The sequence below is a fragment of the Flavobacterium sp. MEB061 genome, assembly GCF_000834715.1.
GTDB lineage: Bacteria > Bacteroidota > Bacteroidia > Flavobacteriales > Flavobacteriaceae > Flavobacterium > Flavobacterium pectinovorum.
This window is the reverse complement of sequence record NZ_JXQR01000014.1, coordinates 230,685-288,355: the sequence shown is the minus strand read 5'-3', so window position 1 is coordinate 288,355 and position 57,671 is coordinate 230,685. Positions and strand designations below refer to the sequence as shown.

At 31.5% G+C, this 57,671-nt stretch carries 57 protein-coding genes and 2 tRNA genes (2 of these 59 cut by a window edge); 27 read left to right on the top strand and 32 right to left on the bottom strand.

From position 1 onward, the window contains the following. The 6 genes from RT99_RS06785 to RT99_RS06760 all read left to right on the top strand — a co-directional run. Window positions 1-239 carry the 3' portion of a LemA family protein gene (locus RT99_RS06785; protein WP_042563964.1) on the top strand. 343 nt of this gene lie to the left of the window's left edge, so 239 of the gene's 582 nt are visible here — the last part of the coding sequence; its start codon lies off the left edge, out of view; the stop codon is at window positions 237-239. A 76-nt stretch (window positions 240-315) separates the two neighbouring features. Beyond that, entirely contained in the window at window positions 316-753 is a 438-nt protein-coding gene (locus RT99_RS06780) for a TPM domain-containing protein (RefSeq protein ID WP_042563963.1), read from the top strand. Window positions 754-756: 3 nt separating this feature from the next. Beyond that, complete coding sequence (locus RT99_RS06775; protein WP_042564072.1) at window positions 757-1,593, top strand: YgcG family protein; 837 nt, start codon at window positions 757-759, stop codon at window positions 1,591-1,593. Between the two features lie 85 nt (window positions 1,594-1,678). Further along, complete coding sequence (locus RT99_RS06770; protein WP_042563962.1) at window positions 1,679-2,092, top strand: Rrf2 family transcriptional regulator; 414 nt, start codon at window positions 1,679-1,681, stop codon at window positions 2,090-2,092. Window positions 2,093-2,337: 245 nt separating this feature from the next. Continuing rightward, on the top strand, window positions 2,338-4,887 hold the full coding sequence (locus RT99_RS06765; protein WP_042563961.1) for a TonB-dependent receptor: 2,550 nt from the start codon (window positions 2,338-2,340) through the stop codon (window positions 4,885-4,887). Window positions 4,888-5,061: 174 nt separating this feature from the next. Beyond that, entirely contained in the window at window positions 5,062-5,799 is a 738-nt protein-coding gene (locus RT99_RS06760; RefSeq protein ID WP_042563960.1) for a DUF2490 domain-containing protein, read from the top strand. Window positions 5,800-5,943: 144 nt separating this feature from the next. Here the strand turns inward: RT99_RS06760 and RT99_RS06755 are convergent, their stop codons facing one another. The 3 genes from RT99_RS06755 to era form a co-directional block, all read right to left on the bottom strand. Then, the gene (locus RT99_RS06755; RefSeq protein ID WP_042563959.1) at window positions 5,944-8,700 is read right to left on the bottom strand and encodes an outer membrane beta-barrel protein; all 2,757 of its coding nucleotides are present in this window, start codon (window positions 8,698-8,700) and stop codon (window positions 5,944-5,946) included. Window positions 8,701-8,833: 133 nt separating this feature from the next. Continuing rightward, window positions 8,834-10,144 carry a ribosome biogenesis GTPase Der gene (gene der / locus RT99_RS06750; protein WP_042563958.1) on the bottom strand — a complete coding sequence of 437 codons (1,311 nt, stop codon included), beginning with the start codon at window positions 10,142-10,144 and terminating at the stop codon, window positions 8,834-8,836. Window positions 10,145-10,482: 338 nt separating this feature from the next. Beyond that, window positions 10,483-11,364 carry a GTPase Era gene (gene era, locus RT99_RS06745; RefSeq protein ID WP_042563957.1) on the bottom strand — a complete coding sequence of 294 codons (882 nt, stop codon included), beginning with the start codon at window positions 11,362-11,364 and terminating at the stop codon, window positions 10,483-10,485. A gap of 116 nt (window positions 11,365-11,480) precedes the next feature. Here era and RT99_RS06740 point away from each other — a divergent pair. Next, a tRNA-Met gene (locus RT99_RS06740) sits at window positions 11,481-11,553 on the top strand. Here the strand turns inward: RT99_RS06740 and RT99_RS25915 are convergent. The 4 genes from RT99_RS25915 to RT99_RS25270 form a co-directional block, all read right to left on the bottom strand. Continuing rightward, the gene (locus RT99_RS25915) at window positions 11,513-13,165 is read right to left on the bottom strand and encodes a recombinase family protein (protein ID WP_082036929.1); all 1,653 of its coding nucleotides are present in this window, start codon (window positions 13,163-13,165) and stop codon (window positions 11,513-11,515) included. The two genes, RT99_RS06740 and RT99_RS25915, sit on opposite strands and share 41 nt — an antisense overlap. A gap of 10 nt (window positions 13,166-13,175) precedes the next feature. After that, window positions 13,176-13,436, bottom strand: coding sequence for a hypothetical protein (locus RT99_RS06735; protein ID WP_042563956.1), 261 nt, complete (start codon window positions 13,434-13,436; stop codon window positions 13,176-13,178). 370 nt (window positions 13,437-13,806) lie between these two features. After that, on the bottom strand, window positions 13,807-14,241 hold the full coding sequence (gene mobA, locus RT99_RS06730; RefSeq protein WP_042563955.1) for a conjugal transfer protein MobA: 435 nt from the start codon (window positions 14,239-14,241) through the stop codon (window positions 13,807-13,809). 151 nt (window positions 14,242-14,392) lie between these two features. Next, the gene (locus RT99_RS25270; protein ID WP_165587185.1) at window positions 14,393-14,569 is read right to left on the bottom strand and encodes a hypothetical protein; all 177 of its coding nucleotides are present in this window, start codon (window positions 14,567-14,569) and stop codon (window positions 14,393-14,395) included. A gap of 390 nt (window positions 14,570-14,959) precedes the next feature. Here RT99_RS25270 and RT99_RS06725 point away from each other — a divergent pair, with 390 nt between their 5' ends. Beyond that, the gene (locus RT99_RS06725; RefSeq protein ID WP_042563954.1) at window positions 14,960-16,060 is read left to right on the top strand and encodes an IS3 family transposase; all 1,101 of its coding nucleotides are present in this window, start codon (window positions 14,960-14,962) and stop codon (window positions 16,058-16,060) included. A 35-nt stretch (window positions 16,061-16,095) separates the two neighbouring features. Then, complete coding sequence (locus tag RT99_RS06720; protein WP_082036926.1) at window positions 16,096-17,253, top strand: IS3 family transposase; 1,158 nt, start codon at window positions 16,096-16,098, stop codon at window positions 17,251-17,253. 247 nt (window positions 17,254-17,500) lie between these two features. Here the strand turns inward: RT99_RS06720 and RT99_RS06715 are convergent, their stop codons facing one another. From RT99_RS06715 to RT99_RS06695, 5 genes are read right to left on the bottom strand one after another with little or no spacing between them, the layout of a single operon-like run. Next, the gene (locus tag RT99_RS06715; protein WP_042563953.1) at window positions 17,501-17,845 is read right to left on the bottom strand and encodes a hypothetical protein; all 345 of its coding nucleotides are present in this window, start codon (window positions 17,843-17,845) and stop codon (window positions 17,501-17,503) included. 52 nt (window positions 17,846-17,897) lie between these two features. Beyond that, window positions 17,898-18,461 carry a hypothetical protein gene (locus RT99_RS06710; protein WP_042563952.1) on the bottom strand — a complete coding sequence of 188 codons (564 nt, stop codon included), beginning with the start codon at window positions 18,459-18,461 and terminating at the stop codon, window positions 17,898-17,900. 23 nt (window positions 18,462-18,484) lie between these two features. Continuing rightward, window positions 18,485-18,835 carry a hypothetical protein gene (locus RT99_RS06705; protein ID WP_042563951.1) on the bottom strand — a complete coding sequence of 117 codons (351 nt, stop codon included), beginning with the start codon at window positions 18,833-18,835 and terminating at the stop codon, window positions 18,485-18,487. Further along, a complete protein-coding gene (locus RT99_RS06700; protein WP_042563950.1) occupies window positions 18,822-19,658 on the bottom strand; it encodes a hypothetical protein in 837 nt (278 codons plus the stop codon). The genes RT99_RS06705 and RT99_RS06700 overlap by 14 nt, the downstream gene beginning before the upstream one ends. A gap of 11 nt (window positions 19,659-19,669) precedes the next feature. Further along, window positions 19,670-21,307: a hypothetical protein gene (locus RT99_RS06695; protein ID WP_042563949.1), complete on the bottom strand. Its 1,638-nt coding sequence runs from the start codon at window positions 21,305-21,307 to the stop codon at window positions 19,670-19,672. Between the two features lie 173 nt (window positions 21,308-21,480). Between RT99_RS06695 and RT99_RS06690 the strand changes: the two genes are divergently transcribed. From RT99_RS06690 to RT99_RS06680, 3 genes are all read left to right on the top strand, one after another. Next, window positions 21,481-21,894 carry a helix-turn-helix domain-containing protein gene (locus RT99_RS06690; RefSeq protein WP_042563948.1) on the top strand — a complete coding sequence of 138 codons (414 nt, stop codon included), beginning with the start codon at window positions 21,481-21,483 and terminating at the stop codon, window positions 21,892-21,894. A 91-nt stretch (window positions 21,895-21,985) separates the two neighbouring features. Beyond that, window positions 21,986-22,243, top strand: a complete 258-nt coding sequence (locus tag RT99_RS06685; RefSeq protein WP_042563947.1) for a hypothetical protein — start codon at window positions 21,986-21,988, stop codon at window positions 22,241-22,243. Between the two features lie 108 nt (window positions 22,244-22,351). Further along, window positions 22,352-23,011: a hypothetical protein gene (locus RT99_RS06680; protein WP_042563946.1), complete on the top strand. Its 660-nt coding sequence runs from the start codon at window positions 22,352-22,354 to the stop codon at window positions 23,009-23,011. 306 nt (window positions 23,012-23,317) lie between these two features. Here RT99_RS06680 and RT99_RS06675 read toward each other — a convergent pair whose 3' ends face one another. From RT99_RS06675 to RT99_RS06660, 4 genes are all read right to left on the bottom strand, one after another. Then, window positions 23,318-25,309, bottom strand: coding sequence for a DUF262 domain-containing protein (locus tag RT99_RS06675; RefSeq protein ID WP_042563945.1), 1,992 nt, complete (start codon window positions 25,307-25,309; stop codon window positions 23,318-23,320). After that, complete coding sequence (locus tag RT99_RS06670) at window positions 25,299-26,987, bottom strand: DUF262 domain-containing protein (RefSeq protein ID WP_042563944.1); 1,689 nt, start codon at window positions 26,985-26,987, stop codon at window positions 25,299-25,301. The genes RT99_RS06675 and RT99_RS06670 overlap by 11 nt, the downstream gene beginning before the upstream one ends. Window positions 26,988-27,154: 167 nt before the next feature. Continuing rightward, the gene (locus RT99_RS06665) at window positions 27,155-30,403 is read right to left on the bottom strand and encodes a P-loop NTPase fold protein (protein WP_042563943.1); all 3,249 of its coding nucleotides are present in this window, start codon (window positions 30,401-30,403) and stop codon (window positions 27,155-27,157) included. Window positions 30,404-30,820: 417 nt separating this feature from the next. Continuing rightward, window positions 30,821-31,489: an SLATT domain-containing protein gene (locus tag RT99_RS06660; RefSeq protein ID WP_052483594.1), complete on the bottom strand. Its 669-nt coding sequence runs from the start codon at window positions 31,487-31,489 to the stop codon at window positions 30,821-30,823. Window positions 31,490-31,914: 425 nt separating this feature from the next. Between RT99_RS06660 and RT99_RS06655 the strand changes: the two genes are divergently transcribed. Further along, the gene (locus RT99_RS06655; RefSeq protein ID WP_042563942.1) at window positions 31,915-32,379 is read left to right on the top strand and encodes a JAB domain-containing protein; all 465 of its coding nucleotides are present in this window, start codon (window positions 31,915-31,917) and stop codon (window positions 32,377-32,379) included. A gap of 89 nt (window positions 32,380-32,468) precedes the next feature. Here RT99_RS06655 and RT99_RS06650 read toward each other — a convergent pair whose 3' ends face one another. The 11 genes from RT99_RS06650 to RT99_RS06605 form a co-directional block, all read right to left on the bottom strand. Beyond that, window positions 32,469-32,747 (bottom strand): hypothetical protein, encoded by a 279-nt coding sequence (locus RT99_RS06650; protein ID WP_042563941.1) that lies wholly within the window; start codon window positions 32,745-32,747, stop codon window positions 32,469-32,471. 9 nt (window positions 32,748-32,756) lie between these two features. Continuing rightward, window positions 32,757-33,059, bottom strand: a complete 303-nt coding sequence (locus RT99_RS06645; protein WP_042563940.1) for a hypothetical protein — start codon at window positions 33,057-33,059, stop codon at window positions 32,757-32,759. Between the two features lie 56 nt (window positions 33,060-33,115). Beyond that, complete coding sequence (locus RT99_RS06640; protein ID WP_042563939.1) at window positions 33,116-33,310, bottom strand: hypothetical protein; 195 nt, start codon at window positions 33,308-33,310, stop codon at window positions 33,116-33,118. Between the two features lie 185 nt (window positions 33,311-33,495). Then, a complete protein-coding gene (locus RT99_RS06635; protein WP_042563938.1) occupies window positions 33,496-34,194 on the bottom strand; it encodes a hypothetical protein in 699 nt (232 codons plus the stop codon). Between the two features lie 3 nt (window positions 34,195-34,197). Beyond that, a complete protein-coding gene (locus RT99_RS06630; protein ID WP_042563937.1) occupies window positions 34,198-34,377 on the bottom strand; it encodes a hypothetical protein in 180 nt (59 codons plus the stop codon). A 554-nt stretch (window positions 34,378-34,931) separates the two neighbouring features. Beyond that, window positions 34,932-35,417 carry a hypothetical protein gene (locus RT99_RS06625; RefSeq protein WP_042563936.1) on the bottom strand — a complete coding sequence of 162 codons (486 nt, stop codon included), beginning with the start codon at window positions 35,415-35,417 and terminating at the stop codon, window positions 34,932-34,934. Window positions 35,418-35,586: 169 nt separating this feature from the next. Then, window positions 35,587-36,123, bottom strand: coding sequence for a hypothetical protein (locus RT99_RS06620; protein WP_042563935.1), 537 nt, complete (start codon window positions 36,121-36,123; stop codon window positions 35,587-35,589). A 26-nt stretch (window positions 36,124-36,149) separates the two neighbouring features. Beyond that, window positions 36,150-36,311: a hypothetical protein gene (locus RT99_RS25265; protein WP_165587184.1), complete on the bottom strand. Its 162-nt coding sequence runs from the start codon at window positions 36,309-36,311 to the stop codon at window positions 36,150-36,152. Next, the gene (locus RT99_RS06615; RefSeq protein ID WP_042563934.1) at window positions 36,308-36,994 is read right to left on the bottom strand and encodes a DUF4919 domain-containing protein; all 687 of its coding nucleotides are present in this window, start codon (window positions 36,992-36,994) and stop codon (window positions 36,308-36,310) included. Before RT99_RS06615 ends, RT99_RS25265 begins: the two co-directional genes overlap by 4 nt. Window positions 36,995-37,177: 183 nt before the next feature. Then, a complete protein-coding gene (locus tag RT99_RS06610; protein ID WP_042563933.1) occupies window positions 37,178-37,729 on the bottom strand; it encodes a DUF4738 domain-containing protein in 552 nt (183 codons plus the stop codon). Between the two features lie 162 nt (window positions 37,730-37,891). Further along, window positions 37,892-39,280 carry a serine hydrolase gene (locus RT99_RS06605; RefSeq protein WP_042563932.1) on the bottom strand — a complete coding sequence of 463 codons (1,389 nt, stop codon included), beginning with the start codon at window positions 39,278-39,280 and terminating at the stop codon, window positions 37,892-37,894. 219 nt (window positions 39,281-39,499) lie between these two features. Between RT99_RS06605 and RT99_RS06600 the strand changes: the two genes are divergently transcribed. Beyond that, entirely contained in the window at window positions 39,500-39,904 is a 405-nt protein-coding gene (locus RT99_RS06600; RefSeq protein WP_042563931.1) for a helix-turn-helix transcriptional regulator, read from the top strand. A 327-nt stretch (window positions 39,905-40,231) separates the two neighbouring features. Here RT99_RS06600 and RT99_RS06595 read toward each other — a convergent pair whose 3' ends face one another. Beyond that, window positions 40,232-40,417, bottom strand: coding sequence for a class IIb bacteriocin, lactobin A/cerein 7B family (locus tag RT99_RS06595; RefSeq protein WP_165587183.1), 186 nt, complete (start codon window positions 40,415-40,417; stop codon window positions 40,232-40,234). A 121-nt stretch (window positions 40,418-40,538) separates the two neighbouring features. Further along, window positions 40,539-42,551, bottom strand: a complete 2,013-nt coding sequence (locus RT99_RS06590; protein ID WP_042563929.1) for a M13 family metallopeptidase — start codon at window positions 42,549-42,551, stop codon at window positions 40,539-40,541. Window positions 42,552-42,764: 213 nt separating this feature from the next. Here RT99_RS06590 and RT99_RS06585 point away from each other — a divergent pair, with 213 nt between their 5' ends. Then, window positions 42,765-43,460: a pseudouridine synthase gene (locus RT99_RS06585; RefSeq protein WP_042563928.1), complete on the top strand. Its 696-nt coding sequence runs from the start codon at window positions 42,765-42,767 to the stop codon at window positions 43,458-43,460. A gap of 76 nt (window positions 43,461-43,536) precedes the next feature. Here RT99_RS06585 and RT99_RS24630 read toward each other — a convergent pair whose 3' ends face one another. Then, window positions 43,537-44,229: an NIPSNAP family protein gene (locus tag RT99_RS24630; protein ID WP_052483592.1), complete on the bottom strand. Its 693-nt coding sequence runs from the start codon at window positions 44,227-44,229 to the stop codon at window positions 43,537-43,539. Window positions 44,230-44,354: 125 nt separating this feature from the next. Between RT99_RS24630 and RT99_RS06575 the strand changes: the two genes are divergently transcribed. After that, entirely contained in the window at window positions 44,355-44,681 is a 327-nt protein-coding gene (locus RT99_RS06575) for a helix-turn-helix domain-containing protein (RefSeq protein WP_042563927.1), read from the top strand. A gap of 156 nt (window positions 44,682-44,837) precedes the next feature. On the opposite strand, the gene RT99_RS06570 is transcribed toward RT99_RS06575, so the two are convergent. Beyond that, entirely contained in the window at window positions 44,838-45,296 is a 459-nt protein-coding gene (locus tag RT99_RS06570) for an RNA methyltransferase (RefSeq protein WP_042563926.1), read from the bottom strand. A 232-nt stretch (window positions 45,297-45,528) separates the two neighbouring features. Here RT99_RS06570 and RT99_RS06565 point away from each other — a divergent pair, with 232 nt between their 5' ends. Together RT99_RS06565 and RT99_RS06560 are read left to right on the top strand one after the other, a co-directional pair. Then, window positions 45,529-46,665 (top strand): helix-turn-helix domain-containing protein, encoded by a 1,137-nt coding sequence (locus RT99_RS06565; protein WP_042563925.1) that lies wholly within the window; start codon window positions 45,529-45,531, stop codon window positions 46,663-46,665. A gap of 88 nt (window positions 46,666-46,753) precedes the next feature. Then, window positions 46,754-47,308: a porin family protein gene (locus RT99_RS06560; RefSeq protein ID WP_042563924.1), complete on the top strand. Its 555-nt coding sequence runs from the start codon at window positions 46,754-46,756 to the stop codon at window positions 47,306-47,308. A gap of 175 nt (window positions 47,309-47,483) precedes the next feature. On the opposite strand, the gene RT99_RS06555 is transcribed toward RT99_RS06560, so the two are convergent. Then, window positions 47,484-48,608, bottom strand: coding sequence for an acyltransferase (locus tag RT99_RS06555; RefSeq protein ID WP_242607172.1), 1,125 nt, complete (start codon window positions 48,606-48,608; stop codon window positions 47,484-47,486). A gap of 215 nt (window positions 48,609-48,823) precedes the next feature. Between RT99_RS06555 and RT99_RS06550 the strand changes: the two genes are divergently transcribed. The 9 genes from RT99_RS06550 to RT99_RS06510 form a co-directional block, all read left to right on the top strand. Further along, on the top strand, window positions 48,824-49,960 hold the full coding sequence (locus tag RT99_RS06550; RefSeq protein WP_042563923.1) for an AraC family transcriptional regulator: 1,137 nt from the start codon (window positions 48,824-48,826) through the stop codon (window positions 49,958-49,960). A gap of 154 nt (window positions 49,961-50,114) precedes the next feature. Beyond that, on the top strand, window positions 50,115-51,173 hold the full coding sequence (locus tag RT99_RS06545; RefSeq protein WP_042563922.1) for a serine hydrolase: 1,059 nt from the start codon (window positions 50,115-50,117) through the stop codon (window positions 51,171-51,173). A 324-nt stretch (window positions 51,174-51,497) separates the two neighbouring features. Further along, window positions 51,498-51,569: transfer RNA gene (locus RT99_RS06540), tRNA-Glu, on the top strand. Window positions 51,570-51,876: 307 nt separating this feature from the next. Further along, window positions 51,877-52,971: an exopolyphosphatase gene (locus RT99_RS06535; RefSeq protein ID WP_042563921.1), complete on the top strand. Its 1,095-nt coding sequence runs from the start codon at window positions 51,877-51,879 to the stop codon at window positions 52,969-52,971. A gap of 586 nt (window positions 52,972-53,557) precedes the next feature. After that, entirely contained in the window at window positions 53,558-54,160 is a 603-nt protein-coding gene (locus RT99_RS06530; protein ID WP_042563920.1) for a DUF4255 domain-containing protein, read from the top strand. Beyond that, window positions 54,157-54,999, top strand: a complete 843-nt coding sequence (locus tag RT99_RS06525) for a hypothetical protein (protein ID WP_042563919.1) — start codon at window positions 54,157-54,159, stop codon at window positions 54,997-54,999. The genes RT99_RS06530 and RT99_RS06525 overlap by 4 nt, the downstream gene beginning before the upstream one ends. An 18-nt stretch (window positions 55,000-55,017) precedes the next feature. Beyond that, on the top strand, window positions 55,018-57,111 hold the full coding sequence (locus RT99_RS06520) for a phage tail sheath C-terminal domain-containing protein (RefSeq protein WP_042563918.1): 2,094 nt from the start codon (window positions 55,018-55,020) through the stop codon (window positions 57,109-57,111). Between the two features lie 29 nt (window positions 57,112-57,140). Beyond that, on the top strand, window positions 57,141-57,569 hold the full coding sequence (locus RT99_RS06515; protein WP_042563917.1) for a phage tail protein: 429 nt from the start codon (window positions 57,141-57,143) through the stop codon (window positions 57,567-57,569). A 2-nt stretch (window positions 57,570-57,571) separates the two neighbouring features. After that, a protein-coding gene (locus RT99_RS06510; protein WP_042563916.1) for a phage tail protein crosses the window boundary here: on the top strand, window positions 57,572-57,671 show its beginning. It continues 347 nt past the right edge of the window; 100 of the gene's 447 nt are visible here — the first part of the coding sequence; its start codon is at window positions 57,572-57,574; the stop codon falls past the right edge of the window.

Here is a 57,671-nt window from a genome sequence, read left to right as displayed (position 1 = left end):
TAGTTTCTGTTGAACAATATCCGACTTTAAAAGCAAACGAAAACTTCCTGAAATTACAAGACGAATTGGCAAGTACAGAAAATCAAATTTTAACAGCCAGAACTCGTTTTAACGAAGCTGTACAAGATTACAATGGTTACGTTCTTGCAATTCCAAACAGTTGGTTTTTAAGTTACAAAGAAAAACCATACTTTGAAGCTGTTGCAGGTGCTGAAAAACCAGTTGAAGTAAAATTCTAAAAAAAATATTTTTGGTTAATGATTCAGGTTTAGCCTGAAATCTAATATCTGAAATCTAAACTCTAAAATAATTTCAATGTCAAAAGTAGAAGATTTTTTATCCAAAGAAGAAGAACAAGAAATTGTTGAAGCTATTCGCGTGGCCGAAAAAAATACTTCTGGCGAAATTAGAGTACATATAGAAAAAACAACTTCTAAAGTTCCTTTTGACAGGGCTTTAGAAGTTTTTCATGAATTAAAAATGAATGAAACCCAACTTCAAAACGGTGTTTTATTTTATTTTGCCATCGAAGATAAAAGCTTTGCTATTTGTGGAGACAAAGGCATTAACGATGTTGTTGCAGCAGATTTTTGGGATTGTACCAAAGATAAAATGGTGGAACAATTTAAAGCAGGAAATTTCAAACAAGGAATTGTCGACGGTATTTTAAACGCCGGCGAACAATTAAAAAAGAACTTCCCGTGGTCTGAAGGTGACACAAACGAATTATCAAACGAAATTTCAAAAGGTTAAATGATGAAAAATTCCAACAATACAATTTTAAATTCCAACGGAATTTTTCAGTTTACTTTTTTATTTATCGCATTTTTTGTCTGCAATAGTATTTTTGCTCAATTTACTATTCCCGAAAAACCAAGTTTTCAGACTTCAGTTTATGATTATGCAAATATTTTAAGTGCATCAGAAAAAACACAGCTTGAAGAAAAACTAGTTCGTTATTCAGATTCTACCACAACTCAAATTGTCGTTATTACAATCGAAAGTTTAAAAGGTGAAGATGTAAGCCAGCTGGCCACAAAATGGGGACAAACCTGGGGAATTGGCGGAACAAAGCAAGATGATAATGGTGTCATTATTTTATTGGCCAAAAACGAGAAAAAAATTGCTATTAATCCGGGATATGGTGTTGAAGATCGTTTGACAGCCGGAATTGGAGGAACAATCATCAGAAATATTATTATTCCCGAATTTAAAGCAGGAAGTTTTTACAACGGCCTTGACAAAGGAACTGATGCTATAATTGATGTTTTTAAAGGAAAATTTAAAGGCGAAAGAAAACAAGCCTCTAAAGGAAATAATTTCCCGATACTTCCTTTTATTGTTATTGTCGTAATTGTATTAATTTTGATGTTCCGAAATAAAGGCGGCGGAGGAAATTCAGGCAATAATAATGGCGGAGGTCCTAGTTTAATGGATGTAATTCTTTTAAGCAGTCTTGGCAGAAGCAGCGGAGGATTTGGCGGTTTCGGCGGAGGATCATCCGGAGGTGGTTTTGGCGGCGGAGGCGGTGGCTTCGGTGGAGGTTTTGGTGGCGGCGGATTCTCTGGTGGAGGTTCTAGCGGAAGCTGGTAAACTGTTTTTTGTTTCAAGTTTTTTTGTTTCAAGTTTCAGGTTTAAAAAATTCATAATTAATATTTACAATTCATAATTAAAAAGGATGTTATCACATAAAGCAAAATACGCCCTTAAGGCCTTACTTTATTTAGCAGAACAAGACGAAAATCACATTTCCAGAACTGTGGAAATTGCTGAGGGAGCTAACATTCCTAAAAAGTTTTTAGAGCAAATTTTATTGGATCTAAAACGCGGACGTTTTGTGAGCAGTAAGCAGGGAAAATTCGGTGGATATTATCTGATAAAATCAAAAAATGAAATTACTCTGGCAGAAATTCACCGTTTATTTGACGGTGCAATTGCACTTTTGCCTTGCGCTTCTTTAAACTTTTACGAACCTTGTTCTGACTGCAAAACTGAGTCAGAATGCAGCTTACATCATGGTTTAGTGCTCATTAGAGACAAAACTTTGAAAGCCATGGAAGGGATCACAATAGCTTCATTAGTAAAGAAATAAAAAAATATTTTCTAATTCCTAGTAAATCTATAGAATTTACATATATTTGCAAAAAAAACAGTAACCAATTACAAAATTTAACCAATGAAAGTAAATTACAATCGATCAGGTGTAACTGAAAATCTTTTGCAAAGAAACCAAAAAAGTCCATTCACAATTGTGGAAAGTATTTCGTGTATGATGTGTATGTGTTGTTAAAAAAAATTTATTTTAAACTCTACTAATCACATATACTTAATATAAAAATGAAAACTATATATAAAATATCACTTACAAGCATTTTTTTACTTTTAGCCTTCACAACATCTTATGCACAAAATATCGAAGGCGTCGTTAACACAAACGAAAACATTCCATTAGAAGCTGCAAATGTTGTTATAAAAGGAACAACTTCAAGCACTACTACAGATCAAAACGGAAGATTTAGTATTGATTCTAAAGGAAAACTTCCTATTACGCTTTTAGTTCAGTACGTAGGCTATAAAACTACAGAAATAGAAATTACAGCATTACCAACAGCGCCTTTACAATTAGTTATTCGCGAAGAAAATGAGCTTATTGAAGTTGTTGTTTCTTCCAGACGCCGTATCGAAAAAGTTCAGGATGTACCAATTGCGGTTTCTGTTATTACAGGGAAACAAGCTGAACAAACCGGAGCTTTTAACGTAAATCGTATTAAAGAATTGGTTCCTTCTGTTCAATTATATTCTTCAAACCCAAGAAACACTGGTATTAACATTCGTAGTCTTGGTTCTCCTTTCGGACTTACAAATGACGGAATCGATCCTGGCGTTGGTTTTTATGTAGACGGTGTTTACTACGCACGTCCGGCTGCAACAACGCTTGATTTTATCGATGTTGAGCAAATTGAAGTTTTGCGTGGACCACAAGGATCTTTGTTTGGAAAAAATACTACTTCGGGAGCATTTAATATTACAACCCGTAAACCAAGTTTTACTTCCGGGGCTGATTTTGAAGTGAGTTATGGAAACTATTCTTTTCTTCAGGCTAAAGCATCTGTAACAGGAGCTTTGGGTAAAAAAGTAGCAGGACGTTTATCTTTTTCAGGAACACAACGTGACGGTTTAATTGATAATGTTGCTACAGGAAGAGCTACTAATACATTAAACAATCAGGGAATTAGAGGACAATTGCTTTGGACTCCAACTGTAAATACAAACATTATATTGGCTGCTGATATTACAACACAGCGTCCTGACGGATATGCTCAGGTGGTTGCGGGTGTTGCACCAACACAAAGAGCCGCTTATCGTCAGTTTGATGCTATTATTGCCGATTTAAATTACCAATTGCCAAGCAGAAATGCATTTGACCGCAAAATTGACCAAGATACTCCATGGCGTTCTAATCAGGACATGGGAGGAATATCTCTTAATATTGATACTAAAATTGGAGGAGGAACTCTTACTTCAACAACTGCATGGAGATTCTGGAATTGGGATCCGTCAAACGATAGAGATTTTACAGGATTACAGGTATTGGCAAAATCTCAAAACCCTACAAGACAAACTCAAATTACACAAGAAGTTCGTTATGCAGGTCAGTTAACATCAAGAATAAGTGGTGTTGCAGGTGTATTTTTTATCGATCAGACCTCTCAAACAGATGGTACTGAAGAATCTGGAGATGCACAATGGCGATTTGCACAAAGTTCAACAAGTGCCTTATGGAAAACTCCAGGACTTTTTGAAGGATACGGAATAAAAACTGATGCCAATATCAGAGCATCAAGTGCTGCAGTATTTGGTCAGATTGACTGGGCTATTACAGACCGTTTGCATATTTTACCAGGTGTGAGATATAATTTTGACAAAAAAGATGCTCATTATGCCCGTACAACTTACGGAGGTTTACAAACGACAGATCCTGCTTTACTTGCATTAAAAAAACAAGTGTATTCTGATCAGGCATTTGATTCAAGCACAGACAATACAGATTTTTCAGGAAACATAACTGTATCTTTTAAAGCATCTGATAAAATTAATGCTTATGCAACTTATGCAAAAAGTTACAAACCTGTTGGAGTAAATGTAGCCGGACTTCCAACAAATTCTGCTGGTGCGCCATTACTGGAACTTGCTGTTATTAAACCGGAAAAAGTAAATCATTATGAAGTTGGAGTAAAAACTTCACCATTCAAAAATTCAATCTTCAATTTAACGTTTTTCCAAACAGAAATTAAAGATTTTCAAACCAACGTTCAGGCAGCTGAATTAGGTGTAAATCGCGGTTATCTTGCTAACGCAGATAAAGTTGAAGTTAAAGGCGCAGAATTAGATGCAAGCTTTGTTGTAAGTCCGCATTTAACGATAAACGGAGCAGCAACTTATACGGATGCTAAATACGTTAAATTTACAAATGCACCTCTTCCGTTAGAAGAAACTGGAGCTCCAATTTCATTTAAAGATGTATCCGGATCAGCTTTACCGGGTGCTTCAAGATGGGCAGGATCTTTAGGTGGCGAACTTTCTGATAATGCAAAATTCTTTGGAAATGCAGGAAAAGTGTTCTTAGGGCTAGATTCTTATGCTCGTTCTGAATTCTCATCAAGCCCTTCTGCTTCAAAATATTTAGTTGTTCCGGGATATGCTATTTTTAATGCTCGTTTAGGTTTCCGTGCATCGCAGGGATTATCTGTTCACTTCTGGGGTCGTAACCTTTTAAACAAAGATTATTACGAACAATTATTACCAGCAGGTGGAAATACAGGACAATACGCAGCTGTACTGGGAGATCAGAGAACTTATGGTATTACTTTAAAATATTCACTATAAAATTGAGTTAATTTAGATAGTTGAAGCGAGATAGATTTTAAAATTTATCTCGCTTTTTTTATGCTTCAATTTTTACAAAATCACAAAATTGAAAAGAAAACCAATTTAAAAGTCAATATATTACCTCATAAATCAATTCTCATTTGTATATATTCGCAGCTTGGATTTATATAAATGAAAATTCTGAGGATATTTTTCTTTTTTACTTTTTTAGCTCAAATTGGCTTTGCTCAAACCAAAAGAAATTTTGATCAGCAAACACTGACCTGGATTCGGTATTATAATATTTTGCCTTTAACAGAAAAGTGGGCGTTACATTCTGAATTTGATAATCGTAGTTTTATAAATCCTGTTCATGAAAATCTTTTTGTTATAAGAATTCAGGGAAGATATCGCGCCACAAAACTTGTAGATTTAGGTGGTGGATTTGCTTATTTTAATGTCAATACTCAGGATCCGCACGTTGATCCTAATTATTCCGTTCCCGAATATCGAGTTCAGCAGGATATTACTTTAATTAATGATATTGCAAAAATTACTTTTCACAATCGTTTTCAACTCGAAGAACGTTTTATTCAAAAAGCAACTAAAACAGAATTACTTGATGATTTTTCTTTTGCTTTTAGGTTCAGATACCGGTTACAATCGACTTTTGATCTTTGGAAAAAAGAGAAACGAAGTTTAAAAGGCACTCTTTCTGATGAAGTTTTATTCAATTTCGGAAAAGACAATAAAAGAAACACTTTCGACCAAAACAGAATTTACGCGGCATTACGTTATCATTTCAATCCCAATATTGGTTTAGAATTGGGATACCTAAAAAGCCTTCAAAGACGTGCCAGCGGTGTCGATTTTTATGATCGGGATATTATTCGTTTTACGATTTATCATAGAATTGATCGGAGATTTTAGATTTTAGTCCCGAGGCTTCGGGATAGATTTTAGATTAAAAAAAATCCGAAATCAAAATTGATTTCGGATTTTTTTTAATCTTTGTTCCTTTGCCACTTTGTACCTATGAACCTTTAAACCTTAGCGACTTAGAACCTTCAAAAACTAATCCCTTTCTCTTCTTTTTCCACCCTTCTCTGCTCCTTTAAAATTTCCAATTTTATAAGCCAGAGAAAACATCACATAACGTTTTAAAACGGTGTTTTCTTCATCACGAATGGATGTTGCAGAAATGGTTCTTGTGGCACTTAGATTCTGATTTAAAACGTCGTATACTTTTACTTTTGCGTATAGTTTTTTATCCAAAAATCCATAAGACAAACTCGTATTCCACAGATAAAAATCTTTCTTGAAATCATCAGAAATATTTGAATTATAGGTATATCCAAAATCATTTCCAAAAATTAAATTCTCCGGCCAATAAGTCGTTGTTTGCAAATTGATTCTGTGAACCACATTTGAAGTCGCATCTCTTGAATAATTCTCATATTTTGACTGATTGTATGATAAATTATAAGATGGTGCAATGGTTAATATTTCTCCGTAATCGTATGACAAATATACTTTTGGTGTAATTGATGTCGATTTTGCGTTGTATAAAACGGCATTTGTAAATCCTTTATCAAAAGTATAACCAGCGTTTAATCCTAATCCGTATCTTAAAGTATGTGCACCACTTTTTACAGATTGATTCCAGTTTGCGCCAATCGACGCGTTGTAAACTCCCGAAATATTTACATAAGTTGTCGTTCTTTTTCCGCTATCGTCATATAGTGAAGTCGATACAATATCATTATCATAATAATCTCCCTTTACATATAAACTGTAACCGGAACGCGAGCGGAAATCATAATTTTTAAAATTAAAGCTTACACTGTTTTTTTCAATTGGTTTCAAATCCGGATTTCCAACAATTGTATTCAAAGGATTATTAAGATTTATAACCGGCATTAACTGAGTTGCAGATGGCAGTGCATTTGAATAATCGTATTTGAAAGATAAATTTTTAGAACGACTAAACTTGTACCTCAGCAATGCAGTCGCAAAAGGCAATGCATACTTTTTATTTAAATCTGTGGCATTATTTAGATATACGGAATGATTGTCAAAATTTATAATCGAAGTTCGACTGTCAAGATTCAGGGTAAACTTATTCTTTTGCAGCGTAACTCCAACTTTTGGCGTAACCGAATTTTGTATTGAACTCGTATAATTACTCAAAGCTAGATTCAAATCTGTATATTCTTGTGTAGCAGGATCAAAATTAAATGTTCTTTCGTCATTTGCAGAACTTTTCCAATCAAAATCAGATCCAAATCTAACTCTTAATGAATCAGTTATAGGCTCTGTATATTCTAAATCTGCTGAATAAGAATCGCTGCTGCTTCTTTTTTTTGTGTTTTGATTTCTTTCGTCATTTGGCTGATTGTCCTGATAAAAAATCGTTTCCGAAAGATTTCTTGTATTTCCATCAGAACTTGTATTATTATTAGACAAAACGAAACTCAAATTTCTTGACTTTCTTTCAAAAGCTTTATTAAAATTGATGGTATTCCCAAAATTAAAATTAGTACTTTCTGAATATGAATTTGCATTACTTTCATTTAAAGCGTTTCCATTTTCATCTTCAGAAAAACTCGAAGAACTTGAATTGCTGTTTGTTCTTGATTGATTCAGTCTAGGCGCAATTACAATTCGCGTTTTTGGATCAATTTTATATTCTAATTCAAAGTTAACGTTGTTTCCTGTACTTTCATTTCTCGATTTAGAATCGGCAGTGGTAATAATATTTCCGGTTGGCAAAAAACTAAGCTGATTTGATTTACTATCGTTTTTGTTAACTGTATTAGAAAAATTATAACTTCCCATGGCAAGCAAATCCTTTGTCCAGTCATCAGAATAATTTAAACCTACTAAATTAGATTGTGTAATTCCTTTTCCGCCAGAGCCGGAACCTCCGCTTTTGCTATTGCTATTTCGTCCGCCAGCCATATTATCAAAAACATCATCCATAGAAAATCCAGTGGAATTGATGTTATTAGATGAAGCTAACAAACTAATTTTCTGTTTATTATTAAAGAAATTTAAATTAACATTTGCCTCGTATCGGTCATCAGATCCGTAACCTCCCATTACTTTTCCAAAGTAACCTTTGTTTTTCTTTTCGTCAATCGTAATATTAATACTTGAAAAATCTGAAGTCGATTCCTGTTTAGAAAGCTCTTCTTTCTTGGTTTTAAAATCTGAAACCTGAATTTTCTTGATGATATCGGCAGGTAAATTTTTAATTGCAATCGCTCCATCTTTATCAAAAAACGTTTTTCCATTTACTAAAACCTGATTGACCTCTCGCCCATTTACGGTAATTTTTCCGTCGTTGTCAACATCAAATCCGGGCAATTGTTTCAATAAGGTTTCAACATTAGAATCCGGGCGGACTTTATAAGAAGAAGCATTAAATTCCAGTGTATCTTTTTTGATGGTTATTGGTGCCGCTTCTGATTTTATAATAACCTCATTTAGGGCATTTACATTTTCGATTAAATATACTTTACCAAAATCCTTACTTTCTGTGAGCCCTTTGTACTCTTCATAATAAGTTTGGTATCCCATATAATTCACCTTTAAAAACACAGGTTTATCATATTTTTTAATGTTCATCGCAAAATTTCCGTTCTTGTCTGTTGTAGCATATTCAATAACAGTAGAATCTTTTACAGTAGTAAAGTAAACAGTTGACATTTCCAGTGGCAATTGCGTATTAACATCAAGAACAGTCCCTCTAACGGTAATGTCGTTTTGAGCATTTGCAGTAAAAACAAAAAGGAAAAAAAGTGCTAAAAAAGAATAAATTTTGGTCATAAAAAATTGGTTAGTTTTAGTTAGACTACAAAAAAACAAAAAGGTTTAATTGTAGTTTTTACATTTATTCAAATAGTGTGCCATTAAAAAATAATACTCATAAAAAAGTCCCCAAATTTGGGGACTTTTTATTTTATTTCTCTCTGATATAAATATCGATTGGCACTCCCGAAAAATCCCAATTTTCTCTAATTTTATTTTCCAGATAACGTTTATAAGGTTCTTTTACATATTGTGGCATATTAGCAAAAAAAACAAACTGAGGCGTTAATGTTGGCAACTGCATGCAATATTTAATTTTTACATATTTACCTTTTGTCGCTGGCGGCGGATAAGCTTCAATTACTTTCAACATAAATTCGTTGAATTTTGAAGTAGGAATTCTTTGTTTTCTGTTTTCAAAAACCTGAACTGTAGCTTCCAATGCTTTCAATAAACGTTGTTTCGTTAAAGCCGAAACGAACAAAATTGGCACATCTGTAAAAGGCATTAGTTCTTTTTTAATTTTCTCTTCGTAATCACGAGTCGACATGGTATCTTTTTCAACCAAATCCCATTTGTTTACTAAGATCACAACACCTTTACGGTTTTTCTCTGCCAGCCAAAAAATACTTTGATCCTGACCTTCAAATCCGCGGGTTGCATCGATAACCAATATACAAATATCTGCATGCTCAATCGCACGAACCGAACGCATTACAGAATAAAATTCTAAATCTTCCTTAACCTTAGCCTTACGACGGATTCCCGCGGTATCAACCAAATTAAATTCAAAACCAAAACGGTCAAATTTTGTATCAATTGCGTCACGAGTTGTACCCGCAATATCAGTTACCATAAAACGCTCTTTACCAATTAAAGCATTGATAAAACTAGATTTACCTGCATTAGGACGTCCTACAACAGCAAAACGAGGCAAAACCACTTCTTCCTGAACTGGCTCTGGTTTTACTGGGAAAGACTCGATTAAAGCATCTAATAAATCTCCAGTTCCACTTCCTGAAATACTCGCAAATGTGAAGTAATCTCCTAAACCTAAGTTATAAAACTCCAATGCGTCTTTTTCACGCATCGCATTATCCACCTTATTTACAGCCAATAAAACCGGTTTTGTTACCTTACGCAATAAGCGTGCAACAACATCATCCATTGGCGTAATTCCTTCTTCTACATCAACCACAAAAATAATAACATCAGCTTCGTCGATAGCAAGCTCTACTTGTTTGCGGATTTCACCTTCAAATACGTCATCAGATCCACGAACATATCCGCCGGTATCAATTACAGAAAACTCTTTTCCGTTCCACTCGCTTTTACCATAGTTTCTATCACGGGTAACCCCAGATACAGAATCTACAATAGCTTCTCTTCTTTGTATCAGCCTATTAAAAAGGGTTGATTTCCCTACATTAGGTCTTCCTACTATCGCAACAATGTTATTCATTTTTTTGAATTTTAGATTTTAGATTTCAGATTTTAGATTCTGCTTTTGACAAAATCATATTAAATAGTAAATCCAAAATGCTGTATTTTAATTTTTTGCAAAGGTAGTTAAAAAAAGTTGCTGAGAGGCTAAGTTTCTAAGTACCTAAGTTTTTTATTATTTTTCCTGTTATATAAGGAGTATTTTCAGGAGCTATTTCCTGCTATCCGTTTCAATCTTTTGTTCCGCTAAAGCTTCACAAAAGGATTTCCACTGCTATCAGGGCTAGGGCTTCAAGGTATCAAGAAATTTTACGTTTTTCGATTAAACAAATCAACGATTAACCGATTCAACAAAAATTACTGGTTATACCCGAAACGTTTCAACATATTCGCATTGCTTCTCCAGTTTTTATTCACTTTTACGACAAGTTCAATGTGAATTTGTTTTCCGAAGAACTTCTCCAAATCAGCACGAGCTTCAGTTCCAACTTTTTTCAAAGCAGCACCTTTATGTCCAATAATGATTCCTTTTTGCGTTTCACGTTCTACCATAATGATCGAACGGATTCTGATGATTTTTTCATCTTCAAAAAATTCTTCTGTAACAATTTCGACCGCATACGGAATCTCTTTGCTGTAATTCAATAAGATTTTTTCACGAATCGTTTCGTTTACGAAAAAACGTTCCGGTTTGTCTGTTAATTGATCTTTTGGATAGTACGCTGGAGATTCTGGTAATAATTCGATGATTCTTCCAAAAACTTCCGGTACATTAAAATTCTGTAAAGCCGAGATTGGAAAAATTTCAGCATTTGGCACTTTTGCTGTCCAAAAAGCCACTTGTTCCTCTAATTGTTCCTGATTTGAGTTGTCTATTTTATTCAACAACAACAAAACTGGAATTTTAGCGTGAATGATTTTATTGAAGAATGCTTCATCTTTTAAGTCCTGCTCTCCTATTTCGACCATGTAAATCAAAATATCAGCATCTTCAAAAGCCGACTTTACAAAGTTCATCATCGACTCCTGCATTTCGTAAGCCGGTTTGATGATTCCGGGAGTATCCGATAATATAAGTTGAAAATCTTCGCCATTTACGATTCCAAGAATACGATGACGTGTTGTTTGTGCTTTTGATGTAATGATCGATAATCTTTCTCCAACAAAGGCGTTCATCAACGTTGATTTTCCAACGTTTGGATTCCCGATGATGTTTACAAAACCTGCTTTATGTGACATTTGTGAATTATTTATTTTGCAAAGGTAGTCATATCAACTCAATACAGAAAATAAAACATTTTTTAAAGTTTTCGTTGGATTTCTCAAAAAACGGCGTATCTTTGCACCCGAAACATCGCGGGATAGAGCAGTAGGCAGCTCGTCGGGCTCATAACCCGAAGGTCACAGGTTCGAGTCCTGTTCCCGCTACAGAGAATAACCCATCAAAATTTTGATGGGTTTTTTGTTTTTTATTACCTGCATCAAGCCCTGTAAATGTTGACACTAACCTAAAAACAAGGTTAACCTTATTGGTTAGATATTGCCTGTTTTCAGCCCTAATTGACAATCCCTCAGGAAATACCAAGTTTTGAATTTTTATTTTACTCTCTATATCTCCCTCACTCCAGTATTTACTGATGTTCGAGACTTTTTCAACTACCTTATCGATATGTCTGTTGTGGTTAGATATTTTTTTGGCATTGGAGTATATTTGGCTTTCAATCATCTTTAATTCGGTCTCAAACTGAAGCGCATATCTATTGTATTTATCATCTCCAAAATTTGTATTCTCAAAATAGCGTTTATCCAAATTCTCAATTTTAATTTCAATATCTTTTTTCTTTAGAAGTAAGCTTTTCGTTTCCTCTTTAGCCTCTGCGTTCACAGCATCAAAGAATTTATTTAACTGTATTTTAAAAGGCTCTACAAATTTTGAGTTTAATGTATACTTTGACAATAATCTTTCGAAAGAATCATTCAAACCTTCCATTTTTGATTTTTGAGTGGTCAGAGCATTAAAACTGGCATTTTTACATTTTTGACATTTGTAATAATGTGTTTTCTTTTTTCGAACCTCATAACTTGTCAGCAGGCATCCACACTCGCATCTTAAAAATCCTGTAAGGGGTCTAAACTCATTGACTTTGGTTTTACAATATTCTTTAACTGTAATCACATTGTTTTCCGAAAGCATATTATCAACTTTCAGGAAATCTTCTTCACTAACTAAGCCCGCCCAGTTTCCTTTCACTGGTTCTTCAATTAATGCATTAACTAAGATCCCGCAATAAAAAGGGTTGCGCCACATGGAACTAATCCCCTGCTTTGAAATAATCAAATCCAGTTTTTCAAGTTTCTGTCTGATCACATAATCTCTTTCCCCTGCAAGTTTCCATTTCCATGCCTTTTTTAAAATCTCTCCTTCCTGATTAATTGTAATAGACTGCGTGTCCTGCATTAAGGCATAATCCCCTACTTTTCTTCCCCGCATTGTATAGCCTCTGGGAGCTTTGCCAAGCCAGTTCCCTGACCTCAGCAGTGCTTTCATGCCAGGAATTGTTTTTTCTAATCTGTCCATGTTTTCTCTTCTGGCATCCAAGAGCTTGCTGTAAATATCCAGTTTACTGTATTCATCATTGGTGCATAGTCCTGATGATGTCTCGATTAGATGAACACCCAGCTTATCTACTAGTTCATGTACGATAGTGATAGCGTTGCCTCCTGTTCTGGAGAACCTGCTGATAAATTTAATGGCAATTGCGAAAGGTTTCTGCTTTGAGCTTTTAACTTCTTCCAGCAGTTTTGTAAACTCTTTTCTAGTGAAATCTCCAGAGGCGCTTTCATAAGTACCTCCAAGTATGTTCTTAAGTGTATAGCCATTCCTAGATGCGAACTGAACTATTTCACTGCGCTGTTCCTCCAGACTATTATTTACTAACTGTAGTTTTGAGCTTACCCTAGTGTAACCCCAAATTTCTTTTACCTCATCTTTTTGAGTTAGTTTTTCTTTTTGAAATTTTTTGAAATTTTCAATACTCATATTCTTAGTTTTAAAAATTATAAACTATTACTGCCAATTGAAACAGGCTTTCAATTATCTCCTGACCTTCTGCTTCGGATATTGTTTCAAAACCTTTACAACTTCTTAATTCTTCAATAGTTAATTTTTGCTGATTCTTTACGGTTTTTCCTTTATCATTACCAGAAACGCTCTCTCTTTGTTCGAGCATTATATTTATGCTCTCAGCATGTGGCTCTACTAACTCCCTGCCTATAGTGGTTTTTCTTTTATCCGTTCTTTCATTTCTCATCGTGCACCTCCTGCTCTAAACTGTAAAAGACCGCTTTCACGATCCTTCCTAATTAAACCTAATTATATTTATTTTAATAAATATAATTAGGCATGTTTGAAGCTATGACGTTTATAGTGCCACTGGTACTCTTTGTCTTTTAAAGGCATAATATCGAAAACGAAAATTGCAGGCTTACAGCAATTTCAATAATTAAAGCTTGGCTAGAACATAACCGAAAGGTGTTTTTTCGATAAACAGCAATTAATAAAATTTTATCGATGTATCTTATCAATTCTTTATATATGGCACACTGAAAATCATGTTTCATACATTGGACGCGAATTAAACACGTCTGTAGAATTATATTTCTTGAAATTTCGCTGTTATGTCAAGGCTTTTTAATGTGCTTTTCTTCAAATTCCTCTGTAAGCTGTATTATCTTTTTGGATAAAACAACGAGTTCTATTGTCTGCTTTTCGAGTTTGTACAGATATGCCGAAGCTTTCCTTTCGGAAAATTTTTGATATAAAATCTTTACAACCTGATTGTAATTTACCCCGACAGCCCTAAACTGGCTGTAAAATGAGGTCAGGCGCATATAATAATCCATTGTCGCTTTATCAATCTTGACTGTTTTTATTCCTTTTTGAAAAACACACGCTGTAATAAAGTGTGCCATTACATGCATCCCTGAGGTTTCAAAAAGAGTCAGGAAGCGGGTATTTTCTTCTGCAGTAAGACTGATGGAATAGCGGTGGACGGCGGGATCTATTTTGGAAGGTCTTCCTCCTTTATTCCGATTCTTTTTTTCTTCATTTTCCATAACTTCTTATTTCAATTTATTAAAACCAATATAAAATATACTCAGAGTTACAAGCCAATTTGGAAGTGTTTGGAAGCAGTTGGAAGCATTTGGCTTATTTGTTCCTAGCCCAGTCTTAAACCTTTAATATTGGAATTCTTTTTATTTATAATTATCCAAAGAAATAATAAAAAGAAACCGAAGGTATGACGGGCTTAACAGTCTGGCAAAAAGACTTCGGCATAATGCCTTGCTCGTTCCTCTCAAGACACCCTTCGGGACTTATTCCGATTCCTTTTGGCCTGTCTGAATCCCGTCCTTTGAGATAGCTTTCTTTTTCTTTTTTCATTTTTTCTGTTTTCTTTTGGAAAAATATATTTTATTGGTACTGCTGGACTGGCTGAGCACCTGCTGACCTTTGTGTATACTTACAGGCTTGATTGCGTGACTGCCTGCTGGCTTGCAGGCAGGAATGCCAACCTGCATACATCCTTACCTACTTCCCTGAGCACTTGAATACCTTATTGATTGATTGATTGATTGAATATCTTAGGACTTGTCTACCTGCATGCATAAATAATTATATGCACAGGTTACCACTTTAGGTTTTAATTCCAGTCTAATTAATTTTTAACACACAGAAAATAAAATACTTAGCACAACATTATCTTTATTATTTATATATCAACACCATTATATTTCTTAAATTCACATAAGTATAGAATTTGAAATTTAAGAAATGGGAAAACGTAAAATCTATGACCGCGATTTCAAAGTAAATGCAGTCAAATTAGCGCTTAAAACAAGTGGTTTTAAAGTGGCGGAAGAACTTGGCATAGCGAAAACGAATATTTACAGATGGCAAGCTGATATTGAAAAATATGGAACAGATAGCTTTTGTGGGGGAGGTCATTTTAGAACCTCAGAACAACAAAGATTTTCTGACCTTAAAAGAACACTTAGGAAAGAACTTAAATATGCAGAACTTCAAATTGAGATTTTTAGAAGCGCTAGCAAGTATATTATTGAAGGGAAACCAATGATTTTTCATTTTATTGAAAAGAATCTAGATAGATATCCCCTTTGGCAAATGTGTAAAGTTTTAGGCATACGTATGCTTACATATTATAGATGGAGAGATAAAATATTTTCTCCAACACAACTTCAAAAAACTTTAATTGAAAAAGAAATAACTTCTATATTTTATGAATATAAGGGTAGATATGGAAATGGGAAAATTTCCGCAGAATTACAAAGTCGCGGTTTTACATTAAATAAGTATTCAGTAGCCGATTACATGAAAAAAACGGGTCTGGTCAGTAAACTTAGTAGCAGACACAAATTATCTGGCTCATCATTTATTCCCCATAATCCTTATATTTTTCCTAATATTCTAAATCGTCAATTTAAAGCTGACGAACCTTCTCAGGTTTGGGTATCGGGTATGGCAAGGTTAGAAATATTGAAAGGACTTTTATTTCTGACAATTATTATAGATTTATTTGACAGAAAAATTATTGGATGGAATTTGAGTGAAGGGCTGACAATAAAGGAAACTTCTATCCCCGCTTGGGAAATGGCACTTCGTAATCGTAAAACCAAGAAAGGACTAATATTTCATTCTGATAGAGGTATTCAATATGCTAATAAGATGTTTACTTGTAAATTAGACTATAAACATATTACACGAAGCATGAGTCGAAAAGGAAATCATTTAGATAATGAGATACCTAACAGCTTTTTTATTTCCCTAAAATCTGAACTAGCTAGTTTAAATATGCTTCTGACTAAACAACAAATGGAAGAAAAAATATCTGAATATATTGAAAATCTTCATTAAAAGATATTCCGCTATAAATTACCAAACTTCTGACTATGAAAAAATACGAACGTACTTTCAAAGAAAATGCAGTTAAATTAAGTTATAAGCGAGGAAAGAGGCAAACTGCAAGCCTTGCAAGAGAGTTGGGAATAGCTCCAAGTTACTTATACCAATGGCGAAAAGACTTTGAAAAATTTGGAACAGGAAGTTTTTGTGGATCGGGTCACCCTAAATTGACTCCTGAAAAAGCCATAATCACTGATCTTGAAAAGAAAATTAAAAATTCAAAAATTACACTCGAGATTTTAAGTAAAGGAACCAAATATGTTTCTCAAGGGAAAATAATGACTAAAAACTTTATCGAAGAAAATAAATGTAAATTTTCAATTGCAAAAATGTTAACTGTATTAAACGTCTCAGAAACCACATATTATAGAACAAAAAAACAAGAACTTACTAATTCAGAAGTTCGAATAATTTTATTAAAACAAGAAATTATGAACATTTATTATGAATTTAAGAGAACATATGGATGTTTTAAAATTACAAAGGAACTACAAAGCAGAGGGTTTAAAATAAAAAATTCATCAGTAAAAAAGTACATGAGAATGTTGGGATTGCGCAGAAAAGTTAAAAGAAAGTTTAAGGTAACAACTGATTCACATCATAATCACTATGTAGTTTCAAATGTTTTAAATAGAGAATTCACAGTCAGTGAGCCTGCTAAAGCCTGGGTTTCAGACATAACGTATATACAAACAACAAAAGGCTTTTTATATCTTACGGTTGTTATGGATTTATTTGATAGAAAAATAATAGGATGGATTTTAAGCACCAAAATGAGTACCAAAGCAACAATTTTACCCGCTTGGAAAATGGCAGTTAAGAACAGAAAAATTGCTAAAGATTTAATCTTTCATTCTGATAGAGGTGTTCAATATGCTAATAAAATTTTCGCTAGTACACTAGACTCTTATAAGTGTGTAATACGTAGCATGAGTCGTAGGCAAAATCATAATGACAATGCCGTTTGTGAAAGTTTTTTCAGTTCTTTTAAAAGAGAATTAATTAACGGGAATAAACTTCTAACCAGAAAACAGATGAGAGCCGATGTATATGAATATATTGAAAATTGGTATAATAAAAAAAGAAGGCATTCATTTTTAGACCATAAAACAATCGAAGAATTTGATAGATTACATTTAATATAATCACATTGTACATTAATAATCCGGCATTGCATTGTTTACATCTCAATAATAACTTATAACCATTACAATAAAAAAGGGCATCAAGCCCTTTCAATTAAATCCATTCCTAAATAAGTTGTCACGAGACAACGGCAAGTTGTGTTTTGAGATGCTTGAAATGAATTCAGCATCTCAAAACAACTTGCCCTGCGGGACTGGAAAACGCCTCCGAAGTCGGCGTTTTATTAGAATTATGAATAGACATAGATTAGTTCGTAGTACTCTTTTTATTTTCTTTTAAATATTTTCTGTAAAGCATGTCCAGTAAATCTGCCTCTTCCAATGGGATCAGCATTTCTATTATTCTCAACAGGCTGTAAACGTATCTTTCAACATGCCTCGGATTATTATTTGTACTGACTTCCATTCCGTCTAATGCAAGCATTCCTGCCTTAAGTAAATCCATAATCATACAAAACAGATCGGAATATCCCTGAACATTTATTTCGAGATTGTGTATATCGTTCCGCATTTTTGATGCAGGTTTAAGCATTATAAAGTAATGCTCCGGATTTTCAACCAGATCATTTAATTTGATTTTATTTTTTTTCATATCAATATATTTTATTAGTTAAATCGAGCATCTCTGCATTGATACAGTAATTTCAGCATTCGGCATTCTCTTTAGATTCATTAACTTTTTTTATTTTTTCAAGCCCTCTTTCACGCATAAGCTCTCCCGCATCAAGCATTTTTATTAAATGGATATATGGAGTCGTAAGGTCAATATCCCCCTCTTCTTTGTATGGAGACAATGAAAGACTCACTATTTCAGAAAGGAAAAATTCAAACTCCTTAAGGCTTTTCTCTGCAAATGCCTTTCGAAATACGGTGAAAGGATTGTCATATTCCTGCTTTGTCAGTGAAGTGAGATGAAATACATTTTCTGTGCGGATTGACTCTTTCACTCTCCAATTACTGCTTTTTTTATACAGGCAGTAGTATGTTTTCAAAAATGACCATATCGCTTTATAGAATATAAAAATCTCGCTTGGTCTATCATTACTGCAGATTTCTTCTTTAAAGCTGTACAGTACTGCCTGTGTTAAATTTCGCTTATAGTAGTCAAGATGTGCAAAATCAAAAAGGGCATCAGATGCTTCAAATGGATTTCCCGCCTCAAATCCAGCCCAGAACTTGGTCTCAAAGTTTTTTTTCTTCTTTTTCATGATTTAAAAAATTAGTTATCCATTTATTCATTTTTATTCTCGCTATTAATCTCCAAATAAAGTTTATGCAGTTTATCAAGCCCTTCCGCTTCACTGCACGGCAGTAGCTGTATTGCAATTTCCAAAATACTCGTAAGATGAAAAGCGGGATCTTCGATCTGGCTGGAATTCTCAAGATCTGAATTCTCCAGTGCGTGAAGTGCTATTTTAAGAAGATCCTGTACTGTAAAAATCAGCTTTATGTAGCTCGCGAATTTTATATCTGCATGATAAATACCTTCTTTCTCTCTCTGCGGGGTCAATGTTCTAAAATAAAAACTGCTTTTCAGTTCTTTGATAAAATCATCCCCCTTTTTATTTTCATTGGTTTCCATATTCTTTAAATATTTGTTTGGTTTGCTCAGCATACTGCTGATACATTGTTTTTACTTCACTCATTAGCCACTGCATTTTTTCATATGCTGATTCGACAATTTCTGCAGTTAACGGTTCAATTTCTTCTCCCCACTGAACAGCTTTTCGGGCAAGATCAAGCTTTCTTAAAAGTTCTTTCTCTTCTTTGTTATCTAAATCAAAAGTTCTACCTAAGGCAGTATTAAACTTCGCAATACGCTCCTGCTGGTCTGAAATGTTTTCAACCATCACCCATTCACCCGTTAGAACCCATGAAGCATTAATAAAAAGATATCGAAACTGCTCATGTATAACATACAATGCCATTAAATGATTCTCGTTTCCACGGTGGTATTTTAAATCCCTGCCAATAGTATTGGCCTCTGATATCCACATTTGATAATTTGTAACAGTCTTTTTCAAAAGCCGTTTCAGATTTATTTTTTTTATATCCAGAACAGGTTTTTCTCCGGCATTTCTATACACAAGATCTGTTTCTTTACAATTGAAAAGAAAAAATAAATTTCCTTTTCCGACTTCTCTCTTTATACACTCCCTGTCAAAAAAACAAAATGAAAAATTATTGTAGTTTTCAACTACTTTCCATAAATGGAAGACAACATCGTCATAGTAATGAGGGCTTTTTTTGCTCACAACAATTGTCAGAATCCCTGTTTTTGATTCTACAGCAGAATCAGAAAAGTAAATGCACTCAGCTTCTACAAACGCTACTAACAGTTTCACTGTTTTCTTGACTGCCTGATACTTAGGATGGTCTTTCTGTGTTAAAATATTATAATACATGATCTGTCTGTTTAAGGTTCAGCCGAAATAAGGTTCTCAGTACGTCTTAATTCATCTTGTACAACACCTGTGCAGAAACCAGCAAAATCATTGTATCGATCCTGCAAAAGATTCATATCTAGTTCAGAAAAAGTATCTGCACCGCTGTATCTCAGCGAAGCATATGATCTGCTTAATATCGTAAACAAGTTTCTGTCCTGTTCTGTAACCCTCGGAAAGTAACTGCTTGTTTCAGGGTTAAAATGATCGCAGATTTCTAATAGATAGGAAAGTGAAAAATGATTTGGAGAATAACCCATAAACAAGCGGATCATCCCAAGACAGATCTGTTCTGTCATAGTATGGAGCATCAAACCTTTAAGGGGAGCATAACATGCCCATTCATAATCTTCCTGCCATTTTTCCATATTATTCACCACAATATTTCTATAGCACAGGTATTCTTTTGCAGATGCTATACTGCGGACTGGAAGATCTCCAAATTCCAGAACAGCAGATTCTTTTTTAAACAAAGCCTTTCCATTTTTTATAATATTCAAAAAGAAATATTTCTGATCGCCTGTTGCAGTCTTAAGCTCTGAAATATGATGAATCAAAAGTGTTGCGGTGCACTGCTCTTTGGTTCTGCTTTTAATAATATCAGCCAGATCATGCACTGCATTTACTTTACTTTCTTTGACAAGTATTAATAAATAAAAGTGTTTAATCCTTTTTTCTGCTTTTCCAAAACAATAAACTGCCTCAGTCTTAAGATAAGAAGTAACGGTATCATTGACAATTTTCTCAATGTCGATGACACCATCGTTTAAAGTGTCTGTATTCTGCTTTGGTTCAATAAAAAAAACGGATTTTTCATCGCAGTAAGAAAGCTGGTCTTGAAAGATCTTCTTAGTTTCTTTTAAGATGCGGTAAAGTTTCTTTTGTGCTTCTTTAACCCTGTCTTTCTTAATCTTTGTTTTGCCTCCATAAGGAAATTCAATCCTTGCTCTATCAAGCAAATCAGCAATTTCTTTATCCTTATCAAGATCAGTATTGAATACCTGTTTCAAGATAGGTGCATAGTGCTTTATCGTATTTAAGTGATCGAATGTATAATGATTCGAATGAGATTTTCCCATGACCAGTTCTCCGATTATACCAAAGAGAAGGTTTACTGCCTGATGAATTGTATAGAGCGCCATATGATGGTTATTTGTTCCTTCATAATGCTGGGAACCTCTTCTTAATGATTCTGCTTTGACTAAAAGCCCGGTGTTTTTCTTTACTGCTTTTTTAAGCAGAACAGATACAGTGGGAATATCTTTTTTAATCTTAAAATCAAACTCCTCGTTTTTAAACAGACTTATATTTGATAAATACCACTTTAAATAATACAAGCTTCCATGCTTTAAGCGATGCAGTACATCCCATAGATTTATAATTACATAAGGAACGGACGGATATTTTTTTAAAATCTTATCTGCCCAGCCATACATTTCCGATGCAATCTGCTGTGAATCTTCCCTTAAGATTATAGTAAGTATATAACCTCTTTTATCTGCGGTCTCTGCCTCATGCAGGGTGACCGCTGTAATGTCCATAAATGATTGGAGCTCTCTAACGGCATTCTCCAATTCTTTCCGATCTTGAAATTGAATTGCACTACTCATAATTTTATTTTTTTTAATTAATACTTGTGTGAAAAATTGTATTTTTGTTTAACACACAGGCAAGTAAGTGATTAGTCGTACTGTACCGTATCAATTTGTATTGTACCGTACAAGACTATTCCTATATCATACAGGAGACTTACTTTTTTATTCTTAATTATTATCTTTGAGCTATGAGTACAGTAACAAAACCAAATCACATAGGACGAAAAATCAGTCGTATTCGTGAATTAAAAGACATGAAGCAGGAAGCATTGGCACAGGCTATGGGAACAAATCAGCAGGCTATTTCTATTATGGAAAACAGCGAAACAATAGAAGAAGAAAAATTAAAAGAAGTAGCAAAAGCATTGGGAGTAACTGTGGAAGCAATTAAGAATTTTTCAGAAGAGGGTGTGTTTAATTATTTTAATAATTTTAATGACAATAGTTTTACGCATGGTGCATTCAATGCAAATCATTGCACATTTAGCCCATTGGATAAATTAATCGAATCTCACGAACAACAGATCAAACTATACGAACGTTTGGTTCAAGCTGAAAAAGACAAAGTCGAATATTTGGAAAAATTACTAAAAGCAAAATAAGCTTTTATAAAAGATATATTAATTCCAAAAAGAGACTTTCGAGTCTCTTTTTTGTTGTCAAATATTTGCATAAATTATAAAATAGAATACCATGAATAAAACTATAAAGCTGAGAATAAAGAAAGAAATTAGCAGGGAAAGTGAGCTTAAAGTACTAAAACTAAAAGGGACATTAATTAGTAAAGGCTATACTGAAATTATTCATATTGAAGATGAAAATGAAGATTTCTACATGAACACTTTTTCAACTTCTACAGAGCTCAAAAAAGAAGCAGAAAATTATATATTAGATTATATTTCTTCTCATAACGTAAATGATATTATTACATTACTCAGCACAGTTAAGTAGTATTTTTTTTCAACTTCATCGGAAATGGATAGAAACGAAATTATTTTTGACAGATTACTAAATACTTTACATATACCGATTTTGATATAACAATTACACTAAGACTCTATGATAGAAGATTTAATTAAAAGAACACATACCGATGATTTTTATCAAAACTGTGATTTTAAACTTGAATTATTCACCTTCAAAACATCGGATAATACTGTGGAGATGATTTTTTCAATTAATCAAACCAGTTATGATATTCCCATCGAACGTGAAGAGTGGAAAATAACTTGCACAAACACTGAAAAATATCATGGTTTCTTTTGGAATATCCTCCTGCCATATACTAGATTAAAAATTTCAGATAAACATCCAGCATTACTTCTCTACAATCATAATGAACTTGAATGCGAAATAATTGGAGTACCTAAAGATATTAATCAATTTATTGCTGATATTTCTATGATACTTGAAAGAGAGACCGGAAACTGGATTACTGTCCCAGACATTTTATGGAATAGTGAAGAACATTATAGAATCTTCAGCAAAAGGAATATAAGTATTCCCAAATCAATAGGCAAACCTATCAAAGAAGTTTGTGCAAAACATAACCTTACATTTAACGTTACTCATGAAGTTACCGGAGCTGATAAACGCTATGCACACAAACAAAAAAGCAAAATTTTGATATTTGGAAACGAAGATGTGAGTCCGAACGACTTTTATCTGAAACAGCCGTATGTCATTGCAGAAAAATTTTCAGCTGAACGTCTTAAATAAGTTATGCTACCATACCATTATTTATTTAAATAGGATCATTTAAAACCTAATTACTCTTCTTATTTTATACCTTCAATTTTTACTAAATCTTCTTGCTTGTATATACAAACTATTTTTTCTTTAATCCATTACCTCGTTCTGAATATTCTTTCAGATTATGTCTCAAAACAACAACGAAAAAAAATTAAATAGCTGATTTAAAATGAAGTGGATAAAAATACACACTTCATTTTTATTACATTTTTTGTTAGGAATTCAGAATTATTGAATTCTTAAAACACTAAAAGATGTCCTAATTCCATGGAGTTATTCAATTTTAATACAACCAGTAATATCTCTAGGTCGTGGACTTTTTAATAAATAGCAACAACTTTTATCCTGCGGTATAGCAATATAATTCGACAGACTCATTGTGTCTAGTAACTGACTCTCTTTTACTAGTCTAGTTTTCCAATTTGGAAAATTTGAAGGTGGTATAAAATCATTTATTATATCAACTAATTGTTTATCAATTAATTTAAATAGCAAAGTCTTAAAATATCCTCTGTATTCTTCAGAGTTTATTATGTATTCAATTTCTCTATAAGAATTTATTAATTTTCTCTTTTCTCCATCAATAACATTCCACGATGACCACCAATAATTATAAAACTCAAAATTTTCTTCAAAAGAAATTGTTAAAAGCGCTCTTCGTAAATTATTATTTAGATTATTTTCAACCCCTAAATTGTTTATAAAAGCATCTCTAATTTGTAAAAATTGTTCATCATTGAAGTTACTAATGATTCCATTAAAATCTAAACAATAAAAAATAAAGCTGATTTTTCCTCTTAGCAGATCCGTATCTTCTAAAGAATGTATAATCTCTTTTCTTGAGGGCTTATCAATAATTAAATTTGCTTTTAATTTTTCCTCTTCGATCTGCTCTTTTGCTGAAGTAGATTTTATATTTGGTGAATTAGATAAATATTGATAAATATTAGAGCATCCCTGAGCTAATTCAGAAATAAGATAAATAATACCATCAAAAGTTTGAGGACTTCTTACAATATCAGTTCTTTTTCCATTTTTTTCTATATCTCCCTGTGATACAATATTTCTAACGACTCTCATCCATTCAACATACATGGTATCATCAAAAATATTTACTCTTCTAAAATATTCAATTTGAGCATATAGGAGCACTTTTTGTGTGTAAGAAACATTATCTTCTATTAATACTTCATTAAAAAAATCATTTTTGGGTTGATGTCTAAATAATGGAAATAATATTTGAACATTTTTAATTTCTGCTAATTTAACCTGTAGTAAATCTAAACATTCAACTAAATATTCAAAACTACTCTCATTAAACATTTTAACTGCAACAATATTTGGATCGTCATGCAATTTAGAAAGTAAAGTAGCTCTGTCTTCTAATTTTTCCTTTCTATCAATTGATTTTCGAATCATGATAATTGTAGAAATAAACCTTATAAAAGCATTATCAATACTATTGTTTTTTCTAAAGTATTTCCAAAATAAGTCTGTCCAAACACCATCAATTTTATTTGCGAATGTTAAACTGAAATCACTATTCGTGTCCCATTTCTCATCTCTAATTAATTTTTCAAAACTTGCTTTAAAATTTTCAAAAGGAGTAAGAAGTTTTCCTCTTGCATTCATTTTAATATATAAGTCATCAGTTAATCCGATATGTTCTAAATTGACATAATAAAATCTTATTAAATTATCATCTTTTGCTATTAATTTTTGCCAAAGATTTTCTACTTCAAAAAACATATCGTGTATATCCTCTAATGTTCTAAGCATGGCATCAATCGTAGGATCGTTTTTCCATGATAAAAAGAACCATGATGAATCAATAATTTTTTCTCTCGGTGAGGAATCTTTATTTAAAACTACTTTGTTCCTTATAAGTGCATTACAGAATTCTCGGGATGATATACGAGTTTCATAAGTGAATTTTAACAAAATATTTTTGACTTCTTCATCTAATTCGGAATCTTTAGTAGCTGCATACCAATGAAGTAAAAACAATGTTGTTAATCTCTGTTGTCCGTCTAAAGGTTGAAATGCTTCGTTTGTAGAACTACCATATATGAAATCCAACATTATCTGTTCATCACTTTTAATACTATTTAAAAGTGCACTTAAAAAATTAAGTCTTATTTTTTTTTCGGCAAGCCTGCCTTGAGCATAATCCCTTTGTATAATTGGAATCTCAATTTTTTGACTATTTAATAAATCGAAAAAAGTAAGTATTTCACCTTTATATTTTGTCTGTTCAGTTGCCATTATTTCCTAGATATGAATTTAAAACTTTAAATAAGTCATTTTCGTAATTTTCTCTGTCTTCTTGAGACCAAAATGAAATCTTTGGAGGATAATCACTGAAATACTTTAGAAATACATTTTTAGTGCAAATCGGAATAAATATTCCTTTTCTATCTCGATCTATAATTATCCTTCTTTTGAATGGAAAAACAGCATTTTTATAACTTCTGTTCGTAGAAGAATCTAATAATGTTAAATTAGATAAACTATTTATATCGTCATCGACATTTAAACTAGAATTAAAATAAGCAACTATATCTTCAAAAAGTTTTCTAAACTCGTCATCATTGTCATCATCCCATAAATTAATTCTTTCTCTTAAACTTTTTTCTTCATCACTTTCCTTTCCAATAAAAGTAATTGCGTCACTTAGCCACTGTCCTTTATTGTGCTCAGGAATTTTATCTTTAATTGAGGTAATATGCTCAATATCCCATTTTTCATTTTTATATAAATCAAAAGGGAAATAAGAATTATCTTTAGTAGTTGACAACATTGTTAATATATTATAAAGCAACAAAACTTTTCTAACTTCTTTAGTGTCTGAGTACTGTAGTTCAGCCAGGTCAATACTTCTAAATTGATATTTAATCAACTCATCTAAATACATTTTAAATTCAGATTTAGTTGCCTTGTCAGATTCTTGGTATAGTTTTTTAATATTAACTGCATCAACACTAATTAAAAAACCTATTTTATGATATAATTCTCTTTCATTAAACCATTCACTAAACCTTTGAAAATATCTTTTTACTTCTTGCCAATTATTATCTAAAGTTAAATTATTTCCACTACTAAATTTTTTACTAAAAAATCTAAAAGTTGAGTAATTATCTTCATCATCAGGTTCATCATTCATCAGATTAAAAATAAATTCAATTCGATTGGTAGAAATTTGATTTTGATTAAGAAAATACCAAAACTTATTATTTTGTAAAGAATTTTCAATGTTATCCCATTCAGTAGCAATTTCAAGTTGTCTAAGTCTTAACTTGTTGTCTTCTTTATTAAAATTTGAGCTATTTAGAAATAGTGCTTTAATAAGTTCTGAATTGGTAAGTGGTATTTTACCGATATTAATTCTTGTGAATATTGAAATGGAATCACTTTCTTTACTTAGATACCAAATTACTTTGGAATTAAATTTAAATTTTGAACGAAAATTTCCCTTGTCAAAATTTATACTTTTATTATTAAACCAATTAGAAATAGTTTTATAAGCATTGGATATGTAATAAAAATCTATATTTTTTTCATTTGTATCTTCTTGTAAATTTAGCAAGAAGTCTTTTGAGCTATCTCTTGTTTGATAATCTAAAGAGAATAATTGATCTCTTCTGTTTTCTACAAAATCTTGATTTAAATAATGTAATATTAGATATATTGTTGTCAGTCTCTGCTGTCCATCAATAACTTCGTATTTAGAATCTTCTCTTTCTTTTATTACAATTGGCTGTAAACAATACCATGTTCTTTCCTCAGTATTATCATTAACCAATCTAGGAGTGAAATTTGAAATATCATTTAATAATTCTAGAACTTCTTTAGTTGTCCATCTGTAACCTCTTTGGTAAGAAGGAATATAAAAGTTATATTCTTGAAGTTCATTTACTGTTTTAAGTTCTAATATGTTATTCACCTAAGTTATTTTTTAAATATAATTTTAGAAATTTTTAATTCGAAAAGTCTTTCAAATTTAGCTTTTTTATATTCACAAAAAAATTCTTTTCGTATGTATCTCCGTTATGAGACCAAATAAAAATATTTTATTGCTTTAACATTTTTTACCACAAGATTTGATTTAGCTTAATCTTTAGACTTCCTTATATCTATAAGTTTAGCTATTTGTTCTATTGATTGCACTGCTTCACGTTTTTCATTAATTGTATTACGAAATCCATTTTTCCCATCTGGCAAGGTCTTTTGATATAATGATTTTACGTAATCAGAATTTGTTATTAGAATATTATTAAAATACTCATCACTTAAGAAACTGTTTTTTATTATAGTCCTAAACACATCTGTATTAGAATCCAATAAATTATATTTTATAAAATATGGTAATAAAATCTTTGCGCCTTCTAAAGTTAAATCAATATTAGAATTTAGAATTTGGTCTCTAAGGTTTTTTAAGGTGTCTATAATTGATAAATTCTCATGATTAGATTCGTATTTTTTAAGAATTTGCCACCACTGCAAATTAACTTGTCCTAACTTAATTTTATTTAATAATTGCCCCTGGAAAACATCAAGTGATATTTGGGTTAGCGATTCAATCTTTAACTGTTCAAAATATCTAAAATGCACATCGCTTCCATCACCAAAAACCGTATTATAAGAATCCTCATCTAAGTTTTTAAAATCATCATTAAAAATATCTATAAACATTATAGATACCTTAAATGTATTATACTTAAAACAATCAACAATAAATTCATCATCAACTTCTTCAATATTTAGATTTGATTTATCAATTTCCCATCTATTTATTTCTTTTAATAATAGATCATCGTTAAGTCCAAGATTAGATTTGATAAGATTATACTCTTTTATTACATTTAAAATGTTTGCTCTTTTACTAATTGTACCATTTATTAATAACTCATGTATAATTTGTTTAAATAACAATGAAGTAGTAAAATATTTTGATAACAGCAGAAGATCATCATATTGAATATAATTAAGTACAGTTAATGAAATTTCAGAAGATAATTTTTTATTTTCAACGTCTAAAATAGACTGAAATTGATTTGCATGAGAAATAAAACTTTCACCCATAGCAATCCTCATAGCTATCAATTCGTTAGTAATTGGTAACGGTGATGATGAATTATTGGTATATAAGGTATAAATTTTTGATTCATCTAAAATGTCTTTTAAATCACCATTTTTTTTAGAAGTTTCTTTTAATTTAATTACTACGTCATTAGCCAATTGAACATTATTTTGATCTATAAATGAATTCAAACTAGTTTTTAGAAAATCTTTATATATATTCAGATCAAAGTTTTTACTTAAAACATCTGTGTTTTTTAACTTTAACAAGTCTTCAATTTTAAGTTTTGACATATAATTGTCAATAACAACACTGCTACATTTTAACTTATACTTCGCATATTCATTACCTTTATTTTCAATTATTTCTATAAAATTTTTCGGCTTGATTTCTTTAGTAATTATTAACGATAGTAACCTCTCAGAACCAATTTCTTCAATTAACTCATCTAATAATGAAATATAATCTACAGTGTTATCATCGTTTAAAATATTTGCATATTGCTGTAATAAATCATTTAAATACTTATCATCATCATAGTTTTGAATTAATATTAACTGCCAATCTTCAATTTCAAGTATATCAATATTTAATTCCTTTCCTAAGACTTTTGAATAAAGTGTTTTCCATGCCTGATCGATATTAAACTGTGTAAGGTTTGTTTCTTCATCTAGCTGGGACAAAGTCTTAATCGGATTTTCTGGAATTTCAATTTCAACAATAGCTTGAGTGAAAATTGTTTCAATGAATTCTGACTTACAGATAGTATTAAATAATTCTACGTCATTCTTATTCAAAGAATCTTTAAGTTCTTGCGCATAAATTAATTCTAAAGCATTTTCAACTTCAATATGATATATTATAGCAGTTAATTGCTTACCAAAATTTGCATCATTGTGATATATAGATTTTAAACCCTTTAAATACTCTAACTCAGTAATTGCTTTTAGGGGATTTTTTAAAATTTCATCTTTTTTTAATACAAATATTGCTATATATCTTTCTTTAAAGTTATCATCTAAAAGTTTAACGGTAAGTATTTCGTTAATAAATGAAATTATCTCTCTAGGTGTTATTCTTCTATTTAAAAATTCATATACCTGAATTACTAATTTCAACTCATTATCATTGTAATTAGTGAATGCTTTGCTCCATTGATTCTTAAAAAACTGTTTCCAGTCTGACATTATTGGAAGAGTGATTCGAAAAACAATATCAAAAGTTTTATTTACATAGTCATCACCAAAAGTTTTGTCATTAATATCGCTATTCAATTCTTTAAATGCATTTTGAATATGTTCTCTATCAAAAGGCACTATTATTTTAATGTTATTGTATTTTTTTTCAGCAAAAAAGATGTGAATTGATGACCAAATATTAAGGATGTGTTTCTTAGGCAAACGATCAAAATTATCGAAAACGATCACGATCTTTTTATTTAAATCCCCATCTATCTCTTTCATCCATTTCTGAAAGTCCCGGACAGACGGTTGGTTTTCAGAAATGGTTTCAATTTTAGTTTCTTCCTTTTGCTTATTTGTATAGACTTGAAAAGTTTCTTCTGCAGCTAATTTTAGTGATTTCACAAGTCCATTTTTATTTATCCAATTTTTAGCAACATTATACAAGTAAATACCTAAAACAATAAAAATTGGAAATGCAACAAGTATTAATTTCCCAAGTAACGATTCAATATGAAAAAAATCAGTCATAGAATCTTTAAAAACATTTACAGTTGGAACGTAAATAATTGATAGTAAGCTAAAAATAAAACCAACACTTAAATAAGGTTGATTTATCGTAGTGGTTTCTTTTGAATTAGCCAAAAGTTCTTTTAGTTTAATGTCCCAATCTTTCGTATTCTGTTTTAATAAATCATCTCTACTATTTATAAATTCTGTTAGTTCAACTAATATAGCTTTTCTTTGTTCATCCTCTTGATGCCCCCACACATCATAAATAAAAAAATGATGAGAAGTCGAAAGTTTATTTTCTATTAATTTTACTAAATTACTTTTTCCTGAACCCCAAGCCCCATCAATGCCTATCACTTTAAATTCAGGATCATAAATGATTTTTTCACTTATTATTTTAGCAATTTTATCTTGGGATTTATTTTTAAACAAATCTTCACCAAGTGGCTGATTAATTAAAAAATTGTAATCTTTTGTTTTTTCACTTTTAGAGTTCTCTGCCATAATAAAAAATAATATCTTGGTTTTACTAAATAATAAATTGGTTTGGATAATATCAGCAACAAATAACATCAATAAATCCATTATTTCATTACGGAAAACCGTAACAAGGAAGTGAATATAAAGATGATTTACAATACGTATTTATACTGTTTTTTTAGGAAGTTATATTGAAATCCATATTTAATAAAATTCAATAACTCTTGAATGCGAGGTAGTATTTCTACCCATATTAATTCTTTTAAGGTAATATTAAAACAAAAAAGATGCGCACTACTGCTCATCTTTAAATTACTTTTGCCATTATTATTATATCTTAATATCTTATAAATGTAGAATTTAATATCATTAACTCTGAAACATTACAAATATTTTATCTTTAAAATTACATTACCGTTTTCATGCCGTCTATCACGATTATAAAAATGTATCGTAGCTTAACTTCCTTTAAGCCCTAAAACACAAATTCCACCTAACGGCTGCTAGGGAAGTTTATTTTGTCTAATTCACAATTAATATTATTCCTAAAATTAATATTGGTGGTAAAATAATCATAACTGAATACCAGCCATAAATTTCCCATGAATATCTCCGTTTTACTTTTTTAATATTTTTTGGCGTTACTTTTTCTGGTGCTACTGTTTTAAAATAGTTTACATTATTAATTTGAAATATATCGTAATCAATCGGTGAGTGATTTTGGTAGTTCCTCAATACTGTCTGATATTTTTCAGATAAATTTTTAGCAAAAGTATACACTTCGTATTCAGATGGTTTGCTCTTGAGAGTTTTAAACACTCTTAAATCATTATATAATAGTGATAATTCAAGACCACAATCGTGGAATATTCGCGCATTCAACTTGTAATCTTGAGCATTTTCAAATTGACTTACTACCAACACTAAAATCGACAATGCCGTTATTATATAGTTTATGATATTTTCACTATTTCCAGAATTTATATTATAAACAGAAATTAAACTTGCAATAATTAGATATGCCGATAAAAAAGCTAAACTTATATTTGAAAATTTTGCTTTTGTTTTGAGGCGTTTATCAGCATTAAATCTTGATGCCTTAGTAGACCAAATTTTATAATTCAATTCCTCCAGAAAGCTTTTTTCTAAATATTGTTTTGGTCCCGTGAATTGATTTGCTTTTTCTGTCATTCTAGTTATTTTGTATAAAGTGCATGACAAAACCTCAAAGCAATCCAAATTTTAGTAGATATGTGTGATAAATTTCATCATTATTTATTTTCAAATATATACTTTTTTTACTGCAGATTATCAAAGAAATGGCTTTTAATTTGATTGATGCTTTTGGCTACTTATATGAGTGATATGCAACAAAAAAGAACGTTACTATTGTTGTAAAAGTTCGTCTAGGAAATATACATCTTCCTCAAACCCAATATTTTTTTCCATCTAATATCTTATTTAATTTCGTCACAAAGTTCGGGAATCGTCTGCGGGCGCTAGCAAAAAATTCCCCCATAAATGCAGGAAAAAATTCCTGCTTTATTGCGTTGCTTTTTGCGCTTGCTAGGCGATTCCCGGTGAATGTTCCATAATTAATTTAAAATATAGAAATTATGGAAACTTTAAATCAAAACTGGCAGACTGTATGTGAAATTGAGCTAATCTACAAAACACAAGTAAAAAACTCTGAAAGACCACAAATCAAATCTTCCAAAGATGCATACAAACTGGCTCTTTCAGCTTGGGATCATAATAAAATAGAATTCTTCGAGCAGTTCAAAGTATTGCTGATGAATCAGGCTTATAAGGTACTTGGTATTTACGAGATCTCTTCTGGAGGAATTGCAGGAACTGTTGTAGATCTTAGATTAATATTCTCGGCAGCTCTTAAGGCAAATGCTACGTCACTTATGATTATTCACAATCATCCTTCAGGAAACCTTACAGCCTCCGAAGCCGATAAACAGGTAACTAGAAAAGTAAAAGAAGCCGGAAGACTTCTTGATATAAAATTACTCGATTCACTAATTATAACTACCGAATCCTACTATTCATTTGCTGATGAAGGCGCCTTATAAGCGCCTTTATAATATTTTATATCTCTTTTTATTTAAGGTTATCTACCTGTAAGGCATTCACCACCTTATTTATTCTAGCAGTTTGAAAATCATTTTATATTATTTATAAACTCAATTCCTTTATCTGTTAGTTTATGATAACGCACGTCATTTATTCGTTTATCAAATTCAACATATCCAAACTTAACTAGAAAATTTACTAAAACACCAGCTTCGACGTGATCTTTATACTTAAAATTACTACTTTTCCGAACATAATTGTAAGCATCGGTTTCAATATCGAAGGAAAATTCGGCACTTAAATATTTTCCGTGTTTAGTGAAGAATACTATCGCTTCTTCAGCAAATTCATCATCAGTCCAAATCATAAGTTTTATCTATTCAAAAAGATTTAAAATTGAGGGTTTCAGTTGATTTTTCTGAACTAAATTTGTAACTATGGGTAAAAAATTTCTAAGTCCAACAATTCCAATTCCATTGGGAACGACACCTGTATTTAAAAAGAATAAAAAATCACCCACATGTTGTCTATATTCAGTTAATCCGTAATCATATTCCGAACTCTTTAATTTTAAATAAAGAACATCCAAATGACTAATTTCCTTGTTCAGATCTTTTAAGATATTTATATAATCCTTATCTCGATATTCTTCTACAAAACTGTTTAGGTCATATTTCATATGATATTTTTTATTGATATTTGTCTGTTCAATATCTTTTATGATTTTATAAAAAATTAATAGCCCATAGAATAAAGCATTAGTTTAGCAGTTTCTTTAGCTTCATCAATATTTCGAGCTGGAATAATTTGACCACTATTTGTCTTTGATTTTAAATTGTCATCTTGAATTAACCAAATCATTCCATCTTTTTTGTCTAATTCAAAATTATAACGGCGTCCTTTATACTCTATGTTAAATTCTTCTCTCATTTATTTTATATTTCTAATCCGCTCAAACTCCTCACAACGTTCCAAAGCTCCGCGCAGATCGGGGTTAAAGATCCTTATTTTATTCATTTTGATGAATCTTCGCTGATATTTAATATCTTCAAATTACACTACATGTCCAACTTACTTATAGCATGTGTTGTGTCTGGTTACTTATTTATAATTCTTTAAAATTCTTTATAGACATCGTTATCGAAAACGTGTGCCATAAGTATTTCATCTTGTTTTATAGTTATGTCCATTTCAAAACTATTATACTTTTCCTCATCGCTTTCGTAAAGCAGAATTGCTTTATAATATTCTGTGTTGAATTTTACTTTTTTAGTTTTTTCATTTCTATATCCGCTTATTAAAGGTATGATTTTCAAATAATTAGATTCTTTTGGTGGGGGTATATATTTAACAAATCCTACATAAACTTTATTAGATTTTAGTGTAATCTGTATCAGCAATTCTTCTTTTGCAACTTTTTTAAACAACTGCTCAATCTCGTCTCCGAAATCATCAATAGCTTGTTCAACAGGCGTTTGTCTTTTAAAGTAGTCACACCATTTCAATACTTTATTTAAGGAATGTGTAAATATAAAAATGAATAGAAAGTTAAATATAAAAGTCCACAAAAGTGGTTGCTCTTCTATTGGGAGTTGGTACAGAAACTTATAAACTGATGGAATTATTTCGGGCTTTAAATAGTTTAGAATTATTCTGCCTAAATAAGTAAAGAAAAATAGTAAGCTACCTGCGATTACTGAATTAAACACTAATCTTTGGGTTTCTATTCTGTCATATTTGTATTTTAAATACACATAACGTGTTAAGAAATAATAACCACTCAATACAGGAAATAACCAAAGGCTTTCAGGCATATTCTATTTCTTTACAGTTTCTTTTTTTACAATATTTGATTCAGAAATTGTTTTTATTATAGACTTAATTTTAGCGTTCTTAAAGTAAATCTTTGGTTCAATAAAAATTGCTCCTCTATTATCTTCTCGAAGTCCAATATCTTTTCCACTTCTATTTAATATTATTCTAGTGTAGTTTGACATATCGCATATATTTAGTCTATCAAAGATATTAAAAATTTTATCCAAAACAGAATTTTACTCTTCCATATTAATTTTCGTGTTTTTAGAACGTTGATTCTTTATAATCTCACACAATTTATTCATATGTTTCAAAAATCCACACAAAGCCAGATGGATAAGCAAACACGAAGAAAGAAGAATGCTGGGCTACTTTTTTTTTATTTCAAAATAAAGATGTTTGTTTTTTATTCTTCAAAAAAGTTGTCCTAATATTTAAAAATTAAATTTAAGATGCGCATTCAATAATACTATAGTAATCCTCAATAATCTGGTTAGATATTTGATCGCTTCCCGCTACTAAGATAAAAGCTTCAGAGAAATCTGGAGCTTTTTTTTGTTTTAATAATCTTTAGCAACATCTGTTGAGTTCACGAACTAAGCGCTTGTCCTAGCTGTGGCGATTTGCACACGAGTAATAGCGAACTGGCGAAGCAAATCATCCCAAATACAAAACCAACTTTTTATTAAGCTTATTGCCCAAGTCAATGGCAAAGAGTGATAGTGCTCACTTTTATTCATTCATTTTGTAATTCATATTTTGTTAAATAAATATAAGATAAACTGTTTCCATCACCACCCATATATTCATCATTCGCAATATTTAATTTTAGTTCATTGAAAAAATAATTTCCATCATCATTTTCTGAGTACGTATACTCTAATTTTTCAATCGCTTTATTTATATCTTCGCCTATATCAATTCTTGTATTTCCAATAGTTAATTCAATTCCCGTGTGAAATTCTATTTCGCTAAGTTTGTTTTCGTCATTATAATTAAAGAAAAATAAATTTTTCTCATTTTCAAAGTCTTGGTAAATATCTCTTTTCTGAATTATATTGAACGATATATCTCCATCAAAAAAATCAGAGTTGTCAAATTCTTGGTCATCATCCTTATGACTTTGTTTAAGTTTAACTCTTATTTTTTGGCGAGATTCATTCCAAAGAATTTTTTCAGATTGTATTTCGATTCCTAAATTTGGAAAATATGTAACTCTCATCTTTTAATATTGATATTCTGTAAACTGACGGCTAACGTTACTGATACAACAACGGTTTAAGACTAAATTAAGCCCATTCTTCGGATTTGCCAAATCTTCCAAATACAAACCAATTTTTCCATTTAGCCTAATGCCCGAATCCTTTGTAGTAGCTGTTATACCCAGTTACTTATTGATAAAGAGTTTGATTTAGTTTAATTACAACGCTAACACCTGTTCTTAATACTCTTTTTTTTTCTTCAATAGAAGGAGGCGGTTTAATTCCAGGAGCCATAGAAATCTGCTCAATTGGAATAATACTAATTAAGCCAACTTTTTCAAATTGTTCGAATTCATTTAATGTTTGTGGATTTAAAATTGCAAATACCATTGGTGATTCTCCATTTTTTACTAAAAAAGGGATTTCAATCCCTAAAGATTCCCACAATAGGAATGAGAAGTTTGTTTTGGTTGCTTGTTTTAATTCCGCGTCTAAAATTCTTAATGCTTCTGGCAAATCTACATTATCAAACTCAATCCATTCTTGCAATTTATCACTTAAATTTTGTTTTTCTATATCGTTTAATTTATCTCGGCTTGCCTCGATAATATCTTCGACAAATGGCATAGCTCCTAATGAAGTAAAAATAAATTTAACGGCTCTTTTACCTCCATATCTGCTTAATATTTCAGTTAACGTTTCTACTAATTGTGTTTTTTTATCCATGTATTGTGATGTGTTTTGTAATTAGGTTAACAGTATGGCACTTGGCGAAGAAGCGGATTTCGAAGCACTAAACTGTCTGCCTGCACAGAACGTGATACGAAGAACAAAGCTTCATTTAAACACTGAACCCGCTTTTTTGCCAAACGCATGTTAGCGGCTGCTCTTCTCTCTATTTCGGTTGTCCTCATTTGTCAAACATTTTGTCAGTTGCGTGCTGAATTATAAAATATTTCGTTGTTGTCTTGTCGTCTTTCGTCATTTCTAAGATGTCAAGAAAATACCCATTTTTGTCGCTACCTGAACCCATTGTTCCAATCGAACCACCCAAAATATATTCTATTAAAGTTTGTCCGTCTATTGGGCTAAGAACAAAAAAAGGTCTGTCAATTGTCCCGTCTCCACTCCACATTATTGATTTGATAATTTTCATTGTTCTTCCTTTGTGAATTGAAGTGTCTGGTTTGTTTAGCTTCATATAAGCAAATCCCTTTTCCATCAGAGCAGTGAAGTCCACAGGATTTGTCTTTAATAGTTTATCGCATTCAACTATGGCTTGCTCATACTTTTTATCAGCTATAAGTGCTAAAATTTCTCTTTCCTTCTCAATTGTTTTATATGGCTTGTAGTTCTTGTCAGCAGTGAAACCAATTTGTAAAGCGATAATATCTTTATTGGTCAATGTGCTGTCATTAGAATTGAATCTTTCCAATAATTTGGGATAGTAGTATTCACTGTTTTTGTATTTACTTTTTGAAAGTAAATCTTTGAAATCACCTTGATAGTCAAAGTCTTGTCCAAATACAGTGGTTGTTGCAAATAGCGCAAAAAACGCTGTTAAAAAAGTCAGATATCCTTTAATGTTTATTGTCATTTTCAGAATTGTCAATTTGTTTAGTGTCGTTATTTAGAGTTGCAGCTAACGTCTTGGTACTACAGCGGGTTTGGGACTAAATTAAGCCCATTCTTCGGATTTGCCAAATCATCAAATACAAAACCAACTTTCCATTAAACCAATTGCCCAAATCCGTTGTAGTAGCTGTTATGGGTTGCTTTTTTAGTCTTCCTCAGGTTTTTGGATAAAAGTCAGTTTTCTATTTGTCAAATCAAAATAATGATAAAAGTCCATTGTATTGTCGGTTTCTGGTTTGGCAATTACTCCAAAAAATTGAATTTTGTCTTTCCCTGACGCCTCAAACCAATAATTGAAAAAAATGGCATTATCTAAAAATTCTTTATTAGCATATTTCGAAAACTGTCTTTTTGTAAATACAGTGTCTAAAAATATTTGTGAATTTTGTTTGATTGTCAGCGATATTTCAGCGTCTCTATATTTGTCAATTTGCTTGTTACCATCTACTTCATATTCATTTATTACGTAACTGTCAAGGTCTGTCTTTTTAATAGTAATTTGCATCTTGCTATCGGCTATTATTGTGTCAAATTTTTCAGTTCCCTTTGTCTTGGGAATGAATTTTTCTGATTTCTTCTTGTCCAAAGTCACGGCAGAATTGTCAGGATTCTTAATAATTGTTTTTTTCTTTTCTGTCTGTGAATTACAAGCAAAAAGTAGGAAAACCAAAATTAGAATCAATATATTTTTTCTCATTTATCGTCTGTTCTTTAAAGTAACCCATAACGTTCTCGCGCTACAAGCAGTTTGGGACTAAATTAAACCCATTCTTCGGAATTGTCAAATCTTCCAAATACAAACCAATTTTTCCATTTAGCCAATGCCCGAATTGCTTGTAGCGTGTGTTGGTAGCAGTTTTTATTTCGTCCGTTTTGCTTCTATCTTATTTCCATTCTGTAATAAAAACAAATTTGAAATTTCTCCTTTTTCGTTCTTTTCAAACTGAATTTGTGCATCTACTACTTTGTAGAAAAATAACATTTCATTTTCTACAAATATCGGGAACACATTTTGTCCAGTCAATTGTGAAAATAGTTGGTCTTTATCTAATGAAATTTTGATTTCAAAATCTTTTTCAACTGCATAAGTCCCAACAAACTTTTGAAGTCCTTCAGTTGTAATAATAATTTCTTTTCTGATTTTTTGCACAGGCAATGGTTTATTATATAGAATACTTCTAATTGATTTTGAAGAAATTGACACGTTGTTGTGATTTTGAAGTATTATTATTGTTTTATCATTTGTAATATGTCTTTCGATAAAAGCTACATAACCTGGCCAACCACCACTATGGTTTGCAATTTTTCCAAAATCAGCATTGTCTTCAATTCCCCAACCAAAACCATAATTCCTTTTAGCTCCGTCTTTCAAAGTTGCTAATTCAAAAACTGCTTTCATTCCCTCTTTTGTGAGTAATTTATTGGTATATAATGCTCTATCCCAAATCAATAAATCCTTTACAGTTGAATTAACTGTTCCGTCTCCAACAATACCATCAAGCCAAATAACCATTTTAGTTTCTTTCAATTCGTCTGGTAAAACATATTTTTTCAAACTATCTGAGTAAACATACCCAAAAGCATAATTGTCAATTTTCTTTGGCGATAATCTACGAGTGTACACAAAGGTATTTTTCATTTTCAACGGTTGGAAAATAGCTGTTTTTAGATAGTCACCGTATGTCAAACCCGATGCTTTCTCAATTATTGATGCCAATAGTGCATAGCCCGTGTTGCTATATTCCCATTTAGTATTTGGCTCAAATACTATTTTTGGTTGATGTTTACTAAATATATTAATAATGTCTTTGTTAGTGGCAATTTTAGATTTGTCAAATAAACTATCCATAAGCTGCATATAGTCTGGTAGACCTCCAGTATGATTTAATAAGTTTCTTATAGTTATACCTTTATAAAATGAAAGTTCGGGTAAGTATTTTTTGATGTCATCGTCCAAACTCAACTTCCCTTTTTCTTTAAGTATCATTATCCCCATAGCTGTGAACTGCTTTGAACAAGATGCCAATTCAAAAATCGAATTTTCGTTCAATTTTTCTTTTGTTGTTTCGTTTGCAAGTCCAAAACTATGGCTATAAATAACTTTCCCTTTTTCTGCAATTAGAAAATTTCCATTGATTTTCTCTTTTGAATAAAGAGAATTAAGTAAACTGTCAATTTTTTGAATTCTGTCTTGTCCAAATGTAAGATGACCAATTAAAAGAAGTCCGATTGTAATTGTTAATTTCATTTATTTCTTGTTAATTAATGTAGGTGAGTTGTCTAGCAAAATTGCCACCAACTTATTATATGTGTAACAAAACCACACAAAGTTCCTAAATTTGGTAGATATGTGTGATAAATTTCACACATTATTTATTCTCAAATATATATTTTTTTATCTTTGAAATTCAAAATTTTTAGGCCAAATGGCTTTATCTTTGAGCCTTTAGAAAAATTGATCATCATTATGGAACAGAAAATACATCAGGGAAGAAACGTTAAACGTTTTAGAGAAATGCTTGGCATCAAACAGGAAGCATTGGCTTTTGATCTGGGAAATGATTGGAATCAAAAGAAAATTTCTATGCTGGAGCAAAAAGATGTAATTGAAGATGATATTCTAAATCAAATCTCAAATTCTTTGAAGATTCCTGTTGAAGCTTTTCAGAATTTTGATGAGGAACAAGCAGTGAATTTAATTTCTTGTAATTTCTCGGATAATGCAATGTTCAATAACAGAATTGAAGTTTTTAATAACAATCCTATTGAGGAGATCAAAAAACTTCACGAAGAAAAGATTGCTTTGTTTGAGCGCATGTTGAAAGAAAAAGATGAAATGATGGCAAGGCTTGAAAAATTAATCAATAAATAATTTCGGAATAAATCATTTATAAAAAATATCAAAATAAAGCTTCAGAGAAATCTGGAGCTTTTTTGTTATCTCTCATTCACGAGCGGAGGCTCGTGCCAGTAGGGTAATAATTTGAGATTTTATTATAAAAAAGAGAGGAAGCAAGTTCCTCTCTTCTTAAAAAATATAAATTTATTGTTGAAGATAGCATATCATTATTATACAATCAACAAAGTAAGAGCATTAGTTTAAGTTTTTTGTTTGAAAATTTTACTGCCTTTGTATGGGGTAGCTTAACCTCTTAAATTTTCCATGTCTTACAATAAATATTTTTTTGCAAATTCATTATTAATCTGCGAAACAACATCCTCCACCAACTAGAGGATACTCTGGAGGACATGGTCCAGTTTTTAAAATGGCCAGTCCACTTGCAATCCCTTTAACGCAAATTTCTGTTATTCCGCCATTTACCGCTTTTAGCTCATTTTTAGTTAATTCTTGAGCTCCGTCTAATTTCAAAATTTTTTTTAACATAATATAAGGTTTTAAAAATTTAGTTAATACCCCAATCATTTAAAGACACTTGGGATTTTTGTCTATGCTCGCGCAAGAATTTTTCTATATTTTATAAATTGAAGCGTTCGTGAGTGGGATACTACCAAATTGTTATTCTGTCTTTCTTCGGCAAAAACATTTTATCTCCAGGTTTTACATTAAATGCTTCGTAAAAAGGTGTAGTATTCATTAAAGGACCATTTACACGCCAATTTGGTGGAGAATGTGGATTGTTATTAATCCACAAACGCAGGAACTCGTCTTTCATTTTTACTCGCCATATTTTGGCTATAGAAATAAAGAAGCGCTGGTCTGGAGTAAAACCATCAATTTTTGTGTTTCCTTTTCCTTGTTCGGTCATTTTAAAAGCATCGTAGGCAACTGCTATTCCGGCAATATCTGCTGTATTTTCGCCAACTGTCATTGCGCCATTAATGTGCAGATCACCTAAAACGGTATAGGTACTATACAAATCGATAACCTGTTGTATTCTTGACTTAAACTGTACATAATCCTCTTTTGTCCACCAGTTTTTTAAGTTGCCATCCTTATCATATTGAGCTCCCTGATCATCAAAAGTATGTGTTATTTCGTGACCTATCACCATTCCGATACCTCCATAGTTAAGGGCATCATCTGCATTATTATCAAAATATGGGGCTTGTAAAATACCGGCAGGAAAAACAATTTCATTTGCAGTAGGATTATTATATGCCGTAACTGTTGGAACTGTAGTATACCATTCTGATTTATCGACTGGTTTTCCCAATTTTGCCAATTGAAATTGATATGCAGCTGTAGCAGCCGAAACCATATTCTCAAAATAGGTATTCCTTGCTATATGTACCTTGCTATAGTCTCTCCATTTGTCCGGATATCCTATTTTCTTAGTCATGGCTGCCAATTTTTCTTTAGCTTTTTGTTTCGTACCCTGACTCATCCATTTCAGGTTATCAATTCTTTTGGCATACGCTTTTTGCAGATTATTCACGAGGATTAACATGCGTTTTTTGGCATCTTCAGAAAAATATTTCTTTACATACAATTCACCCAACGCTTCGCCTAAGTAAGTATCAAGGACACTAGCCATTTTTTCACCACGTGATTTTTGAACAGCCTGACCAGAAAGCACTTTGGTATACTCAAATGAAGCATCTACAAAAGGTTTACTTAAATCATCTGCATATCTTTCCAGAGAATTTGCTTTCAGGTAAGTTTTCCAATTATCAATAGGGATGGTTTTTAAAAGTTTATTTAAGGCATCGTAATAGGCAGGTTGGCCTACATTAATAGAATCGGTTTGAGCACCTAAATTATTTAAAAAAGTGTTCCAGTCTATGTTGGGATGTCTTTTTACAAGATCTGTCACAGCCATTTTATTATAATTTGCCTGCACATCCCGAAGTTCAACTTTTGTTTTATGCGAAACGGCGAGTTGTTTGTCAATATCATAAACCAAATTAGCATTCTTTGTTGCCTCTTTGGCATTGCTGCCGGTTTGCTGAAATAATGTAGCAAGATATTTTTTGTACGCTTCCTGTATGGCAACAGTTGATGAATCTGATTTGAAATAATAGTCCCTGTCAGGCAAACCAATTCCCGTTTGATAGCTTTGGGCAATGTTCATACTGCTGTTTTTTTCATCCGGTCCCACTCCAAAACCTATAATAGAAGAATTGCCCACTTTTTCTTCAGTAACTACAAAATTCATTAAAGAAGGTAAATCGCTAATTGCTTCAATTTTGGCAAGCAGGGGTTTGATAGGTGCATAACCGCGTTTATCAATCGTTACAGTATCCATACCTGATGCATAAAAGTCTCCTACCTTTTGTGCTATACTTCCTGCCGGATTTTTGCTTTGCGAAATACTGTCCAATATTCCTTGCAGGCGAATTCGTTGTGGAAAATTCATAAACATATAGGCACCAACTCCGGCTTGGGATGCAGGTATTGATACAGAATCGTACCATTTGCCATTTACATATTTAAAAAAATCATTACCAGGCCGCAATGTGGAATCTATTCCAGTGATCGCAATATTTTTTTTACCTTCATGTTTTGAGCACGCTGTAAAAGCTAAGAATGCTACGAAGAGCATTAATGATTTTTTCATAATCTGGACTATTTCTATTAAAATGAACTGAAAAACGGCAGAACAATATACGAATTCAGTTTTTAATTTTAAAGTTTTTATTAGAAATACTACTTATAAAAGTCAGAATTATAAGCGGTAATCCAGCATAACGTTCCGGGACTACGAAGAAAGGTATAAAAACAAATAAGTCATAAAAGTGGTTTTAGTCGAAATCTCTTCTACTTTTGCCAAATGTTAGAAATTCTTTACCAGGACGAATATATTATAGCCATTAATAAACCAAGTGGATTGTTGGTTCACAAATCATTTTATGCACGCGATGCAAAAGTTTATGCTATTCAGGAATTGAGAAATCAAATCGGGCAACACGTTTATCCTATTCATCGGTTGGATCGCAAAACATCTGGCGTATTGTTATTTGCGTTGGATAAAGAAGTTTTGAAAATTATGAATGATCGTTTTGCCACACGCGAAGTCGAAAAAAAATATTTAGCCATTTTACGTGGCTGGTCACCCGAAGAGCTAACGATTGATTATGATTTAACCAATGATGATAACATCACACAAAATGCAATAACATACTTTCATCGTTTGCAAAATGCCGAAGTCGGGTTAGAATTTAATAATAAACCAACATCACGATATTGTTTGGTAGAAGCAATTCCTGAAACTGGACGTATGCATCAATTACGAAAACATTTCAAACATATTTTTCACCCCATTTTAGGAAGTCGTCCACATGGCTGTAACAAACAAAATAAATTATGGCTGGAGAATTATGACCTCAAAGGAATGATGCTTCATGCCCATCAATTAATTTTTAATCATCCAATAAAAAATGAACAACTAATCCTGAATGCAAAGATTAACGAAGAGTTTAGCAGAATAGGTACTATTCTTAATCTGGATTTGAATAAGTATAAATAGAATAATAATTACAAATATTATTCTATTTTGAAATTTAAGATTTGGACCGCTAATTTCATTACTAACCCCTGAAACATTACCTCAAATTTAAAAGCACTAATTTATTCTGAATCGTTACTAACTCTTGCATCGATTTTTTTAAATCAGTTGGCATATTCTCAATTTCCTTTTGCTTGGTATAAAACTCATTTTCATCTTTGTAATGTACAATACTTACTAAAAGATTTTTATCTTGAAAAACAGGTAGCCTTGGAAAATCATTTTCAGTCAATTCGCTCACCCAAAGTGTTATATCTTCTATTTTTAAATTTTTAAGAAATGGAATATATGTAGTATCAAATAGGTTAATAACCTTTTCAAGTGTGCCATTACAAATATAAAAATCTACAACTGTAAATATTTTATCTGTTAACAATATACTGTTAACTTCTTTTTTTAATGGTCTTAATAAATAAACATTATCAGAGTTAATCATCATCTCATTTGCACCTTTGCCATATTCTTTCCAAGTTGCACTATTACAATAAAAATCATTCAAAAATTTCAACCTGGTTTTCATATCAGCAAAACCACGGAACCAGACAAATCTATCATTTACGCTATTAATTTTGAATTCTCCTAAAGTGTATCCACCGAGTTCATTCATTGGAGCAACAAATTTCGTGTGAAAATAATCGCTGAACTTATTGGTTAAATCTGGCTTTAATAAATAATTCCGTATTTCTAATACATGTATGTTTTCCGAATTTTGTCGGGCTAAATTATTCATATTCATTTCTTTAAGACTTTAGCAAATAAAGTAATTTAATATCTTTGTTGCAAGTACATACATTTTAGTGCTTAAGACACAAAAAACATACTAATATTGATTATCAGTAATTTAAAAAAACATTAATGGAAAAAAATTTAAAAAAAGCATATTGTCCGGTTGATTATGCTTTTCAAAGAATAGGCGGAAAATACAAAGCAAGAATTTTATGGTATCTAAAAGATGGTTTGATGAGATACGGAGAATTAAAAAGAATTGTTGAAGGCATAACCCCAAAAATGCTTACTCAAACTCTCAAAGAGTTAGAAAATGATGAACTAATTTCAAGAAAGGTTTATGCTGAAGTTCCGCCTCGTGTTGAATATACTCTTATTGAAAATGGAATAGAATTAATCCCTTTTATCAATCAAATGAGAATCTGGGGTGAAAAGCAAATGGCCTTGAATAAATAATGAATTGATTCCCTGTTCCAAAGTGTTCATTATTAATGCTGCGAAATCACGAAAACCTTCAGGACTGTTCCGTGACTAAGTAAAAGCTTCGGTTATCTGGAGCTTTTGTTGTTTTAAACGAAAAACGTAAAAGTCGAAAAACTTTTATCAGCTTTATTACGACCTCGGTTTAGGCAAATTTCTGTCGTACATAATAATAGTTCCTGCCACAGCCACATTCAGACTTTTTACCGATTTAAATTTTACTAGATGATGGCATTTATCCATAACTTTTTTGGATAGACCATGATCTTCTGCTCCCAATAAATAAACACAACGTCTTGGATGCTCAAAAGTTTCTAAATCAGAAGCTTTTTCATCTAATTCTACACCAACCAATCGTGCCCCTTTTGGTAAGTTTTCAAAAAAAGCTTCAAAAGTATCATAATGAAAATAAGGAATTGCTTTTACCGCATCATGAGTATCAGAGGCTTGCTTGGCATATCGATTACCTATGGTAAAAATAAAAGTCGCACCTAAATTTTGCGCCGATCTCCATAAAACACCCAAATTTTCAGGCGTTTTACCATTTTGTATCCCTATCCCAAAATATTCATTTATAAAATTATCATTCATAAAGGCAAAAATACAAACTGCAAATATAAAAATCAATTTTTATTGAGTTGAAAGAAAGAGCTTCTTCGGGAAAGAGGCATTTTAGTTAATCATTTCTTAATCCGTTAAAAAAGTCATCAGTATTAATATAAATTCGTCTTATCAATTCGCATGAAATTAACTATGTTTTAAAAATGGTTAATTACCATAATATCCCAAAACAGATCTTAAAAACAACTTTTATATTAAAAAATTGATATATACTACACTTTTAAATATTGCGATTTTTCAGGGAATAGTCTTAGGCTTAATTATTTTAAAGTCTTCTTTATTCAATAGTAATTCAAATAAATATCTGGCATACTTACTATTTACATTTTCAATTATTTTACTGAACCATGTTTTTGAGATCGAAGATGCATTTACTCCCTATCCTTTTCTACGCTTTATTGACCACATTGAATGGGTATTTCTAATTCCTGCTTTCCTATTCCTGTTTATTATAAATCGGATTGATGATACTGTAAAAAGCAAACAAAAAAATTATTTGTGTCTTATTCCATTTGCCTATTCCGCTGTCCTTAATATTACACAAGATCTTGATCATGTTGCAGGAATTTATACTATTCCTGAGGTAGGTATTGATGTAATCAATATACTTGGTCTGATCCATCTTGCTTTAGCCGTTACATTCATGCCATTCCTACCGATTTATTCTTATTTTATGATAAGACATTTAAAAGATCCACAGGAAAAAAAATGGATAATTACTTTATTAACAATTATTTCTTCATTGGTATTCGCTTTTCTTATTACCGCTCTAGCCGGCTTATTTCTTCAATATGACATTTCTTCTACTATGAGCGTCCTGGCTTTATCTGCAACATTCATAATTCACTGGACAGCTTATATAGGCATTTACAAATACAAACTCGCCAAGAACAAAGATGCTGTTTACAATTTTCTAAATAATGATTTCGCTATTTCATATGGTAATCTGGAAATTGTAGAAAATAGTACATCAGAAGAATATAGGGAATCTATCACGGTAGATAATCTTTATTTTCAAAAACTGGAACTTCTCTGTAAAGAGCAGCACATTTATACGGACAGTACATTAAACAGAGAAAAAGTCGCCGAAAAACTAGGCATAAGCGCCGGATATGTTTCACAAATTATAAACACAATAACAGGGGACAATTTTGCCAATTACATCAATCAATATCGGGTTGAAGCTGTTAAGGAAATGATGTCAAATTCTGAATATGAAAAATATAATTTGTTGACGATGGGATTAGAATCCGGGTTTACTTCAAAAACGACTTTTTACAAAGCTTTTAAAAAAGTTACTGGCCAGACACCAAATGAATATAAAAATACCAGCAAATAAGTACCATTTTATACACTTTTAAGCTTTTGAAACCTCGCCTAATTTTTCTTAAGTGAATTTTGCATCAAATAATTCAAAAACACTTTTTATGAAAAAAATTTTATTACTAGCTGTCGTTACAGTTTTAGGATTTACAAATGTTAATGCCCAGGAAATTAAATTTGGTGTTAAGGGAGGTTTAAACTTTGCAACTATTAGCGGAGATAATACCAAAGGTATTGATGTTGTAACATCATTTAATTTTGGTGTTGTATCTGAAATTCCCATTTCAGATAAATTTTCTTTTCAACCTGAATTAATGTATTCTGGTCAGGGATACGGCTTCAATGATAATACAGTTGCCTTAAGTTATCTGAACGTTCCTTTAATGGGAAAATATTATGTTACAAAAGGATTAAGTGTTGAAGCCGGACCGCAAATAGGCTTTTTACTTGCTGCTAAAAATGAGAAGACAGATGTAAAAGATTCATTTAATACTGTTGATTTTGGTGTTAATTTTGGTTTGGGCTACAAACTTGAAAACGGACTTAATTTTGGCGTAAGATACAATCTGGGATTAACTGATATTAATAATGTAGATAATTCTTCTTTTAAAAATAAAAACGGGGTATTTCAAGTATCTGTTGGTTATTTCTTTTTCTAAAACTTAGTAATATCATCGTTTTGACACTAAGAATACTTGGAAAAATATTTAAATAATTAAACTAAAAATCCTTATTCAAAAAATGAATAAGGATTTTTTTTTACAATCATAACTAGTTATTAATCTTGTGAAATGCCAAAAAAAAACAATTGGTTGACTGTTTTCTAAATAACATTTATATTTCCTTTATGGTTTTGTTCCTTATTTTCATAAATGGTTTTTCTATTGTCAAGTGAAGAATATATGCCCCTAAAATACAAGTTATCAAACAAATTAGAAGCATTACATTATTCTCTATTTCAAAATCTTTTAATAGTTTGTGGGTTGTAGTAATTATTCCTTTATGTGTCAAATAAATTGAAAAAGAAAGATTAGCTATAAACGTTGTAATTTTTGAATTCATTTTATATAAAAAGCTTGTAGGACTAATCGAACCTACAACCATAAAACCAAAGCCAATTGCAATTAATGGAAATCCAAAAACAGATACTTTGAAAGTCTGTAAGTCTTCACATAAAAAATAAGCACCTGTCAAAATACATAAACTTAATACAAGAAACTGATTACCATATTTTGAAAGTCTGGTCCATAAATTTGGCAAAAATTGATAAATTCCTGCAATTGAAACACCAACCAAAAGTCCGTCTAAGCGATTGTAAGTCGGATAGTAAATAAATTTATACCAGTACATCCAACTATTTTCTTCACCAATTTTCGGCAGATACAAGTAATTAAAACTATAAAATCTAATCGCAAAACCAAATAAAAACAAGCCTATTAATAGCCAAAACGATTTAGAGAACAGTTTTGAAGTCTGTAAAAATATTAAAATAATGGGTAAAAAAAGATAAAAATGTTCTTCTACGCAGAGTGACCAGCAATGTGAAAATGTTCCGTAGTCTTTTAAATTAAGATCAAAATTTTGAGTAAAAGTAAGAAACCTCCAAATTGAAGGTAGTGCTTCTTTTTCTCTAAAATAAGGGACGCAAAAATAAATGCCAACAGTTGCTAAATAGGCCGGAACAATTCTAAAAAATCGTTTGATAAAAAAAACTTTAAATGAAATTAATTGCCCATTTTTAATTTGTAGAAATAGCTGAGAAGAAATTAAAAATCCACTTAACACAAAAAATAAATCAACTCCTGTCCAGCCAAATGAAGCTACATCAGGCAACCATTCGGGCTCTCCGTCACTCACAATATAATAATGAAAAAAGAAAACTAAAATAATAGCACAAGCTCGTAAATGATCAAGTCCATATAGTTTTTCATGAACTTTAATCTCTAATTTATCTATCACTATATCTTTCTAATTTTAAGTTTATTTTTTCGCTGAACTGTGAACAAACATAACACTTAACTTTTAACTATACCTAAAAAAATTCATTGAAAAAATTTCTAAAAAGCTAAAATTTTGTACTAATATTATTTATTATATTCGCTTGAAGGAAAAATACTTAATTAAAGTAAATACCAACTTTTCCGAAACAAAAACAACGAACAAAAAAATGATTAATGGATAAAATTAATTTATTGGTTACAATCTCTATAATAATAACTTTCATCGCATTATTTTTATCATTTTTTTTACTTACCGTCAAAACAGCACATAAATTAAGTAATCGTCTTTTTGCTTTTTTTCTCGTTTTGACTGCAATCGATATTAGCGCAAATTTTGGCGATTTATTAGCAATTTCATTAAATGTGAGAGTTTTTATAAGCTCCTTTTTTTTCTTGCAGCTTCCCACTTTTTATTTATATGTACTATCTGTCTGCTATTCTGATTTTAAGTTAAAACCAAAGCATTTACTTCATGGTCTTACTTTTTTAATAGCAAATTTAATCTTGTTACCCCGCTTTTACGCAGTCGACGTGGAATCTAAAATCAGTTTTCTTGCAAATATCAGCAATATGCCAGAAGTACAGTTCAACCATATTTTAATGCATGTTCAAATGGTATGTTATATTGTTGCGGCTTTTATGATCTTGAGAAAAGCAAAAAAAATATATCTTGAAAATTATGCAGGAGCAAGCATTGAATCCCTTAATTGGCTGTTTCAATTTACAACAGCACTATCAGTCTTTTTTGCTATCGCCCTATTAAAAAACATCTTTAAATTTACCGAATATCCTAATATTTCTCAAGGATTAAAAATTGGACTTCTCTTATTTGAACTGATCATTATTTTTTGGTACTTATTTAAGGCTTTAAATAATCCAGAACTTTTTAGAACTATTGACTCAAAATTAAAGCTTGTACAACATATAATTTCTGAAGGGGAAAATAGTGAGCAATTAACTATAAATGAAAAAAAAAATAACGAAGAGTTGTTGAAATTGCAGCAATACATGGTTGAAGAAAAGCCCTTTCTTAATCCTTCTTTAACCATTCAGGATGTTTCTGCCGCTATTGAAATTCCTGTTCGGGACTTATCTCTTTTAATTAATCATACATTGAAACAGCATTTTTATGATTTTGTTAATTCCTATCGCATAGAAAATGCCATGGAGATTTTAAAAGACGACACAAAAAGTAAAGTTACTATTTTAGAAATTCTGTATGATGTCGGTTTTAATTCAAAATCATCATTTAATACTGCTTTCAAAAAACACACTGGTTACACTCCAACTATCTATCGCAAAACACTGTAAGACATACTTTTGTAATTACTCGTACTTATTTCAAAAGCTACTCGTACTTATTTTTCAAAACAAATGCGTTCGACTAATTTTATTCGGTCGCACAGGTTTAGCTTCTTCCACATCTTTGTATCGAAATAAATTTTAACCTAAAAAAAACGATACAATGAAAACATCATTAAATTTCTTAACCGCAGTACTATTAATAAGTACTTTTTCTTTCGGACAAAACTTCACTAACAAAATTGACTCAATCATAAAGGACAATTATCAAAAGAATCCTAACGTTGGCATTAGCGTCGGTTTTATCAATAATAGTGAAGAATTCTATACTGCTTATGGTAAGTTGAATGCAGAAAATCAAGCAGAGATTAATAAAAACTCCCTATTTGAAATTGCCTCTATCACAAAAATTTTGACTTCAAATTTAATGGCACAAGCCGTTGTCGAAAATAAATTTAAAGTAGACGATTATATAGACAACTACCTTCCAAAAGAATATGTTTTACATTCAAATCTTAAAAACAAAATAAAAATTTCAGATCTGGCTTCGCATCAATCAGGTTTGCCAGATATTGATTTTGGAAAGTTAATTGAATTAAATCCACAACAGCCAATAAGTAATGTGACTCAAAAAACATTGACGGACATAATCAACAATTGTACTGAACTAAAAGACTATGGAAAATATCGTTATTCTACAATTGGATATACATTACTCGGACAAATATTAGAAAAAGTGTATGGCAAAAGTTATGATGAAATTATTAGAGAGAAAATAATAACGCCGCTAAAGATGAAAAACACATTGACTAAGGACTTTAATGTAAAAAATAGAACTGTAGGTCATAATTCAGAGGGTGGCGTTCAGGAATTCCTAACCTGGAATGTTACAGCTCCAGCCGGTTTAGTAAAATCCAATGCATTTGATATGATTACGTATTTAAAAGCAGTCTTAAATAAAGAAACGCAAATAGGAAAAGCGGCCATTATTACGGAAAAAACATTCTATAAAGTAGAAAATAGAGAATTGGGATTAGGAGTAAACATCGTGACGGATGATAAAAATACTATTTATTTAAAGTCTGGAGATTCTATGGGACAATCTTCTATCATATGTTACAACAGAACTAAAAATTGGGGCATAATAATACTTTTAAATCAAAGAAATTCAAAAATGAGACAAGATCTTTTGAATAAAATTTATGATACAGTCTTGAAATAATACAAGGCATAAAAAAGTAAAATCGAAGGAACACAACGATATGTAACAGTAAAAAATCAAAAGAATATTCTTTCAAACTAAACAACTTTCAAAATAATTTTCAATTTTATCAAAAATTATCATTTTAATAAAAGAAGAAAAAAAATACTTTTCTATGTAATCCAAAAAATTATTAATCAAATAAATACATCTCAAATAGCTAATTTTATTTACGATTGATTATTTACAAATGTGATATTTTGGGAATAACTAAAAACAATTTTCTAAAAAATATTTTTGTCAATTCTAAAATTAATTGCATTTTTGCACCCGCATAGAAAAACAGGCCCGTTCGTCTATCGGTTAGGACGCATGGTTTTCATCCATGTAAGAGCGGTTCGATTCCGCTACGGGCTACAAAGAGAAAGCTTCAGAGAAATCTGGAGCTTTTTTCGTTTTAATCAGTTTCACTACTAAATCAATTTGACGAATATTCTTTCTCAATACCTTGGAAATAATAAAAATCGCACATAATTGTCCTCAAAACACTATCCTGCTAATTAAATTCCACATTTTACAATAACTGCATTTATCTTAGTAAATGTTTTTATAAATTTGTAATCTTATATTAAAACCCGTTATTTTTAATTTAAAATTATGACTTTCGCATAATTACTTTAAAAACTTTATTCAAATAAATATATTTTAACCATAATTAAATCAAATGCTTAAAAAAAACAGACCCCAGGTTCTTATTCTTATTCTTTTAAATTTACTTTTTTCCATTAATGCATTTTCGCAAAAAAGTCTTTATGCAGGAATTGAAATCGGTCGCAGAGCTATAAAAGTTTCAGTTCTGGATGTAAACAATATCAAAAAAGCTGATTATAAGATCCTCTATTTCTGGACTGAGAGAATTAATTTTGCCGAACATATTGATAAAACCGGTGAACTTACTCAGGACGATATTGACAGAACAAGTACGATAGTTGTTGATCAATTAAAAAAAATAAGAGCAGAATATAAAATGCCTGAAGAAAACATCTTTCTTGTGGCTGCTCCTCTTTTTACATCTGCCCGCAATATTGACGTTTTAAGAAATAAAATAACTTCTCAAATTAACAAAGATGTTGAGATCCTTAATGTTAACGAAGAAGCTAAAACGCTGGTTAAAGGTGCTATCCCGCCGGTTGATTATGCTAACGCTTTTCTGCTTGACATTGGAGCGCAAACTACCAAAGGAGGATATATCGATGAGCTTAAAGATGACAAATTAGAGTTTATTCCTTTAGAGCTTAATTTCGGCACAATGACACTTACCGATGCAGTACAAAAAACGGTTGTAAACCAAAATCAGGTTAATGATATGTCGGTATACCAGGAAAAATCTTTTGATTTTAACTCGGTATTACTTAAAAAGGTAAAAGAAATGTTTGATAAAAATCCTCTTTTATCAAAAAAGGATAAAATGTATTTATCAGGCGGAGCTGTCTGGGCGTTTGCAACTCTATATTATAATGAAAATGTTAAAGAGCATTATGTTGCCTTAAGTAAGGAAGATGTTATTAATTACGATGCAATCTTAAAGAATAATTTCACCAAGTTTACTACTCTTGCTAAAACTAACAAAGAAGCTGCCAGAGTTTTAACCACCTATGACCAGAAATACTTAATCTCTGCAAATAACATTTTATTATCTTGCCTGGAAAGCATTCCGGATTTAGAAAAAAAGAAAATATTCTTTGTAAAAGAAGGACAAACAATTTGGCTAATCTCATACATTGCAGATCGCTCTAAAAAAGTAAATACTAATTTTTAATATAGTTTTTCTAGTAAAAAAAGCCTTAGAATTTTAAATTTCTAAGGCTTTTTTTATATCATCATATTTAAGAATTTATTTTGATTTGAAATAAAACTTAAAATGAATTAATTTACACATAACAGGTTTCTTATACGTTATTTGCGTTTTAAACAGCCCGAATAAATTTCATTTGAAAAAATCGAACTTCCGGCTATTCCAAATTCTCCATTTTTTGTTCCCGCTTAAATCTAAAACTTGAATGTTTTAGATTTTTTTTTCACTAAAATTTTATCGATTTCAATAAATTATGACGTTTGCTTTTTTGCAAAAGATAAAATAAAATTTTTTATAAGACATAAATATCTGTAAATCAATATATTAACAAACCATTTAACCCTAAAAAAAAGGGTCCTTTTCCCCTTTTTTGATACACTTCCATTGTTCTACTTTAGACAAACCTACCAGCCTTATTTCTATTTCAGTTTTAAAGCAAAGTCAAAAGCCCCTATTTTTATTTTTCTACCTACATATTGATAATGAGATTTTTAGAAAATTATCATAGCTATATAAGTACTGATTTTTAAAATTAAAACTTTATCACAAAATGGTTTTTGAAGTTATTCAAATAATTGCAGAACAAGTAAACAACTATCTCGACGAAATTGGGTTAGAAAAAACAGTTGTGGCTGAAAATATTGCTTTTTTAGAATCTCAAAACGAAACCGTATCCGGAAATTTAGAAGACAAAGTAGCCCTTACCTTAATTAATTTGGATGAGGAAGCTACTCTAAAAAACTTTCCCAATCATTCTATTGAAAATGCTAAAACAATTTACAAAAATAGCGTCATCAATTTAAACCTGTATTTACTTTTTAGCGCCAATAGAAATATATACATCAACTCGCTTAACGATATTTCAAAAATCATTGCATTTTTTCAAGGGAAAAGACTCTTTACACAAGCCAACACTATTTACAACAGAAATAATATTGCAATGGCAAATATTGATGATTTCAGATTTTCAGTTGAACTCTACACGCCCACTTTTGAGGAACTGAACTATATCTGGGGAACATTAGGAGGCAAGCAGCTTCCCTCTGCTTTATACAAAGTAAGCATGATACAAATTGAACGCAATATTGCACAAGCCGAAGGACAGCTTATCAGCAAATTTAAAGGTTTAACAAAAACAAAAGAGCAATCATGAGTTTTGATTTTACATACGAACTATTATTTGAAGTAACGCTTTTTCACAATTATTTTCTGAATAGCGGTGAAGATACTTATACAGGAATGTCTTTAGCAGATAAAGAAAAAATGCTGCAAAAATTCGACAGCGGCTCATTTGCAACTATAGTTCCAACCATAGAAACCAATACAAGATTAAGAAATTACAAAATGGCATTTAAGTCAACCAAAACAGGTTTTCGGGTATACACTAAAGTCAAGGAAGCTGATGGAACTGATCCGTTTATAAGTATTCCGGCAGATTTGAAACTGGATTTTAAAATCTCTATCAACGATTACCAATTTGAGAATTATACCGATTTGGATTTTGTCCTAAACCAAATGTTCTTATTCAGTAACGTGAAACCTACAACGGAACCCGAAACATTTAAATACATTCCCAAAAACAATGAAAACATCCTGATTTCAAATGCTTTTTTAGTATCCGAAAAAACAACGGCGCATTTTTTATCCGAACTCCATTCACCAGAAAGACAAGATGTTTTCGGAATCATCTCTTTGACAATGAAAGGCGATATTAATCCGGGAAATATTGTGACTAATTCGGGTAAAATACTAAGTCCTCATTTTAAAATACATTTTGACAATAGAAAAACGTTCTGGAAATACATCAACAAAAAAGCAAAAACCGAGATCAAAACCGATACTGTAAAACCCCTAACCTATTCGGGTTTTGTTGAAATTGACCCTCTCAACGATTTTACGCCCAAAGAGCCGATAAACAGCCAGTATCCAAATCCTTCTGTAAAATCAATAACAAAAAGCAATGGCGATTATTATTCGGAAATATTTATTTAATAATTAAAACAATCAATTATGGCAACAACTTACAAAACACCTGGTGTATATATTGAGGAAATCGTAAAGTTCCCTCCTTCTGTAGCTCAGGTTGAAACAGCGATTCCCGCTTTTATTGGCTATACTGAAAAAGCTACGAACAAGATTAATGGAGATTTAAAATTACAGCCAACCAGAATCACATCTCTTTTAGAATATGAACGTTTTTTTGGCTTTGCAAAACCAGAAACAACAATTAGTGTTACAATTAATGATGTTTCCAGTAATAGCGGTGACACGAGATCTATTATTGTAGATCAGCCAACTTCAAAACAACCTTTCTTAATGTACTATTCAATGCAGTTGTTTTTTGCAAATGGCGGCGGTCCTTGTTACATTATTTCAGTAGGTCGTTATGGAGATGATTTAGATGAAACAGACTCACCGGTTACAGTAATCACCAATAGCGATGCACTCAATGATGGATTGGCAGAATTAGAAAAAGTAGACGAACCAACACTAATTTTATTTCCTGACGCAACAAAAGTAGATGGAATACTTCCAGATAGTTTTTATGGATTATACAACAATGCGCTTGCACAGTGCCATAATCTTCAGGACAGATTTACCTTAATTGACACTCTAAGTTACGACGAATCAAGTCCAACAGATCCTAACATAGACGCTTTAAGAAATATAATTAGTTCTGAAAAAGATACTATTAAGTACGGTGCAGTTTATTATCCTCACTTAGAAACCATATTGGACTATGCTTTTGATGCCAGTAAAATTACAGTAAAACATTACTCCTATACAGCAAAAGCATATGATCAAATTGCTGCAGGATTGGAGCTTATAGAAGGCCCTGCAGGAATTGACGCAACCGTAGCCAAATTGGTTGACGATTCTGTTGCAGGAGATATTGCCGGTGAGGTCAGTGACATGTTTTTACAAATGTATAGTAACAATGCAACGGGTTTTAATTTAGGAGTGACTTTTGTTACCGACGCAGCCAAAAAAACAGCTTTTTTAAAAAACCTGGATAAAGTACTTGCTACTTTAGAAAGTTTAACACTTTTGAGAAACTCGCTAAACGACGAAGCAAATGCTGCAATCAGTACAATATCTGATGAAGATATGGTTATTGCAGGTAATATTTCAAGTGCCTTGACAGCCTTTAATTTGAATTTTACTGCCACAAATAAAATTGATTCTGTATATAAAAATTTAAAAACATTAAAGAAAAAAATACAGGACGAGAACACAGCAGCTAAAATGCTTAAAATTATATCAACCGATGATGTAAGTTTTGATAAAGAATTAAAAAAACTGCTAATCTATGATCAATTGAACCTTCAAACGGGAATTACAGGACTTACAAATAATTTTTCCGGTGTTAAAGGAACGCTGCTTACACTTTTAAACCACATTAAATCTGTTAACGGAAAAGATGTAAATAATGGAGCATTAAACGGAAGAAAATTAAGCACTTTAGAAGATATTGACAACGCAACGTTCAATAAAATACTTACCGAAATTTACAATCTGCCCATAACACTTCCTCCAAGTTCTGCTGTTGCAGGGGTTTATGCCAGAGTTGATCGTGACAGAGGCGTATGGAAAGCTCCTGCGAATGTAAGCCTGAACTATGTTATAAAGCCAACCGTTAAAATAACAAATACAATTCAGGATAATTTAAATGTTGATACTGTGGCCGGTAAATCCATCAACGCCATCAGAAGTTTTACGGGCAAAGGAACCTTGATTTGGGGATCAAGAACCCTGGCAGGTAATGACAACGAATGGCGTTATGTACCGGTACGACGCTTCTTTAACATGGCAGAAGAATCTATCAAAAAAGCAACCGAACAATTTGTATTTGAGCCTAATGATGCCAATACCTGGATAAGAGTCAGAGCGATGATTGAGAATTTCTTAATTCTTCAATGGAGAGCCGGAGCTTTGGCCGGAGCAAAACCTGAACAGGCTTTTTATGTTAGAATCGGAATAGGACAAACCATGTCGGCCTTGGATATTTTGGAAGGCAGAATGATTGTTGAAATCGGAATGGCAGTAGTTCGTCCGGCTGAGTTCATCATCCTTCGTTTCTCTCACAAAATGCAGGAATCTTAACTAAATATCAACATTAAAAAATATAGATCATGAGTTATCCATTACCAAAGTTTCATTTCTCAGTTGACTGGGGAGGAACAAAAATAGGCTTTACAGAAGTCTCCGGATTAGATGTAGAAACTGAAGTTATCGAATACCGTCAGGGCGCAAGTCCGGAGTACAGTAAAATCAAGATGCCGGGCATGCAAAAATTCTCTAATATCACCTTGAAAAGAGGAACTTTTAAAAGCGATAATGAATATTACAACTGGTGGAATACGGTAAAATTAAACACTATCGAAAGAAGGGACATTACCATCAAATTACTGAACGAAGAACACGAACCGGTAATTACCTGGAAAGTAAAAAATGCATGGCCAACCAAAGTGCAGTCGACTGATTTAAAAGCCGATGGAAACGAAGTGGCGATAGAATCAATGGAATTAGTTCACGAAGGTTTATCGATTCAAAATGATTAATCATGGCTAACTATTATCCACCTGTTGGTTTTCACTTTTTAGTTGAATTTGAAGGTCTTGGCTCACAGGCAAAAGACCATCAGTTTCAATCGGTTTCCGGTT

Bases quoted from the DNA above. Each gene is read 5' to 3' on its own strand.
- RT99_RS06780 (WP_042563963.1), top strand. From the start codon at position 316: ATGTCAAAAGTAGAAGATTTTTTATCCAAAGAAGAAGAACAAGAAATT.
- RT99_RS06775 (WP_042564072.1), top strand. From the start codon at position 757: ATGAAAAATTCCAACAATACAATTTTAAATTCCAACGGAATTTTTCAG.
- RT99_RS06770 (WP_042563962.1), top strand. From the start codon at position 1,679: ATGTTATCACATAAAGCAAAATACGCCCTTAAGGCCTTACTTTATTTA.
- RT99_RS06765 (WP_042563961.1), top strand. From the start codon at position 2,338: ATGAAAACTATATATAAAATATCACTTACAAGCATTTTTTTACTTTTA.
- RT99_RS06760 (WP_042563960.1), top strand. From the start codon at position 5,062: ATGAAAATTCTGAGGATATTTTTCTTTTTTACTTTTTTAGCTCAAATT.
- RT99_RS06755 (WP_042563959.1), bottom strand. From the start codon at position 8,700: ATGACCAAAATTTATTCTTTTTTAGCACTTTTTTTCCTTTTTGTTTTT.
- der (WP_042563958.1), bottom strand. From the start codon at position 10,144: ATGAATAACATTGTTGCGATAGTAGGAAGACCTAATGTAGGGAAATCA.
- era (WP_042563957.1), bottom strand. From the start codon at position 11,364: ATGTCACATAAAGCAGGTTTTGTAAACATCATCGGGAATCCAAACGTT.
- RT99_RS25915 (WP_082036929.1), bottom strand. From the start codon at position 13,165: ATGAGTATTGAAAATTTCAAAAAATTTCAAAAAGAAAAACTAACTCAA.
- RT99_RS06735 (WP_042563956.1), bottom strand. From the start codon at position 13,436: ATGAGAAATGAAAGAACGGATAAAAGAAAAACCACTATAGGCAGGGAG.
- mobA (WP_042563955.1), bottom strand. From the start codon at position 14,241: ATGGAAAATGAAGAAAAAAAGAATCGGAATAAAGGAGGAAGACCTTCC.
- RT99_RS25270 (WP_165587185.1), bottom strand. From the start codon at position 14,569: ATGAAAAAAGAAAAAGAAAGCTATCTCAAAGGACGGGATTCAGACAGG.
- RT99_RS06725 (WP_042563954.1), top strand. From the start codon at position 14,960: ATGGGAAAACGTAAAATCTATGACCGCGATTTCAAAGTAAATGCAGTC.
- RT99_RS06720 (WP_082036926.1), top strand. From the start codon at position 16,096: ATGAAAAAATACGAACGTACTTTCAAAGAAAATGCAGTTAAATTAAGT.
- RT99_RS06715 (WP_042563953.1), bottom strand. From the start codon at position 17,845: ATGAAAAAAAATAAAATCAAATTAAATGATCTGGTTGAAAATCCGGAG.
- RT99_RS06710 (WP_042563952.1), bottom strand. From the start codon at position 18,461: ATGAAAAAGAAGAAAAAAAACTTTGAGACCAAGTTCTGGGCTGGATTT.
- RT99_RS06705 (WP_042563951.1), bottom strand. From the start codon at position 18,835: ATGGAAACCAATGAAAATAAAAAGGGGGATGATTTTATCAAAGAACTG.
- RT99_RS06700 (WP_042563950.1), bottom strand. From the start codon at position 19,658: ATGTATTATAATATTTTAACACAGAAAGACCATCCTAAGTATCAGGCA.
- RT99_RS06695 (WP_042563949.1), bottom strand. From the start codon at position 21,307: ATGAGTAGTGCAATTCAATTTCAAGATCGGAAAGAATTGGAGAATGCC.
- RT99_RS06690 (WP_042563948.1), top strand. From the start codon at position 21,481: ATGAGTACAGTAACAAAACCAAATCACATAGGACGAAAAATCAGTCGT.
- RT99_RS06685 (WP_042563947.1), top strand. From the start codon at position 21,986: ATGAATAAAACTATAAAGCTGAGAATAAAGAAAGAAATTAGCAGGGAA.
- RT99_RS06680 (WP_042563946.1), top strand. From the start codon at position 22,352: ATGATAGAAGATTTAATTAAAAGAACACATACCGATGATTTTTATCAA.
- RT99_RS06675 (WP_042563945.1), bottom strand. From the start codon at position 25,309: ATGGCAACTGAACAGACAAAATATAAAGGTGAAATACTTACTTTTTTC.
- RT99_RS06665 (WP_042563943.1), bottom strand. From the start codon at position 30,403: ATGGATTTATTGATGTTATTTGTTGCTGATATTATCCAAACCAATTTA.
- RT99_RS06660 (WP_052483594.1), bottom strand. From the start codon at position 31,489: ATGACAGAAAAAGCAAATCAATTCACGGGACCAAAACAATATTTAGAA.
- RT99_RS06655 (WP_042563942.1), top strand. From the start codon at position 31,915: ATGGAAACTTTAAATCAAAACTGGCAGACTGTATGTGAAATTGAGCTA.
- RT99_RS06650 (WP_042563941.1), bottom strand. From the start codon at position 32,747: ATGATTTGGACTGATGATGAATTTGCTGAAGAAGCGATAGTATTCTTC.
- RT99_RS06645 (WP_042563940.1), bottom strand. From the start codon at position 33,059: ATGAAATATGACCTAAACAGTTTTGTAGAAGAATATCGAGATAAGGAT.
- RT99_RS06640 (WP_042563939.1), bottom strand. From the start codon at position 33,310: ATGAGAGAAGAATTTAACATAGAGTATAAAGGACGCCGTTATAATTTT.
- RT99_RS06635 (WP_042563938.1), bottom strand. From the start codon at position 34,194: ATGCCTGAAAGCCTTTGGTTATTTCCTGTATTGAGTGGTTATTATTTC.
- RT99_RS06630 (WP_042563937.1), bottom strand. From the start codon at position 34,377: ATGTCAAACTACACTAGAATAATATTAAATAGAAGTGGAAAAGATATT.
- RT99_RS06625 (WP_042563936.1), bottom strand. From the start codon at position 35,417: ATGAGAGTTACATATTTTCCAAATTTAGGAATCGAAATACAATCTGAA.
- RT99_RS06620 (WP_042563935.1), bottom strand. From the start codon at position 36,123: ATGGATAAAAAAACACAATTAGTAGAAACGTTAACTGAAATATTAAGC.
- RT99_RS25265 (WP_165587184.1), bottom strand. From the start codon at position 36,311: ATGAGGACAACCGAAATAGAGAGAAGAGCAGCCGCTAACATGCGTTTG.
- RT99_RS06615 (WP_042563934.1), bottom strand. From the start codon at position 36,994: ATGACAATAAACATTAAAGGATATCTGACTTTTTTAACAGCGTTTTTT.
- RT99_RS06610 (WP_042563933.1), bottom strand. From the start codon at position 37,729: ATGAGAAAAAATATATTGATTCTAATTTTGGTTTTCCTACTTTTTGCT.
- RT99_RS06605 (WP_042563932.1), bottom strand. From the start codon at position 39,280: ATGAAATTAACAATTACAATCGGACTTCTTTTAATTGGTCATCTTACA.
- RT99_RS06600 (WP_042563931.1), top strand. From the start codon at position 39,500: ATGGAACAGAAAATACATCAGGGAAGAAACGTTAAACGTTTTAGAGAA.
- RT99_RS06595 (WP_165587183.1), bottom strand. From the start codon at position 40,417: ATGTTAAAAAAAATTTTGAAATTAGACGGAGCTCAAGAATTAACTAAA.
- RT99_RS06590 (WP_042563929.1), bottom strand. From the start codon at position 42,551: ATGAAAAAATCATTAATGCTCTTCGTAGCATTCTTAGCTTTTACAGCG.
- RT99_RS06585 (WP_042563928.1), top strand. From the start codon at position 42,765: ATGTTAGAAATTCTTTACCAGGACGAATATATTATAGCCATTAATAAA.
- RT99_RS24630 (WP_052483592.1), bottom strand. From the start codon at position 44,229: ATGAATAATTTAGCCCGACAAAATTCGGAAAACATACATGTATTAGAA.
- RT99_RS06575 (WP_042563927.1), top strand. From the start codon at position 44,355: ATGGAAAAAAATTTAAAAAAAGCATATTGTCCGGTTGATTATGCTTTT.
- RT99_RS06570 (WP_042563926.1), bottom strand. From the start codon at position 45,296: ATGAATGATAATTTTATAAATGAATATTTTGGGATAGGGATACAAAAT.
- RT99_RS06560 (WP_042563924.1), top strand. From the start codon at position 46,754: ATGAAAAAAATTTTATTACTAGCTGTCGTTACAGTTTTAGGATTTACA.
- RT99_RS06550 (WP_042563923.1), top strand. From the start codon at position 48,824: ATGGATAAAATTAATTTATTGGTTACAATCTCTATAATAATAACTTTC.
- RT99_RS06545 (WP_042563922.1), top strand. From the start codon at position 50,115: ATGAAAACATCATTAAATTTCTTAACCGCAGTACTATTAATAAGTACT.
- RT99_RS06535 (WP_042563921.1), top strand. From the start codon at position 51,877: ATGCTTAAAAAAAACAGACCCCAGGTTCTTATTCTTATTCTTTTAAAT.
- RT99_RS06530 (WP_042563920.1), top strand. From the start codon at position 53,558: ATGGTTTTTGAAGTTATTCAAATAATTGCAGAACAAGTAAACAACTAT.
- RT99_RS06525 (WP_042563919.1), top strand. From the start codon at position 54,157: ATGAGTTTTGATTTTACATACGAACTATTATTTGAAGTAACGCTTTTT.
- RT99_RS06520 (WP_042563918.1), top strand. From the start codon at position 55,018: ATGGCAACAACTTACAAAACACCTGGTGTATATATTGAGGAAATCGTA.
- RT99_RS06515 (WP_042563917.1), top strand. From the start codon at position 57,141: ATGAGTTATCCATTACCAAAGTTTCATTTCTCAGTTGACTGGGGAGGA.